The 42,434-nt window shown below is 45.5% G+C and carries 37 protein-coding genes (1 of these 37 only partly in view); 13 read left to right on the top strand and 24 right to left on the bottom strand.

The window, feature by feature from the left end; all coding sequences use genetic code 11:
• Window positions 1-114 precede the first annotated feature (114 nt).
• The 7 genes from QUB35_RS11405 to QUB35_RS11375 form a co-directional block, all read right to left on the bottom strand.
• Window positions 115-888, bottom strand: coding sequence for a class II aldolase/adducin family protein (locus QUB35_RS11405; protein WP_333142029.1), 774 nt, complete (start codon window positions 886-888; stop codon window positions 115-117).
• A gap of 118 nt (window positions 889-1,006) precedes the next feature.
• Window positions 1,007-1,684, bottom strand: coding sequence for a hypothetical protein (locus QUB35_RS11400; protein ID WP_333142028.1), 678 nt, complete (start codon window positions 1,682-1,684; stop codon window positions 1,007-1,009).
• A gap of 180 nt (window positions 1,685-1,864) precedes the next feature.
• The gene (locus QUB35_RS11395; protein ID WP_333142027.1) at window positions 1,865-3,121 is read right to left on the bottom strand and encodes an NAD(P)/FAD-dependent oxidoreductase; all 1,257 of its coding nucleotides are present in this window, start codon (window positions 3,119-3,121) and stop codon (window positions 1,865-1,867) included.
• A 24-nt stretch (window positions 3,122-3,145) separates the two neighbouring features.
• Window positions 3,146-3,304, bottom strand: a complete 159-nt coding sequence (gene rd, locus QUB35_RS11390; RefSeq protein WP_333142026.1) for a rubredoxin — start codon at window positions 3,302-3,304, stop codon at window positions 3,146-3,148.
• A 273-nt stretch (window positions 3,305-3,577) separates the two neighbouring features.
• Window positions 3,578-4,345: a ChaB family protein gene (locus tag QUB35_RS11385; RefSeq protein WP_333142025.1), complete on the bottom strand. Its 768-nt coding sequence runs from the start codon at window positions 4,343-4,345 to the stop codon at window positions 3,578-3,580.
• Between the two features lie 175 nt (window positions 4,346-4,520).
• Window positions 4,521-4,892, bottom strand: a complete 372-nt coding sequence (locus tag QUB35_RS11380; protein WP_333142024.1) for a DUF5615 family PIN-like protein — start codon at window positions 4,890-4,892, stop codon at window positions 4,521-4,523.
• Window positions 4,889-5,182 (bottom strand): DUF433 domain-containing protein, encoded by a 294-nt coding sequence (locus tag QUB35_RS11375; RefSeq protein WP_333106892.1) that lies wholly within the window; start codon window positions 5,180-5,182, stop codon window positions 4,889-4,891. Before QUB35_RS11375 ends, QUB35_RS11380 begins: the two co-directional genes overlap by 4 nt.
• 79 nt (window positions 5,183-5,261) lie before the next feature.
• Between QUB35_RS11375 and QUB35_RS11370 the strand changes: the two genes are divergently transcribed.
• The 3 genes from QUB35_RS11370 to QUB35_RS11360 all read left to right on the top strand — a co-directional run bounded on the left by QUB35_RS11370 (window position 5,262) and on the right by QUB35_RS11360 (window position 8,589).
• The gene (locus tag QUB35_RS11370; RefSeq protein WP_333142023.1) at window positions 5,262-5,951 is read left to right on the top strand and encodes a polysaccharide deacetylase family protein; all 690 of its coding nucleotides are present in this window, start codon (window positions 5,262-5,264) and stop codon (window positions 5,949-5,951) included.
• A gap of 4 nt (window positions 5,952-5,955) precedes the next feature.
• Complete coding sequence (locus tag QUB35_RS11365; RefSeq protein WP_333142022.1) at window positions 5,956-6,942, top strand: DUF6263 family protein; 987 nt, start codon at window positions 5,956-5,958, stop codon at window positions 6,940-6,942.
• Between the two features lie 162 nt (window positions 6,943-7,104).
• A complete protein-coding gene (locus tag QUB35_RS11360) occupies window positions 7,105-8,589 on the top strand; it encodes an S-layer homology domain-containing protein (protein ID WP_333142020.1) in 1,485 nt (494 codons plus the stop codon).
• Window positions 8,590-8,721: 132 nt separating this feature from the next.
• Here the strand turns inward: QUB35_RS11360 and QUB35_RS11355 are convergent, their stop codons facing one another.
• The 3 genes from QUB35_RS11355 to QUB35_RS11345 form a co-directional block, all read right to left on the bottom strand.
• Complete coding sequence (locus QUB35_RS11355) at window positions 8,722-9,951, bottom strand: tetratricopeptide repeat protein (protein ID WP_333142019.1); 1,230 nt, start codon at window positions 9,949-9,951, stop codon at window positions 8,722-8,724.
• A complete protein-coding gene (locus tag QUB35_RS11350; RefSeq protein WP_333142018.1) occupies window positions 9,948-10,802 on the bottom strand; it encodes a hypothetical protein in 855 nt (284 codons plus the stop codon). The genes QUB35_RS11355 and QUB35_RS11350 overlap by 4 nt, the downstream gene beginning before the upstream one ends.
• 377 nt (window positions 10,803-11,179) lie before the next feature.
• Window positions 11,180-11,884, bottom strand: coding sequence for a glycerol-3-phosphate ABC transporter substrate-binding protein (locus QUB35_RS11345; protein WP_333142017.1), 705 nt, complete (start codon window positions 11,882-11,884; stop codon window positions 11,180-11,182).
• A 205-nt stretch (window positions 11,885-12,089) separates the two neighbouring features.
• On the opposite strand from QUB35_RS11345, the gene QUB35_RS11340 reads away from it, so the two are divergent.
• Window positions 12,090-12,764, top strand: a complete 675-nt coding sequence (locus tag QUB35_RS11340; RefSeq protein ID WP_333142016.1) for an acetoacetate decarboxylase family protein — start codon at window positions 12,090-12,092, stop codon at window positions 12,762-12,764.
• Window positions 12,765-12,991: 227 nt separating this feature from the next.
• Here the strand turns inward: QUB35_RS11340 and QUB35_RS11335 are convergent, their stop codons facing one another.
• Window positions 12,992-13,471: an orange carotenoid protein N-terminal domain-containing protein gene (locus tag QUB35_RS11335; protein ID WP_333142015.1), complete on the bottom strand. Its 480-nt coding sequence runs from the start codon at window positions 13,469-13,471 to the stop codon at window positions 12,992-12,994.
• A 288-nt stretch (window positions 13,472-13,759) separates the two neighbouring features.
• Here QUB35_RS11335 and QUB35_RS11330 point away from each other — a divergent pair, with 288 nt between their 5' ends.
• Window positions 13,760-14,347, top strand: a complete 588-nt coding sequence (locus tag QUB35_RS11330; protein WP_333142014.1) for a Uma2 family endonuclease — start codon at window positions 13,760-13,762, stop codon at window positions 14,345-14,347.
• Between the two features lie 86 nt (window positions 14,348-14,433).
• Here the strand turns inward: QUB35_RS11330 and QUB35_RS11325 are convergent, their stop codons facing one another.
• The 4 genes from QUB35_RS11325 to QUB35_RS11310 form a co-directional block, all read right to left on the bottom strand.
• Complete coding sequence (locus QUB35_RS11325) at window positions 14,434-17,616, bottom strand: MFS transporter (RefSeq protein WP_333142013.1); 3,183 nt, start codon at window positions 17,614-17,616, stop codon at window positions 14,434-14,436.
• Window positions 17,617-18,122: 506 nt separating this feature from the next.
• Window positions 18,123-18,428: a hypothetical protein gene (locus QUB35_RS11320; RefSeq protein WP_333142012.1), complete on the bottom strand. Its 306-nt coding sequence runs from the start codon at window positions 18,426-18,428 to the stop codon at window positions 18,123-18,125.
• Window positions 18,429-18,508: 80 nt separating this feature from the next.
• Entirely contained in the window at window positions 18,509-19,522 is a 1,014-nt protein-coding gene (locus QUB35_RS11315) for a hypothetical protein (protein WP_333142011.1), read from the bottom strand.
• A gap of 288 nt (window positions 19,523-19,810) precedes the next feature.
• A complete protein-coding gene (locus QUB35_RS11310; RefSeq protein WP_333142010.1) occupies window positions 19,811-20,116 on the bottom strand; it encodes a hypothetical protein in 306 nt (101 codons plus the stop codon).
• 85 nt (window positions 20,117-20,201) lie between these two features.
• Between QUB35_RS11310 and proS the strand changes: the two genes are divergently transcribed.
• The 3 genes from proS (at window position 20,202) to QUB35_RS11295 (ending at window position 27,751) form a co-directional block, all read left to right on the top strand.
• Window positions 20,202-22,040, top strand: coding sequence for a proline--tRNA ligase (gene proS, locus QUB35_RS11305; RefSeq protein ID WP_333142009.1), 1,839 nt, complete (start codon window positions 20,202-20,204; stop codon window positions 22,038-22,040).
• Window positions 22,041-22,575: 535 nt separating this feature from the next.
• The gene (locus tag QUB35_RS11300) at window positions 22,576-25,548 is read left to right on the top strand and encodes an adenylate/guanylate cyclase domain-containing protein (protein ID WP_333142008.1); all 2,973 of its coding nucleotides are present in this window, start codon (window positions 22,576-22,578) and stop codon (window positions 25,546-25,548) included.
• A gap of 139 nt (window positions 25,549-25,687) precedes the next feature.
• Complete coding sequence (locus QUB35_RS11295) at window positions 25,688-27,751, top strand: adenylate/guanylate cyclase domain-containing protein (protein WP_333142007.1); 2,064 nt, start codon at window positions 25,688-25,690, stop codon at window positions 27,749-27,751.
• Between the two features lie 79 nt (window positions 27,752-27,830).
• On the opposite strand, the gene rpmB is transcribed toward QUB35_RS11295, so the two are convergent.
• Window positions 27,831-28,067, bottom strand: a complete 237-nt coding sequence (gene rpmB / locus QUB35_RS11290) for a 50S ribosomal protein L28 (protein WP_006634309.1) — start codon at window positions 28,065-28,067, stop codon at window positions 27,831-27,833.
• On the opposite strand from rpmB, the gene QUB35_RS11285 reads away from it, so the two are divergent.
• Window positions 28,061-28,363: a hypothetical protein gene (locus QUB35_RS11285; protein ID WP_333142006.1), complete on the top strand. Its 303-nt coding sequence runs from the start codon at window positions 28,061-28,063 to the stop codon at window positions 28,361-28,363. The two genes, rpmB and QUB35_RS11285, sit on opposite strands and share 7 nt — an antisense overlap.
• A gap of 23 nt (window positions 28,364-28,386) precedes the next feature.
• Here QUB35_RS11285 and htpG read toward each other — a convergent pair whose 3' ends face one another.
• From htpG to rppA, 5 genes are all read right to left on the bottom strand, one after another.
• Window positions 28,387-30,375 (bottom strand): molecular chaperone HtpG, encoded by a 1,989-nt coding sequence (htpG, locus tag QUB35_RS11280; protein WP_333142005.1) that lies wholly within the window; start codon window positions 30,373-30,375, stop codon window positions 28,387-28,389.
• A gap of 277 nt (window positions 30,376-30,652) precedes the next feature.
• Window positions 30,653-31,984, bottom strand: a complete 1,332-nt coding sequence (gene rppB, locus QUB35_RS11275; protein WP_333142004.1) for a two-component system sensor histidine kinase RppB — start codon at window positions 31,982-31,984, stop codon at window positions 30,653-30,655.
• A 20-nt stretch (window positions 31,985-32,004) separates the two neighbouring features.
• The gene (locus tag QUB35_RS11270; protein ID WP_333142003.1) at window positions 32,005-32,352 is read right to left on the bottom strand and encodes a type II toxin-antitoxin system PemK/MazF family toxin; all 348 of its coding nucleotides are present in this window, start codon (window positions 32,350-32,352) and stop codon (window positions 32,005-32,007) included.
• Window positions 32,349-32,579 (bottom strand): hypothetical protein, encoded by a 231-nt coding sequence (locus QUB35_RS11265; RefSeq protein ID WP_333103822.1) that lies wholly within the window; start codon window positions 32,577-32,579, stop codon window positions 32,349-32,351. The genes QUB35_RS11270 and QUB35_RS11265 overlap by 4 nt, the downstream gene beginning before the upstream one ends.
• An 86-nt stretch (window positions 32,580-32,665) precedes the next feature.
• Window positions 32,666-33,355 carry a two-component system response regulator RppA gene (gene rppA / locus QUB35_RS11260; protein ID WP_333142002.1) on the bottom strand — a complete coding sequence of 230 codons (690 nt, stop codon included), beginning with the start codon at window positions 33,353-33,355 and terminating at the stop codon, window positions 32,666-32,668.
• A gap of 206 nt (window positions 33,356-33,561) precedes the next feature.
• Between rppA and QUB35_RS11255 the strand changes: the two genes are divergently transcribed.
• From QUB35_RS11255 to QUB35_RS11245, 3 genes are all read left to right on the top strand, one after another.
• On the top strand, window positions 33,562-34,566 hold the full coding sequence (locus tag QUB35_RS11255) for a multicopper oxidase domain-containing protein (protein WP_333142001.1): 1,005 nt from the start codon (window positions 33,562-33,564) through the stop codon (window positions 34,564-34,566).
• Between the two features lie 160 nt (window positions 34,567-34,726).
• Entirely contained in the window at window positions 34,727-36,004 is a 1,278-nt protein-coding gene (locus tag QUB35_RS11250) for a helix-hairpin-helix domain-containing protein (RefSeq protein ID WP_333142000.1), read from the top strand.
• Window positions 36,005-36,091: 87 nt separating this feature from the next.
• Window positions 36,092-37,045: an FTR1 family protein gene (locus QUB35_RS11245; protein ID WP_333141999.1), complete on the top strand. Its 954-nt coding sequence runs from the start codon at window positions 36,092-36,094 to the stop codon at window positions 37,043-37,045.
• Between the two features lie 106 nt (window positions 37,046-37,151).
• Here the strand turns inward: QUB35_RS11245 and QUB35_RS11240 are convergent, their stop codons facing one another.
• Complete coding sequence (locus QUB35_RS11240; protein WP_333141998.1) at window positions 37,152-37,655, bottom strand: hypothetical protein; 504 nt, start codon at window positions 37,653-37,655, stop codon at window positions 37,152-37,154.
• A gap of 39 nt (window positions 37,656-37,694) precedes the next feature.
• Complete coding sequence (locus QUB35_RS11235) at window positions 37,695-40,808, bottom strand: efflux RND transporter permease subunit (protein ID WP_333141997.1); 3,114 nt, start codon at window positions 40,806-40,808, stop codon at window positions 37,695-37,697.
• Window positions 40,809-41,236: 428 nt separating this feature from the next.
• Here QUB35_RS11235 and QUB35_RS11230 point away from each other — a divergent pair, with 428 nt between their 5' ends.
• Window positions 41,237-41,395: a hypothetical protein gene (locus QUB35_RS11230; RefSeq protein WP_333141996.1), complete on the top strand. Its 159-nt coding sequence runs from the start codon at window positions 41,237-41,239 to the stop codon at window positions 41,393-41,395.
• Window positions 41,396-41,458: 63 nt separating this feature from the next.
• On the opposite strand, the gene QUB35_RS11225 is transcribed toward QUB35_RS11230, so the two are convergent.
• Window positions 41,459-42,434, bottom strand: the 3' portion of a protein-coding gene (locus QUB35_RS11225; protein ID WP_333141995.1) for an ABC transporter substrate-binding protein. It continues 266 nt past the right edge of the window; only the last 976 of its 1,242 coding nucleotides appear in the window; its start codon lies off the right edge, out of view; the stop codon is at window positions 41,459-41,461.

The following is a 42,434-nucleotide window of genomic DNA, read 5'->3' as shown; positions in this document are numbered from 1 at the left end:
TACTTAAACGGCTTAATTGGTAATCAGGTAAAACCTCCATGAGTATAATTGCTCACTGCAAAAGTGACATGCTCCCACTGTGTTTGTGTAATAGCGGTTGAAACCGCCGAGTTTCTAATCTAATAAGTCGGGTTCCCGACGCACTATCATGTCATAAAGCGGTTGAAAGCTAAACCATCCCATACGGTGAGACCCTACTTGCTGCTGTGTTAAACGCGCACATTCTGGCTTGATGAGAATTGGTTTTCCCGCTGCTTCGGCCATTAACTGCGCTTGACAAGAACGTTCCATTGCAATAAACCACCAAGCGGCTTCATCTACTGTTTGACCTACTGTTAACAGTCCGTGATTTTGTAAGATAATAGCTTTTTTCTCACCTAAAGTTTTGGCTATGCGTTTAGCTTCTTCGATTTCCAAAACAACTCCGGTGTAATCGTCAAATAAAGCTTGGTCTTCATAAAAAGAACAAGCATCTTGCGTCAGCGGGTCAAGCAGGCGGCCCAAACTCGACCAACTTTTGCCGTAGGGAGAATGAGCGTGGGCTGCTGCGATTACGTCGGGGCGGGCGCTGTGTACTTGGGAATGAATGGCAAATGCTGCTTCGTTTACGGGTTTATTTCCTTCAACAACTTCGCCTTTGTGGTTGACTAAAATTAGGTCGCTGACTCGAATTAAACCAAAGTGCATTCCAAAAGAATTGACCCAGAAATGGTCGAGGTGTTCGGGGTCGCGGACGGTGATATGTCCGGCAATTCCTTCGCTGAATCCGAAGCGGGCAAATAATCGAAATGCGGCGGCTAAACGCTGTTTGCGGTGGCGGCGTTCTTCTTCAATTGAGTTGAATGTTGGGGGTTGAAAAGTGACTTTGGGGATTTTTATTGCAACCATAGATTTGGGAATTGGGCATTGGCCAAACAGGGCATGGGGCATTGTTGACTGTTAACCGTTGACTGTTGACTGTTGACTGTTAACTGTTAACTAATGACTACTGACTAATGACTACTGACTACTGACTACTGACTTTATCTTCGCTGAGACGCAAGCCTGCGATGTTTTTGCAGTCAAAGGTGGCGTTGTTGCCGGGGCGACGTTCTATTAATTCGATGATTTGTCCGGCGGGGTTTTGCAGAAACCACTGGGTTAATGAGCCGTAGTCTAGAGGGCGCTCTGATAGCGGTTTAAAGTTTTTATTTTGCCATATTTTAGCAGCATTCTGCACGTTTTCGACTCGAAGCGCGACGTGGTGAACTGCTTCTAATCCTCTTTCTTGCTGAAAGCGGTTTTTTTGGTCGCCGGCTGCGTGGGGCGCATCTAATACTACTAAGCCGCCGGCTGGCATCAATAAGGTCATTAAATGCAGCCACAAATCGGAGGGAACATTAATGTTTTCCGCACAAAAGTTAATCGGGAACAAGTCTGGGCCTTCGACAATTTTGGCACCGAAGGGGTAAAAAGATTCGGCATATTTTTCGAGTTCGGTTCGGCTGGGAAATGTGATGACAAAGTGGTCGATCGCAACTTGTTCGTCGTACAGGTGTGTTTCAAACGTCCAGGCTGTTAAAAATTCGGGAGTGATAAATTTGGGGTTGAATTCCAGCAAGCCATTTTTTTCGATGAAAGGTGAGTCAAAATGGCCCTCAAGGTTGCGATCGAACTTTAGGGTTTTTAGATTCAAGTTTTTCATGTATCTCACCCGATGTTGAAGGACGCAAAACTGCGAATTTTGTCTACAAGCTGAATTTGACACACATTTGGTGCGCCTTCAGTCAAAAATAACACAAAATTTAATACAGGCAAGCCGATCGCCCGATCGCAACTCCCAAACCTTTACAAAGCAAGTATTCCCCAATCTAAAATCTACAATCTACAATCTACAATCGGATGGTTTGCCGATCGCGTTCCCGGCCAACCACGCCGTAGTCCAGGCACTTTGGAAGTTGAAACCGCCCGTCACGCCGTCGATATCCAAGATTTCCCCAGCAAAGAAAAGTCCGGGACAGCGGCGGCTTTCCATTGTCTTAAAATCGACTTCTTTGAGGTTGACACCGCCGCAGGTGACGAATTCTTCTTTAAATGCGCCTTTTCCGGCAATCTGATATTCGCCTTGAACGAGTTCTAGCAGGAGGCGATCGAGGATTTTATTCGATAAGTCGGCCCAGCGTTTTTGCTCATCAATGCCGATCGAACTTGTCAAACGTTCCCAGAGGCGGCGCGGCACCGGAAAGGGACAGCTAGAGACAATCAATCGGTGCGACAACTGCGACTTAACCGCTAGCAGTTGCTGCCGCAAAACTTCCGCATTGTACTGGGGAAGCCAATTAATCAGGACAGAGGTTTTATAATGGCGATCGTGCAAAAATCTCGCACCCCAAGCCGAAAGTTTGAGGACAGCAGGCCCGCTTAAACCCCAGTGAGTAATTAGCAAAGGCCCGCTTTGTTCTAATTTAGCTCCCGGCAATTTCACCTTAGCATTAGGAACCGAAATTCCGGCTAAATCTTTGATTCTACTGTCGGAAATATTAAAAGTAAATAGAGAAGGAACGGGCAGTTCTACAGTATTACCTAACTCTTTTGCCCACTTATAACCCGACGGATTGCTGCCTGTAGCGAGAAGAATGCGATCGCACTTAAAACTCTCCCCCGACTTCAACTCAATTTCAAATGTAGGGGCGGTGCCCCCGTGCCCGCCCTCCAATGTTAACTTCTTTACTGAAACTACTGCATCGCCGGTGCGAATTTTTACGCCTGCATCCTCAGCAGCCCGGATCAAACAGTTAACAATTGTCGCCGAATCGTCTGTAATCGGAAACATTCGCCCGTCTTCTTCTGTTTTCAACTTCACACCGTGACCGGCAAACCATTCTACAGTATCGCGGGGTTGAAATCGAGTAAAAGCACCGCGCAGAGCTTTCCCTCCTCTGGGGTAATTCTGCACTAAAACACCGGGGTCAAAACAAGCGTGAGTCACATTGCAGCGCCCGCCGCCAGAGATGCGAACTTTTGCCAGGAGTTGCCGGCCAGCTTCTAGTAAAGTGACGCGGGCCTGCGGATAGGTTTTGGCACAGGTAATTGCACTAAAAAAACCAGCAGCACCGCCGCCGATAACTGTAATTTTGAGCATTCGATCGGACAAATTTTTTCTCGCTTATTCTGGTTCAAAATCGGATTTTTTCGCCCCGCAAGTCGGACAAACCCAATCGTCGGGGATATCTTCAAAGGCAGTACCGGGATCTATGCCTCCGTCGGGGTCGCCTACTTCTGGATCGTAGACGTAATTGCAAACTGTACAAACGTATTTTTGCATTTGCTTAACTCAATTTTATATTGTAAGCTTATAGATTGTACTTGACAACGCAACCTAGTGCAATACCAATTTCCCAACGTAATGCGACTTTCGGCGATTCCCAAATTATTAAAAATTAAATTTTGCACAATCATAAAATCTAAAATCTAATTAAGTCTTGCACACTTATAAAATCTAAAATCTAAAATCTAAAATCTAAAATCGTCAAAGCCTCCAAAACCGCAGTTCTAGAGGCTTGATTGTATTTTTTATTAGTTTACTGTGATGGGAAGACTAGACTTTTGCTAAAGGCTTAGTCCAAACGCCGTTTTCATCTTCTTCGTATTGCTGGTGAATGGCGTCCCAAGCAGTGTGTTCCGCTTGTATCGAGTCGTTGCTTTCGTCAAATGCGGCGTTGTAGGATTCCATAAAGGTTTTTTGAGCTGCTTCCGACAGGTGCGATCGCACTTCTGGAGATAAGTCTGCCGGACTATTGCAGCGACCTTTAACGGCGCGCGGCAGCGTCATTTCGCTAACTGAAACTTCTTCGCCACCTGCACTTTCTAGCAAGAGTTGAAATTCGCCCGATTTATCTGCGGGAACTTCGGCCATCACTAGAAATTCGCCTGCTTCAACGCGCGTTTGATAGATAGTTGCTTTGTCTTCGGGCATTCCCACAGCGACTAAAGCGGAAACTAGACCCGCACCGGCCGAACCTGCGATCGCGCCGCTAGCAGCACCCAACAGTACAGCACCCAGCGGGCCCGCCGAGACTACTGCACCGACAAAGGGAATAAACAGCACGCCGACGCCTGTTAGCAAACCCAAAAAAGAACCGAATAAGGAACCAAAAATTGCCCCGCTTCGCAGACCGCCTAAAATTACATCTTTTTTAGTAATAAAGCCGGCAATTTTAGTTTTAGATTGAAAGTTTTTTCCCATTACTGAGATGTGGTCGCGGGAAACTCCGCGATCGAGCAACCGCCGAATTACGCCGTCTAATTGTTCTTCTTCCTTAAATACGGCTGAAACTGTTCGTTCGGCTAAATATTCCTCGGTCATTGTTCCTCCTTGATCGTTTCTCGATTAGTTATGCTGGTTTTCAGTATAGGAGGACGCTGTAGGGCGATCGCATCGACCGCGAGATAGAGGTCGATGCGACTGTGGCTAGATTGAGTCTATATCAAAGGAGTTAAAGAGGCTGGTAGTTTCCGGTGCAATCGGTTATTTCAAGCTTTTATTCATATCTAATGTACTCAGCTAAAAACACCAATTGATTTATCATTTCTTCGGCTGACTTAGCAGCAATCAAGTTAAAAAACCCCCGCAACTGATCGCCAATCGAGTACCGCTGTTGCACTCCCATAATAATTCCAGCATGACCGATATTTTGGGCAATAAAGGTACTGTGCAAACGACAAAAATCTTTAGTGTTGAAACTGTATATGGCACGCCCTTGCTCCGCTGCCCAGATCAGTTGTTCCTCATCTGAACAGCTAAGCTTGTTAGCGTCCGAGGTAGTTATTACGTCTACACCAGAGGTTCGCAGAGCGAGTATCAGCGAGCGTTGGAGAATATCCTCATCCATGTATAAACAAATTCGGCTCACGATAGCTTACCTGCCATATATTCTGCTTCCAAACGGTCATACTCTTCGTAGTAAGCTGCTATTTCGGCGTCCGTTGCTTCCTTGTTCGCGTAATAGTAAGTGAGTGCTGCATAAATTTGTGCTAAAGTCAAATGCGGTATTTCATCAATGATTTGCTGTGGAGTCATCCCGGCATTAAAATCAATAGCAATATTCTGTACCGTAATTCTAGTTCCTGCAATTCGCGGGCGGCCGCCGCAAGTTCCGGGCGTGCGGACAATTAGCGTTCCTATATCAACGGCAGTTGTCATATTTACCTAGATTGAGTTAACTTTATTCTATTGTAACGCAGCTTCATTTCTACCCGATCGCACTAAACAACATTAATCAATGCCATTAGCACCCCTGTTTCCTGTCGTTCATCCCATTCTCAAATCGGCTTTTCCCAGATGTCTGTGGACGGGAGATATCAACAGCCGAGAAATTGCCCTCACATTTGACGACGGGCCGCACCGTCAGCACACACCTCAATTGTTAAAAATTTTAGATAAATACGACATCAAAGCTAGTTTTTTCTGGCTGGGATTTTGCGTGGACAGGCATCCAGAAACGGCTAAAGAAGTGTACGATCGCGGACACTGGATCGGCCTCCACGGCTATCAGCATATATCGTTTCCCAAACTCAAAACCCACGAACTCAAACAAAGTTTAGAAGACACGCAAAAAGCAATTGCCAAAGCTTGCGATTTAGACCCACAATTAATCCTGGACGTGCGGCCACCCAACGGCATTTTTACGCCGCGAACATTAGAGTTATTGCAACAGTGGGAATATCGCCCTGTAATGTGGAGTGTTGTCCCGGAAGATTGGGTGCGACCGGGGGTGAGGAAAGTTATTAGTCGCATCGTGCAGCAAACAGAAAACGGCTCAATTATTGTACTGCACGACGGCTATTGCGGCGGTGAAGATGTTGCAGCTTCTGCTGATAAAATAATTCCCTTGCTTTTGTACAAAGGTTACAAATTCGTGACAGTCGATCGACTGTGGGAACAGGCTAACATTCAAATACCAGGAAATTAAGTTAATGAAAAAAAGACAGTTTATTGCATCTCTTTGTTTGGTAAGTGCCGGATGGGCGATCGAGCTTTCTCCTGCTTCCCTGAGTGCGGAAACTCCACTTGTAGTGCAGCAGCCAGCCCCTGGCGTATCCGCGCCTGCCCCCAACTCGAAAACCCCGCAAGTGGAACTGCTAAATCCGGGAGTGGAACCACGACAGGAACTGCGTTTAAAACCAGCTATCGATGTCAAACAAACAACTGTTATGACCGTAAAAATGGATATGGAAATATCCGCATCCGGTCGGTCTTCGCCTGGGGCTAAAATTCCAGTATCGGTGATGACTTTCGAGACAAAAGTCACTAAGATTGATCCCAACGGCGATATTCACTACGAGTTTGCTTATACTAACTCAGATATCGTCGGCGATACTGGAAATATGCCGCCAGCAGTCCGAGATGCCATGCGTTCCGCACTCAAAAGCATGGTGGGAGTGAAAGGCTCTTTCATCATGGACAATCGCGGTTTTCATAAAGGAGGTGACATTATTTTGCCCGAAAAAGCTGACAACAACCTCAAACAAATGGTTCGACAAATGTCTAAATCTCTAGAGCAACTTGCCTCGCCGCTGCCCGCAGAAGCAGTCGGAAAAGGAGCCAAATGGCGCGTTTCTTCTTCTTCTGATTTGAGTGGCATGAATTTGAATAACATTTATACCTATGAATTGGCGAGCTGGCAAGATGGAGTTGCCTCTCTGAATGTAAGTATAGAGCAGCAAGCAAACCCTCAAAATATTACCTCTCCCCAATTGCCTGCTGGAACTACCTTAACCCTAAAATCTTTTAGTTCTCAGGGTGGGGGATCAACCACAATGCGCTTGGATAGATTAATGCCGTTTCGGTCTACTGTGTCTGTTAGTTCAAATAGCGAAATGAGTGGTAAAAATGCGGGCAGTTCTCAAGAATTAACACTCACAACAAAAATGGTGATGGAGATGACTTTAGAGTCGAAGTAACCTTTATTATACCAACTGGAAAAAGTAGGGACACGGCAATTCCGTGTCCCTGGTCGCAGCTAAATTTTTAATAAATGGTATTAAATCGGGCTAATATACTTGATATTATGTAAATTTTCCGAAACTTTCGATCGCCAATTTGCAAGTAGAGGAGTCTGTTCTATGGTTCGATCGCACAAAAGTCAAGCTGTAATTGCTTTCGTCGTAGCTTTAGGGATAATCATCGGGAATTTAGTGTTTCCGGGCATGAATGTACCGCCGGCATTTGCTCAAGCTAAATTTCAGGATGTTAAAGACCATTGGGCGCAAGGTTGCATTGAGGAGTTAGCACAGAAAAAAATTATCAGCGGCTACTACGAAGACGGCACTTTTCGCCCGAATCGCCCAGTCAGCCGCGCTGAGTTTGCGGCGATGGTTCGCATGGCTTTTCCCGATGCCAAAACCGTCCGCGCTCCGATCGACTTTGCAGATATTCCTACAAATTACTGGGGTTTTAAAGCAATTCGAGAAGCTTATCAGACGGGTTTTATGTCTGGATACAGTGGCAGTATTTTTAACCCCACTTTGAATATTACCCGCTGGCAGGCTTTGGTAGCTTTAAGCAGCGGCTTGAAATATACACCTACGACGGGGCCGGCGGCTGAGATTTTGGATGCGACTTTTGAGGATGCGCCGCAAATTCCCGAACTGGCCAGAAGTGCGATCGCCGCCGCCACAGAAAAACAACTTGTGGTCAATTATCCGGCTGTAAAACAGCTAGAACCTACTCGGAATGCTACTCGCGCCGAAGTCGCCACTTTTTTCTGTCAGGCGATCGCCAAACCCGGTCAAACGGCCTTAGTTCCTGCGGAATATATCGCCCAAGTTCCGGCGAATATCGGCCCGCCGAGAACAACAGAAACCTCGGAATCGGGGAAACTTCGCGCAGAAGTTTCTTTCGTAAAAGAAGCAGAAAATGCTAAAAATCTCCGCATCAAAATCATCCGCGACGGTAAAAAATTATTAGAAGAACCAGTGCTGATTCCGACTCGTTCTCTAGTAGATAACCCCGACCAAAGAGCCAGCGAAGAAATATCAGAAGGACGTTTTTTATCGCTGCGAATCCGTGATTTGGACGGCGACAAGGAACCGGAAGTCCTGGCAGATTTAGTGTCAACCAAAAGCGGCGTCCGCTGCTGCAATTATTCGTTTATTTACCGCTACGACTCGGCAGCTAACAAATACACTCATATCAAGCATTTCTGGGGCAATGTGAGTTACGAAATTGTCGATTTTGGCAAAAATGATATCCCAGAGTTTAAGAGTCAGGACGGCAGATTTTCCGAGGCTTTTACCAATTATGCTGATTCTCGCTTCCCGCTGCAAGTTTGGCAGTACCGCCAAGGTAAAATGCAAGATGTTAGCAAACAGTATCCGGTGGAAGTATACACGAATTCTGCTGAGCTTTGGCTGGAATCTAACAAGCGTCTGAGTGAAGATGGGGAGGTGAAGGGGGTGTTGGCGGCTTTCATGGCGAACAAGTATGTCATGGGCCAGGAGGCGGAAGGTTGGCAGTTGTTGGAGAAAGTTTATCAAGGACGCGATCGCACTCAATACTTTGGGAAGTTGCGGGAGTTTTTGGTAAGTACGGGTTATGCGAGTAAGTAGATTTGCAGGTCTTTAAGCGCAGAGGAACGCGGATTAACGCGGATAGTGTCTGTAGGGGCGGATTTGGTATTTAGATTAGCTGTTCAGTATTTGGTATTTCGTGCTAAACCCGCCCCTATAAGTTTTTTGTAATTACCATGCAAATTCTCTCTTCAGATTTTCCGCTAATTTCATATTGTGCGGCTGAAAATACTCGCGCAATCGCTGGCTGACAACATCATCCGCAGGCTGATAATCACCACCGTTGTACTTTTGATAATTCCCGAGTGGAAAATCTGGCAAATCTAAAAACTCAAAAACTTGTTTGAGTGTCGCAGCCGGATTGGCATAAAATTCTTCACTCTGCAAAATCAAAAACTGTTCCCGATGAAAAAGTTTCATCCACTGTTTGAGACTGCAAGCATAAAGACTCTTATAAATATAATGACAATCTTTCCACTGAGCCCTATCTTCTAAACTGGTTTCGGTTGCACCAGCAAGCAATTGCAACTCGGAATCGATCGCCTTTTCAAAACTCCTGCGTTCAGTACCGCGCCTCACCAGCATTTGATAGTGCGAAAAAGCCCGATCAACTGGATTTCTCAAAATCACAATCAGCTTAACTTTTGGTAAACAACCGTGCAATCTTTCTGCAGCCAGCGGGTGAGTCAGATAAGTCGGAGTTGCTTCTCCTACTAAAAAATGATGCGAATCTATTGGCGGCGGAAAATGCGCCTGGTACCAAGCTAATCCCTTGTTAAAATGTTCTGAAAAAAAACAGATTTCTTTATTGGCTGCCGGTAAAATCTGAGGGTGGGAAGTGATATATTTGTAGAGAGAAGTTGTGCCGCAACGGGGAGAACCGATGATAATGAAATCGGCCGATCGCAATTTTTCATAATTCCATTCTACTTGTGCCAATTCCGGGCGAGATGCGACTGTTTGCAAGCGGACTGCGGTTTGAAAAAGCGCGATCGACTCTTGAATTTTTCCCTGCTTGCTCAGCGCTACAGCCAAGTTAATGTAGGCTAATGGAAAATTTGGCAAAATCTCGATAACTTCGCGGTAAAGAGCAACCAGGCTGTCAATCAGAGGAGAATATTGAGGCAGCGGCGCGTACAGCAAGGGGAAGTAAGCAGCAGTAAAGTTTGGTTGTAGGAGAATGGCTTTTTGGTGACAGGCGACAGCTTCTGCAATTTGTCCGTTTTGTTGCAGCGCTTTGCCTAAATTGTGGTAAGCGGAGGGCGAATTGGGATTTTGGGTGATCGACTGTTCGTAAAGGGCGATCGACTCTTGCAATTTTCCCTCATCCTTCAAACTATCTCTAAAAGTATCTGTAAAAGTGCGATCCTCTCCGAAGGCTTCGCTAAGGGCAAAACTCATGCTGGAATCCTGTAATAACCGCGCATCATCACCTTAACATCCAAGTGCTTCATTTCGGCAGTAGAAGCATCGTGAATCATATTTTCTGTCGGTGCAATATAAGCCTCACCCGGTGCAATTCTTAGCTTCACCACCGGATAATTAGGATAGCGTCTCATAAACTCATGAGTTAACTGCCTCCTCCAAGGTTTGCTAACATCTGACTCGCGACAGCCCAACATCTCAAAAATGTCCATCTCAGTCAAATTCACAAACAAAAAATAACGGCTGTCCCGCCCTAAATTCAAGCAAATCCGATTAGTAGCGTCCTGCTTTTTCGCCAGCGGCAACCAGTCCCAATTATCAGTATGCAAACCGTTGCGGCAACCCCGTTTATTATCAATTGTTGCCGTACTCAATCCCGGCTGCCTGCCTCCCATACCGTTAATAATTGGCGACGCGTCCGACATACAAAAAGGCTTAAAATATTCAATTAATTTATCGAGTGCTTGCTGGCATTTTTCCTGCGATTTAAACTCAGCGACCTGTAGCCGAGTTGTTAGCGAAGCTATACCGGCAGCAGCAAACAAGGTTAAAACATCCGGCGGTAAACGCACAATTCCTATACCCGAATATGGCGGCGGCGGTTCATGAACCCAAAGCAGTGCAGACTCTGCTGGTGTTGGTTCCCTCCAAGGTTCTTGTGGCATAAAAGCCCCTTCGCAATACGGAATGCGATCGGGTACGCTGTCAACAGCTAGCTGAGTCCCCGAACTCAGCCACACTCGGGGAATTTGCCACTCTGATTCTGGAGTTTCTAACTCCAAATTTTGACATCGATAAATTACGATACTCCGGCGCAGATAAGACATTTTTTACTATATTTGAAAAACAGGTTTGTAGTAAGGACTAAAGTCCTTAATTTGGTCAAAATTAAGGACTTTAGTCCTTACTACGAACTGGGAACAATTCAAGTTTTTACTACAAAATTATTGCTCTTTTGTAGTCTTATTTAATGACCGCAGTGCATTGGTAACAAGTTAAGACTTAATTGCATTTGTCAATCAGTAATATTACTCAAAAAAAACTGCTTTTTTAGGAGTGGAAAATTTACGATTTGAGAGGGAGTAGGTATAAATATCATGGGAGGCATGATTCCTCGATCGCCCAAATCTCAGTTTTATGCCCAAAATCCGAGTAAATGTTGAGCATAATTGCTGATTGACAAATGCTTTCTTAGCTTAACTTGTTAGCAATGACCGCAATGACCGCAGTGAGAACAGTGAGAACAGTGAGAGCAGTGATTAGTGCAGTGAGTACAGTGACGGCACAAAGCCCCTACTTCACACCCTTCAGCATGAGGAAATTGCCAGAGGGTTTGCGTTAAAGTTGTCGGGTCAACATCCTGCCTGGGAACTGAAGAAAAAGTCAAAACGCGGGCTTCGTCGTCTGTGCTTTCTACCAAAATTTCACCCTCAGCAACTTGAATTGCATCTCGGTGCAAAATGCTGATGCCGAACATATTGGTCATGCCCAATTCTGACAACTTAGAGGCAATTTCATTGAGAAATTCCGAGTTGTTGACAACTGCTTCCGATCGTTCGATTGCTGCGGAGACAGCCTCTGTAACGCGGACAAATTCTAAGGGAAACCAAACCGATTCGCCCGATGTTTGATTGTGTTCAACCTTCCACATATAGGGAATCGCATCGGTATATTCTGTGGTGGGTTTGATATAAGCATTGTTGCCTTCAAATTCTTCGACCAATCTTTCGTTATCGGAAAGGTCGAAGTGTTTGTGCAGCAAACAGATACCAACCTGCTTTTGTAAACCGTGACGGCGGACGATCGCGCCCAGTTCTGTCATGTTGTCTTTGGCTTGCTCTAACAGGTCTTTCGCAGTGAAAAAATGATCTAAACAATCAAAAATATCTGGCTTGTAAGATGTCAGCATACAGGTTTAGGTTTCCTTTTAAGTATCCACCTTTAGAGCATAGGTAAATGCTGAGCCGATGTCAACTATTTGCCGAGCGTAAAACTATTATTGGTTTGAAAGTAAGTAAATTTACTAACAAGCTGCGAAGAAATGTAAAGCCTTGTTGCTTTTTGAAGCGCCAAGCTAAAATAAATATAAAATATCAGACATTAAATCACTTAAAATGGTATATCCACCTGCACCTTGGAGTCTGCAAGGTTATGCTGTTCAGACTTTACAATTGGTAGATGTGGCACGAGTGCGCCTCTTGGTTCCCTCTGAGTTAGAAATTGTCTCTGTATTGCCCGGAAAAACCCTAGGTGGCATTTATATATCCTCCTACGGGTTGGGTTCGGTTATGGAGTACAATGAGTTAATTGTAGTTAGCGCGATCGCCAATTATGCAGGAAAATGGGGCGCTTGGATTTCCCATATTTACGTAGACAACCCTAACTCGGTAGCCGGCGGGCGGGAAATTTGGGGACTTCCTAAAGAATTAGCTACATTTAGTTGGGAAGGCAGCGATTCGGTAAAAGCAGCACCCCTAGGCTACCGCGTCACAGTTAGCCAAGGAAACCGTCAACTGTGCAGCCTCAATTACAGCCAGCAAAGCTTAGCCTTACCGCTGCCTTTTAGCGGAAATGTTTTCAGCGCTGACCGCAGCAATTTGCTGTTGTTTAAAGGAGGATTACAGTCTCGCATCGGTTTGATTAAAGGCGAATTAGAAGTGGCAGAAGAAAGTCCTTTTGGCAGTTTAAACTTAGGTCAGCCCTTGCTAACAGTTGCCTGCGAAGATATGCGTTTAACAGTCAGTGCGCCGGAAGTTGTGGGAAACAGAGCCGTTGAATTCAGTTATTAGCTGTAAAGTGCGGATATTCGCCGTAAACCTAAAAAAACACAACAACCAGAAACCCGGTTTCTTGAAGAAGCCGGGTTTCTGGCGCGGCGTATTAGTTTGAGCTACTTACTAATCTTTTTGAGGACTTACGCATCAAACGGTGCTAAAAACCCGGTTTCTTCTTAGATGCGTCGTTGCAGCCCCCAATATTCTCCGAGAAACCGGGTTGTTTTTCGTAAGTCCTATTTTTAAATGCCAGCCCCCGGAGCGGCTTCAGCACCCATTTCTAAAATTGTACCGCGAAGGAAATCAATTTGCTGCTGGAAGTCCATGCCCTCAATCTTTCCTAATAAAGATTTTCCTGCGTCGGGAAGTTGATAGTCTGGAGGGACAGGAATAATAGTTCCTTCGTCCATTCCTACTGCTAGAAAATACCAAAAAGCCAGTTTCGTTTCAGGGCTCATCGAGCCGTACATCCGGCTGATTTCGGTATTGGCTTTTGAGGCAATGTCGCGCATTACTTGTAGTTGTTCTTCGTGGGGCAGCGGCTTGACTTGCTCGAACAAACCCTGAGCGATTTCGGAACCGGAAGCACCGGGAGCCGCTGGTGTTATTGACTTGCCCATTTGGGTGTAAACAAACCACAGCAAACCTAATTGGTCGTCTACACTCAACTTCTTAATATCTGCTTTTCCTTGGTCGTAAGCACTGGTAGTAGTAAAGGTCATTCAAGCCTCCAAAATAATATGTATTGCTCAGTTTTCTTATTTGTGAGAAAACTTTTGTTTGCTACTTAAGTTAAAGTACCTAATAAAGAGTGAGGCTAGAATCTTGCTTAAGACAGAGATGAGCCAGGACCTAAGTTCGGCGAGTAAATTAACCAAAATAGGGAATATTTGCAACCAAAGGATGAGGCAAATTTGACAAAATTGTTGTTAGCGGATCTCAGGATTAGCATTGTTTAGCCGATCGACGATCGCCTATAATCGCAACAGACCTGTATTGAGGTGGCTGTTATGTCGATCGCAACTGCAAAACGCTTCACCCTAGCGGAATATCACCGCCTGACAGAACTGGGGTTCTTTAGTGAGGACGATCGAGTTGAGTTAATTAATGGAGAACTTGTGAAAATGGCAGCTAAAGGTACCGCTCACGAAACCTGTCTGAGAAGATTATTGCGGGAATTAAGCGCCATAGTAGCAGAGCGGGCAACTTTACAGTGTCAATCTCCCATCGTTTTACCGACAAACAGCGAACCTGAACCTGATTTTTCGCTCGTACAAAATCGCCCTGACGACTATCTATCCTCTCACCCCTGTCCAGGGGATATACTGTTGCTGATTGAGATTGCAGATTCTTCTTTGAGTTACGACAAACAGGTTAAGCTCCCCCTTTATGCTGAAGCCGGAATCTCGAACTATTGGATATTTAATTTATTACAAACTTGCTTGGAATGTTACAGCGATCCGTATCAGAATGCCCATGGCCAATTTGGTTATCGCAGGACGCTGATTTTTCTGCCCAACGAGTCTGTTAATCTGCCTTATTTTCACGACTTGGCGCTCGATTTATCGAGAGTATTTCCGCCAACTATAGAATCCTGAAGGACTCTGATATTATTCCAAAGAAAATAGGCTGGCAAACAGCCAGCCTAGAATCAGGAGAACTTTATTTCAAACTCGTTGAAAATCTAGCTAAACAAACCCGAAATCCCGTTGACTGCTATTGCTCCAGCCAAAGCGGAAACAACCACAGAAGTCAGAGCCGTACCGAACAGCCACCAAGCTGCGGCTGCTGCCGCTTCGCGTGCATCTTCTGCTTGCTGCTTGGTCTTTTTCTTGAGCTGTTTGATGCGTTTTTTGGCTTCATGTTGCAGGCGTTCCGATCGCAATAAAACGCTGTCCCTGGCTCCTTCCATTTGGTCAACAATTCGGTGAGCGTCAGTCTCGGAAATATCGGAACGAGAACTCAGCAGGGCAACTAAAGTACCGCGATCGAACTCACCTAAACGCTCTTTAATCGCGTCAAATCCTGCCTGCGGGTCATCAAACACTTTGCGTAAGTCCCGCTTGATGCCTTCGTAGTTGAGTTCTGGTCGATCAAGCGAATTGAGGTAATCCCGGATTTTCCCGAAAATACCATCCATTGCTGACTGAAACTTGTCCTGAACCATTTGAACTTGTTCGACAATTTGGTTGCGGACAGATTCAATTTGGTCGGCAATTTTGTTGGCTTCCTCTTCCGAGATATCTTCCCGCTGCGACAGCAATGCTACCAGAGTCGATCGATCGAAGTGCTTCACGCGATCGCCCAAACTTTGCATCCCCATTCCCGGCTCGCTAAACAGCAACTGCAAATCGCGTTTGATGCTTTCAGGATTGAGTTCTTCCTTGTCCGTATTCCGCAAGTAATTTTCCAAACTTCCTTGGAAATCCCGGACTGTTTTTTGAGCGCGAGATGCCAAGCGGCGAGGAGATTTCACGATGCTGCGAATCGAATCTTGCACGCGATCGATCGTCCGATTGATCTGTTCTTCGCTCAAATCTTCCCGCTGCGACAGCAGCTTGACTAAAGTTTCGCGATCGACCTGAGAAAGTCTGTCCCGAAGTGCCAAAGCACCCTCTTTCGGATTTTCAAACAATTTAGTCAAATCCCGATTGATGGCTTCTGGATCGAGTTCTTCCAGGTTTGTATTCCGCAGGTAATCGCCAATTTTTGCAGTAACTTCCTCGTACTGTTGCTTAGCTCTATCTGCAACTATTTGCGGCGCGTGGATAATGTTGTCGCGCACAGATTCGATCCGGTCGATCGTCTGATTGATCTGTTCTTCGCTGAGGTCTTGGCGCTGTGACAGCAACTGCACCAGCGTATCGCGGTCGAATTGAGATAAGCGTTCTCTCAGCGCTTTAAATCCGGCTTCCGGGTCGTTTAACAGCGTTTGAAACTCGCGCTCGATCGCTTCAGGATTGAGTTCTTCCTTATTAGTATTGCGGAGATAGTCTTCTACCTTTTGCCGCAATTCTTGGGCTTTCGATTGCGCTTGCTCTTGCAATTCTTGAGCTTTAGAAATCACGCGATCGCGCGAACTTTCGAGCCGCCCGATTAACTGATCGGCTTCCTCTGGACTGAAATCTTCGCGCTGACCCAGCAACTGCACCAAAGTATCGCGGTTAAACTGCGAAAGGCGATCGCGCAAAGCCTCAAAACCAGCATCTCGATCTTCCAAAAGCGCTTGGAAATCCCGCTCGATACCTTCAGGATTCAATTCTTCCTTGCCGGTCGATCGCAAATAATTCTCAATCCGACTCCGCAAATCTTGAGACTGTTCTTCACCAGCAGCAGCTTGCACAATTTCCAACACTTCTTGTCGGACACCTTCAAGCTGTTCGGCAATTTCCGTCACCTGTTCAGGAGCAAACCCCTCACGGCGACCCAGAATACCTACAAAATAATCTGGATTAAACAGCTCTAACTGGCGCAAAACTGCCCCCGGAGAAGCTTCCGGGTCGTAAATCACATCCCTAAATTCCTGCTTGATTGTCTCCCGGTTGAGATGCCAAGGTTGGGCATTCATCAAGTAGTTTTCCACATCAGCCTTAGCTGTATTGAAAGGCAGCGCAGGCACTTTGTCGCCCACCTTAGAAGCCAAAGATTTAGCTTGTTCCGTCCCTTTGGCTGTCAGTTGCTGCAACTGACCAGTGATTTTTTCAACATCCAAATCCGACAAATCCGTCCGCGACAAAACAGTGTTCACAAGAGAGCCCACTCCCAACTGCATCGCTCGCTTCATGGGGCTGCTGGATTCCGATTTGTTTTCCCTACTTTCCAGAATTTGAGACAGCTTGGCATTTAGTTCGTCAGACTTCAGCAAATCGGGAGCCGCAAACTTGAGAAAATCAACCAACTCTAAATTCGGGTCTTTCTGCTCTTGCTGCTTACCGAAAGTTTGCTTCCAAACGCCTTCGAGTTGGTCAGCAACTTGAGTTATTTCCTCTTGAGAAAAGTCTGTGCGACTCTTAACTAAATCCACAAAAGTCTGGCGGTTAACATTCTTCAGAACGTCGCTTCCCGCAAGAGATTTGATATCTGCATCGCCCAGCAACTTTTCAAATTGACCGCGAATTTCCTTAACATCTAATTTCGGTAACTGCAAAGAACCCACATAATCTTGCAGTGTTTCGCGAATGCTATCGGGGTCTACCGCCGAACTCAACTCGCGGCGGACAGCGGCAACAGATGCCTCTACAGTATTGACCATTTGGTCGCTGGCCATCTTGCCGCCGATCGCAGCACCAGCAGTACCCATGACGCCTTGAATGCCAGAAAAAGCAGTTTTTATCAAGGAACCGATCATAGAACCGACGGCGCTAGAACCCAGCCACACCAGCGTTAAAAAGTACGCAGCCCAGATGACCACACCAATAATTGCCGCTCCGTCTACGCTGGCAATTGAAGTTAGTTTGACTGCCAAAAAACAAGCCAAAAATAAAGCCAGGTTAACGGTGACTAAAATCCAACCCCCGACTAAACCTTCGATTTTCCGAACTTTCTTGCCTAAACTTTCGGACTCATCATCATCATCGTCATCGTCGGGTAAAGCCTCGTCCCAATTTGATATCTTGGCGGCGATCGAGAAATTTGTTAACAGGAATTGGAAGCCGAAAGCCATAATGACTCCGGCGATTAAGGCTACGAAAAACTGAGGGCTTAAAAACATCAGCCCTCCGATATCGGGGTGGTCAAATGGCACATCTATTTCTACTGGCATTTGTACTGGCATTTGTACTGGCATTTGTACTGGCATTTGTACTGGCATTTGGCCCCTATCGAGTTTTGGAGTGTACAGCGACATTAATAACTCGCTTTGAAACATAATTTACCTCCTGAATTTTTATGCCTAACTCGGCATAGCGAAAATTGCCCCCTACTTTTTTATCGGGGTGTTTGTAATCTTTAGATGAGGTTTTGTTTGGGTTCGGCTTTATCTTACGGAAGCCCTTATTAGTGACATTGGGATGAGTGGTAACTCAGTTCTATAGTAATCTCATCCTTACTGCTTATTATGGCTCTGGAAGCTAAAAAATAAATCCGTCTAAAGTCAGAAATTACTTTTTAAGGGATTGGTAGCAGCAGAGTTCGCATAAAACTGGCAAGTTTGAGGCGGGGGCAATCTCCACCAATTATCAATAGTAGTAAAGTGCGATGTGATGCACTCTACATATCGTATATAGCAATCCTAAATCAGTTGTAAAAATATGTAGGGGTAGTGCTACCCCTACTCCCCGTGCCTAGCCCAGCCAAGGCGGGGCAACCGGGCGTGGGTTTTGCCCCTACAAGAATTACACAAATCATTTAGGATTGCTATAGTGCGCTACCGAGTTAGGATTCCGTTGGATTTTTAGGCTCAAAACGAGCGAGTAATTGCGGGCGATCGAGATCCATACTCAGTCGCGTGATTTCCAGAGGTTCTAGTTGAATCAAAGGCTCGATTATTTGGGCTAATTCTTCATCAATTTCGCCAAATCTTACTTGTAATATACTCTCAAGAAAATGGCGTTTACTTTGCTGAATACCTTGCTCGATACCTTGCTGAATACTTGGCTCGATACCTCGCTGAATACCTTGCTCGATACCTAGCTGACTTGCTTCTTCAAGCCGTTGTAAATAGAGGGGTGATAGTTCCATAATTAACTCCAGATTTTATCGATAATAAATAGTAAAGTGATATTGAGCGCACCCTACCGATTGTAGAGTGCGCTGCTGACTCAGGATTCCGGTTGATTTTTTTGTTCAAAATGAGCTAGCAATTCAGAGCGATCGAGCTGCCTAATTAGTCGCGTGCGATCGAGGGGTTCTAGCTGAATCAAAGGCTCGATTATTTGGACTAATTCTTCATCAATCTCGCCAAATTTTAGTTGTAGGAGACTCTCAACCATCAGGCGTTGAGCGCGCTGCATAGCTTGCTGCATACCTTGCTGAATACCTTGCTGAATACCTTGCTGCATACCTTGCTGCATACCTTGCTGCATACCTTGCTGCATACCTTGCTGAATACCTTGCTGGATACCGCGCTGAGTTGCATCTTCCAACCGTTGCAAGTAGAGGGGTGACAGTTCCATAATTAACTCCCGATCTTCTCGATCTATGTCTTGACGTACTTCTAATATCGTTCGCAAGTTGTACAACAATTCTAACGCATTCAACCGAAAGACATTATCTGAGGGTAACTCTCTCAATTCGGCAATAGCTTGCTTCTGCACGTTTCCCTTCCCTAAAACTCTCAGCCACAGGGTTTCTGGAGTCCGGGGGAGTTGGTGAATGGCAATAATCGCTGCTTTCAGAGACGCACCCATAAAATAAACTCCACTTACCCAATTTTCCGGTTCGGGAATCGCTCGAAATCCAGCTAATATCGTGTCGGAAACAGTCGGCGACAGTATCCAAAGTTGGGGCAAGTCTGCCTCTGCAATCCGGGTATTTTCTCTAACTGCCGCGCGTTCAAATTCGCCGTGGATATCGAAGAGTTTGCCCAGACAACTGCGAATTTCTCCGATTTGGACGGGGCTGCGGAAGGGTTCAAATACAGCGGGTTTTGCTGCAATTTGACCCAAAATGCCGAGGGCTGTTGCTTCGACTTCCGGTTCTGCTTTCGGGGAAAATAAAACGTCAACCTGCCTTACTTCTCCAGCGACATCCCGGCTGGTTTCTACATTACCGAGAGGGGTTAATAGTTCTTTCAGATACTGTTTGGCAAATTGGTCGTGAATAAATCTGGTCATGCGATTTTAGATTTTAGAGGGGGAATTAGTTACTGGATATGGGTTTGGCGCTTGCCTCAAGTTGCATGGTTTTTTGAATCCGGTCAATCCATTTTAGATTTTAGATTTTAGATTAAAGAATTGAAGCATTGATCCCACGGATAAATACGTTCGGCAAGTTTCATCGGATACAGGTTTTTTATTTCTGGACGGATGAATCACGTGGCGGGTATCCTGGATGCTGTCGGTCATTAGAATGTAATTGCGCGTCATTCAACAAACATGATATCAGGTGCGCCGCAGCGTACCCTACGAATTTTTGCCGCAGCATTTACCCTCACAGTTGCGAATGCTGCGAATACAGCCGTACTCCTCGAAACGTTGACTGTGTTTGCGAACAGTAGGATAGGCCAGTAAATATAATGGAATTCCGATTAGTTTGTAAAGCAATCGACCAGCAGCATGAACAATATCCCAAATTTCGCTTAAATTAGGTTCTTGAACAAATTCTCCTATTTCATCTTTTAAGGCAAGCCACTGAGATTGCACAGTAGGAGAGTGACAATTATCAAAGACTGCCATACCTTTTTCGTAGTTTTGCCAAATTTTATTCATATATTTAATCAAATCGGGCTTAGTTCTGATAATATCAGAAGTTGATCTAAAATTACACTCATCCGGTATTTTAAGGAAATCAGCCATGCGACTATCTCAAATGCTTTTTGTTACCCTGCGCGAAGACCCGGCAGAAGCAGAAATTCCTAGCCACAAACTATTACTCCGTGCCGGATACATCCGGCGCATCGGTAGCGGAATTTACGCTTATCTACCTTTAATGTGGCGAGTTCTCAAAAAAGTATCTCAAATTGTGCGCGAAGAAATGGACGCTACCGGCGCTCAAGAATGTCTCCTCCCGCAATTGCAACCGGCTGATTTGTGGCGGGAATCCGGCCGCTGGGACACCTACACTCAAGCTGAAGGTATTATGTTTGCCATGACAGATAGGCAGCAGCGAGAATTGGGACTGGGCCCAACTCACGAAGAAGTAATTACTACAATTGCTAAAGATATGATTCGTTCCTATCGGCAATTGCCTTTACATCTTTATCAAATCCAAACTAAGTTTCGCGATGAAATTCGCCCGCGTTTTGGGTTGATGCGCGGTCGCGAATTCATTATGAAAGATGGCTATTCTTTCCATACAAACGAAGAAAGTTTGAAAAAAACTTATCAGGATATGGCTCAAGCTTATAGCAATATGCTGCGCCGATCGGGCTTGCAATTCCGAGCAGTAGATGCTGATTCTGGAGCAATTGGCGGCTCTGGTTCTCAAGAGTTTATGGTGTTGGCTGAAGCGGGAGAAGATGAAGTTCTTTATACTGAAGATGGTCAGTATGCAGCTAATGTGGAAAAGGCTGTATCGATGCCTGCTGATGCCGAACCGTCGCCCTTTGCAACGTTTGAAAAGCGGGAAACGCCGGGAACTGAAACAATTGATAAACTTTGCAAATTTTTGAAATGTTCTCCGACGCAAGTTGTCAAAAATGTGCTTTATCAAGCTGTTTACGAGAATGGGATCACAGTCTTGGTCTTGGTAAGCATTCGCGGCGACCAAGATGTGAATCAGGTAAAGTTGCTGAATGAGTTGACGAAGTTAGCGGGCAATTATCAAGCTAAAACTGTTTTATTTTTGACTGTTCCCGATGCGGAAGCTCAGCGGAAATGGGCGGCTAAATCTTTACCTCTCGGTTATATGGCTCCGGATCTTGCTGATGATTATATCGCCTCCAACCCCCCCCAACCCCCCCTTACCAAGGGGGGGCAAGGGGGGGTATCTCCCAAGTTTTTGCGTTTGGTCGATCGCACCGCAGTTGACCTGACAAACTTTGTCACTGGTTCAAACGAATCAGGATACCACGTTGTCGGGGCTAATTGGGATAAAGAATTTCCGCTACCAGCAACGGTTGTAGGCGTCAGAACAGCCAAAAAGGGCGATCGGGCAGTGCACAACCCCGAACAAACCTTGCAAAGCGCCAGAGGCATCGAAGTCGGCCACATCTTCCAATTAGGAACCAAATACTCTCAAGCAATGGGTGCCACCTACACCAGCGAACAAGGCGAAGAAATGCCCTTTGTGATGGGCTGCTACGGCGTCGGCGTGTCGCGGCTAGCTCAATCGGCCGTAGAACAATCCTACGACAAAGACGGGATAATTTGGCCAGTGGCGATCGCCCCGTATCACGCCATCATTAGCATCCCCAATATTTCCGACGCCCAACAAGTAGAAGTCGCCGAAAAACTCTATGCAGAACTCAACCAATCTGGCATTGAAACCCTACTAGATGACCGCGACGAACGAGCCGGAGTTAAATTCAAAGATGCTGATTTAATCGGCATTCCCTATCGCATTGTTCCGGGTCGTTCGCTCAAAGCAGGCAAAGTTGAAGTCGTGGAAAGAGCAACTCACAAATCACATGAAATTCTCATTGATGAAGTAAATTCTACTTTAAAACAGTGGATTGAAGCCGCCATCAACTAAGCCTTTATAATTGGTAAGGTGCGCGCACCGTGCACCTACATTTAGGCTCGCAATGTTCCCGGTGTACACCCTACATTGCGAGCCTCTTGGGAGCATCACACTTTTTCAGCCCAGCTAGAAATTGGAGTTGGGAGGCAGGAGACAGGAGGCAGGATGCAAAATGCAGGAGGAAAGAGGAAAAAAGAAGGAGCCACAAGAAGTGTTTTGGGAGCATCTCAATGAAAGCAGCAAAGCTCGAAATTGGAATTAGGAGTCAGGAGTCAGGAGCCAGGAGAAAAGAGTCAGAAGGAAGAAGAAAGAAGTGTTTTTGCAAATATGAGATGCTCCCAGTGTTTTTACAAATATGAGATGCTCTTCCCTCTTCCTTCTTCTCTCTTCCTTCTTCCTTCTTCTCTCTTCCTTCTTCTCTCTTCCTTCTTCCCTCTTCCCTCTTCCCTCTTCCTTCTTCCTGACATCCGTTACATCCGTTACAGAATCCGTTGCCGAACTTCCCTCTTCTTTGAGATGTGAAATTCCCTAAAACTTAAAACTCGGTATGAATCTGAACCTAAATCAGTTTCTGCGATTCCCTCAATCCCGAATTGGGCGGTACTTAGCTCAAGTAACTGTCGTTGCTGTCGCTTACGCCGTGGGAGCGAGGCTAGCAATTTCAATTCAAGGTGTTAGTCCCTTTGCGGCCTCGGTGTGGCCACCCGCAGGAATTGCACAAGCTGGACTTTTATTGTTTGGGAGAAAAGTCTGGCCGGCCATAGTTTTGGGTACATTTCTGCTAAATTTGGTTAACCCAAATGAACAGATATTCGCGGTTTGGCTGGGAGGAAACGCCGGGGCAATTCTGCAAGCTGTTTTTGCAGTAACTGCCCTGCGCTGGATGGGGTTTCGTCCATCTCTCGCTCGCTTGAAAGATGTAGTTAATTTAATCTTGTTTGGCGGTCTAATTTCTACTCAAATCAGTTGCACGATTGGCGCGTTTTCCCTATATTTTGCGGGCAAAGTAGATTGGACAGAATATTTGTCGGTTCGATGGAATTGGTGGTTGGGAGACACAATGGGAGTTTTAATTTTAACTCCCTTAATCCTAATATTTTTTCGCCCTAAAGTAACCGCCGATCGTTTAAAAAGACAAACAGGCCACCAGCAAAGATATTTAATTTGGCGGGCAGTATGGTTATTATTATTAATTGGGGTGAGCTGGATTGTCTTTGTGTCGAAAAATGAAGCTTCTATTTCTAGTTATCCCCTGGAATATTTGCCGTTTCCTTTCATAATTTGGTCGGCGCTCCAATTCGGTCAACGAGCCGCTGTCCTAGCCTCGTTCATTGTCTCAAGCATCGCAATTATGGGCAGTTCTCAGGGAGGGGGGCCGTTCATAGCCAAAGCCGAAAATATCACTCAGGCTATCTTATTTTTGCAAGCTTTTATGGCTGTAGTTACAATTACCTCGCTGTTATTGGCAGCGACGGTAGCTGAACGCGCCGAGGCAGAAAATTCCCTGCGAGAAAGCGAAATAAAATATCGAGAATTGGTGGAAAATGCTAGCAGCATTATTATGAAATTGGATGCTGACGGCTATATTACTTTTTTTAACGAATTTGCCGAAATATTCTTTGGCTACACTCAGGAAGAAATCCTGGGTAAAAATGCAATGGGAACAATTCTTCCGCAGACAGACATCGAAGGGAATAACTTACAGTTGGTTTATCATGAAATTTTACAAAATCCCGATCGCTTTACCAGCTATGAAAATGAAAATATCCGGCGCAGTGGCGATCGCGTTTGGGTATCTTGGGCAAATAAACCGCTGGTTGGTTCAGCGGGAGAAATCCTGGGAATCCTCTGCATCGGCACAGATATCACCGCTCGCCGAAAAGCTGAAATAGCGCTGCAAAAGCTGAATGAAAAGCTGGAAATCCGAGTTGAAGAGCGGACAAATGCCCTGAAACACAGCGAACTTCAGCTACAGAAACAGAAATCGGCATTAATTGATTTAGCCAAAAATAAAGCGCTGAATCAAGGCGACTTAACAAAGGCGCTTCAAGAAATAACTGAAACTGCTAGCCGTACTCTGGAAGTTGCCCGATCGAGCGTCTGGCTGTACGATCGCACTAAATCCAAGATCGAGTGCCTGGATTTGTTCGATCGCGCTGTCAACCAGCACTCAGACGGTTTGGAATTAGCAGAAGCAGACTATCCTGTCTATTTCCAAGCACTGCGAGAAGAACGCGCAATTGCTGCCTTTGACGCGCAAAACGATTTTAGAACGAGAGAATTTGCGGAATCTTACCTAATTCCGTTCGGCATCACTTCCATGCTAGATACGCCGATTCAAATAGGCGGAGAAACAGCAGGAGTCCTCTGTTTAGAACACGTAGGAATGCCCCGCTATTGGACGATTGAAGAACAAAGTTTCGCTGTTTCTCTAGCAGACTCTGTAACTTTCGCAGTGGAAGCGCGAGAACGCCAGCGCGCTGAAGAAGCGCTGCGGCAAGCTGAGGCAAAATACCGCAGCATTTTTGAAAATGCGATCGTCGGCATCTTTCAAACTACTCCCGATGGGGAATATCTCAGCGTCAACCCTGCTTTAATTCGTATTTACGGTTATAGTTCCTTTGAAGAGTTGAAGGCAAATTTAACTAATATTAACCGCCAGCTATATGTATGCCCCCAACGCCGCGCCGAAGTCATTAAATTAATGCGAAAAAACGGCACAGTATCAGATTTTGAATCTCAAGTTTACCGCCAAGATGGCAGTATAATTTGGATTGCGGAGAATGCTTATACTGTCTGCGACGGACATGGAAATTTGCTTTATTACGAAGGTACTGTTCAAGATATCACAACTCGCAAACAAGCTGAGGCAGCTTTGCGCTTAGAACAAGAAAAATCTGACCGTCTCCTGCTCAACGTTTTACCGCAAGCGATCGCCGACAGATTAAAACAAGACCAAAGCATCATCGCCGATACTTTTTCCGAAGTAACAGTATTGTTTGCAGATATAGTCGGTTTTACCCAAATTAGTTCCCAAATTTCTCCACCGGAATTAGTTTCCTTGCTAAACGACATTTTTTCCACCTTCGATCGCCTAGCAGAAAAGCACGGATTGGAGAAAATTAAGACTATTGGCGACGCTTACATGGTAGTAGGAGGGCTGCCCATGCCCCGCAGCGATCATGCAGAGGCGATCGCACAAATGGCCCTTGATATGCAGCAGGCAATTATTGACTTCAGCAATACCCACAATCAAGATTTCAGCATCAGAATCGGCATCAACAGCGGCCCAGTTGTCGCGGGAGTAATCGGTATTAAAAAATTTATTTACGATTTATGGGGAGACACCGTTAACACCGCTTCCCGCATGGAATCCCACGGCTTGCCGGGGTGCATTCAAGTCACGTCGGCAATTTATGATATATTGCAGGACAAGTATGTATTTGAAAGTCGCGGCGCGATCGAAGTTAAAGGCAAAGGCGAGATGAACACTTATTTTCTTACAGGCATCAAGTTATAGCTGTAAGGAAAAAGGCTTTTCGGCTTCGCTCAGCATAAAAAGAAGGAAGAAGCAATATAATAACTCATGTTTCAGCAATTAAGAACATCCTAATATTCGCTGGCGGTTGCTATAGTTAGTTAAAAATATAACACTCAGTATGATTCCAAAAAAAAATCAGTTTCTGCGATTTACTCAATCTAGAAATTCGCAATACTTAGCAAAAGTAGCTGCCATTGCTTTTGCTTACGCTTTGGGAGGAAAAATAGCAATTTCAATCCCAGGCGTCAATACATTAGCTAGCTGCGTCTGGCCGCCGGCAGGAATTGCACAAGCTGCACTTTTATTATTGGGTCGGCGAGTTTGGCCGGGAATAGCTTTAGGCGTATTTTTGTTCGAGACTATCAACAAAATGTCATTTTTTAGTGCATTGTTAGCTGCGTTAAGTGCTTGCTTGCAAGCTTTTTTTGCATTTGCTTTGTTGCGAAGACTCAACTTTCGCTCATCACTATCTCGGCTCATAGATGTAGTCAATTTAGTCTTGGGCGGCGCTATAGTTGCCACTCAAATCAACTGCACTCTCGGCACGCTGCGCCTCTGTGTAACTGGTTTAGTTGACTGGAGCGAATATTGGAACATTCGATGGAATTGGTATCTCGGAGATACATTAGGAGTGTTAATCTTTACTCCCCTGCTGTTGATTATATACAACCACAAACCAGCGCCCCGCCCTTCACCAAATACAGCTTCTCAAACGATTCTCAATCGCATCGGTGCCGGAATATGCCTGCTGTTATTAGTAACAGTCAGTTGGCTAATCTACAACTCAAAAAGTGAAAGTAATCTCTCCGGTTATCCCCTCGAATACTTGCCATTTCCCTTAGTAATTTGGGCAACCATTCAATTCGGTCAGGTAGGGGCGGTTTTAGCATCTTTCATTGTATCCAGTATCGCCATTTGGGGCGGTTCTCAGGGAGGCGGGCCTTTTATTGCCAAAGCGGAAAATATCAATCAGGCAATCTTATTTTTGCAGGCTTTTATGAGCGTAATTGTAGTTACATCGCTGCTGTTGGCCGCCACTGTAGCCGAACGCGCATCAGCAGAGGATTCGCTGCGCCAAAGCGAAATTAAGTATCGGGAATTAGTGGAAAATGCTAACAGCATTATTTTAAAAATAGATAGGGCAGGAAATATTACTTTTTTTAACGAATTTGCACAGAAGTTTTTTGGTTACGATGAAAAAGAGATAATTGGCAAAAACGCCGTGGGAACAATTATTCCCCAGACAGATACAACAGGAAATGACTTGGCAGCAAAGTTGAGAGATATTTTGCAAAACCCAGAACAATACACGCGAAATGAAAATGAAAGCATCCGGCGCAGCGGCGATCGGGTTTGGGTATCCTGGGCAAATAAACCGCTGTTTGACGCGGCAGGAAAGTTCGCGGGAATGCTGGCAATCGGTACGGATATCACAGACCGCAGGCGGGCTGAAATGGCACTTTACAAGCTGAATGAAGAGTTAGAATTTCGAGTGAAAGAACGAACTAATGCTCTGAATGATACTTTAAGTGCACTGCGAGTGCAACAGGAACAATCAGAACGCTTGTTGTTGAATATTTTGCCTGAAGAAATAGCAAATCGGTTGAAGCGAGGAGACAGTACGATCGCAGACACCTTTGCTGACGTTACTGTCTTGTTTGCGGACATAGTAGGCTTTACTCAATTGAGCTCGCGAGTTTCTCCAACACAATTAGTAGCCTTGCTGAATGACATCTTTTCGACCTTCGACAACCTAGCAGAAAGGCACGGTTTGGAAAAAATTAAGACGATTGGCGACGCTTACATGGTAGTAGGAGGGCTGCCAATTCCTCGCCCGGATCACGCAGAAGCGATCGCAGAAATGGCGATCGATATGCTGCAGGCAATTACTGACTTCAGCAATATCCACAATCAAGATTTCAGCATCAGAATCGGCATCAACACTGGCCCGGTTGTCGCCGGAGTCATCGGAATTAAAAAATTTATTTACGATTTGTGGGGAGACACCGTTAACACCGCTTCCCGCATGGAATCTCACGGCTTGCCGGGGTGTATTCAGGTAACAGAGACAACTTATCAGCAGTTGCGAGAAAAGTATTCATTTGAAAACCGCGGCGCGATCGAAGTTAAAGGCAAAGGCGAGATGACTACTTATTTACTGAAATGCCGAAAATTGGTTTAGTAAAGGTTTTTCTCTAAAAGTAAGGGCGATCGCACGCTTGAGAGTGCGATCGCCCTTACTTTTACGCTAGCCAAGTTTTTTAAAGCTTGTACAGGTTAATTCCAGCTTCCTTCGCCATGATTTCCAAACCCTTGTGTTGCAAGGTTTTAATCGCCTTTGTAGAAAGGTGCAATCTTACCCAGCGCTTCTCCTGCGGCCACCAAACCCGCTTCCACTGCAAATTGGCGTCTTGCAATTTGTGAGTGCGGTGGTGCGAGTGAGAAACTGCAAAACCGTTATTCGCCTTCTTCCCCGTTAGCTGACATTTCCGTGACATACTTCCCTCCAGATTACCGTTTTTTGCGTGCAGCATTTCATTATACCCGAAGGAAGAAGGAAGAAGGAAGAAGGAAGAAGGAAGAAGGCTTGACTTATCCCTTTACCAATAGAAATAAACTCTTGCTCCCCCCCTTAGCAAGGGCAGGGCGGTTTCATTCTCACCAAAATCAGGCTTTTGTAGGGGCGGTGCCCCCGTGCCCGCCCCCACCCACAGACGATTTCACAGGCGTTTGGGACATGGGGGCAACCACGGGGGGATTGCCCCTACAAGAGAATGAAACAGCCCCCCCTTAGCAAGGGGGGGTTGGGGGGGGTAATTACATTGCACGTTCAGTCAATTTTGTCAACACTTGATTCGATCGCTCGACAAAATCCTTCATCCCTTCAGCATCGAAACCCTTCTGGGCCATCAAAGCCAAGTCGTAAACGTGGTGACAAATCATACTCGCCAACTCAGCCGACGGAGACTCCCCGCCGCCTTGAATAATCGCACCCTGACTCAAACTCGCCAGATTTTGAATCAGCGGGTGAGACGTATTCACCAGCAAAACGTGTTCTTCGGGGAATTCGGCCGCTTGCTGCTGCAAAAGCGCCGTCATATCCCGCATCCGGCGCAAAGCTTCCGGCAAAAGTACGATCGCAGGTGGCGTCGCCTCCGCAGAGTCAGACTTCAAAGCTTCTGTGCGAATGTTCACTTTCGGCTTGTTGAGAGCTTTTTGGAACATTTCTTGAACTTGTTCGCTGCGAGTTTTATTCGTCGCCGGATCGACAATTTCCGCTTCTTTCTCTTTGTCAATTAGCGTTTCGTCGATGTCGGAATCAACCCGCGAGAATTTGACATCTAAGTGTTCTCGTTCCAAGAAACTAATGAAGTGCGTGTCGATGAAAGAATCCATAAACAGCACTTCTAAACCTTGGCTTTTGTGCATTGCCACATAAGTTGCTTGAGACGCCGGATCTGTACAATAAAACACCCGATTTTCGTGGCGTTTTTGATTGCGTTCCAAATACTCTTTCAGAGTCGTGTAAGGCTGCGTCGAAGTAGAAGTTTCCGACTTCGGAGTTACATCTTGCCACAAATCTCCTTCCTCAGTTTGCACCTGAACTTCGGGCGTTACAGTTTCTGGCTTCTCGGCTGTTGGTTCGTAGGTGCTGCGGTAGATTAAGATATCTTCGACTTGCTTTTTGAACTTGTCATCGTTGAGAGTTCCAAACTTGACAAAAGTGCCGATATCTTGCCAGCAACGGATGTATTCGTCACGGTCGTCGCGGTAGAGTTCTTTCAGGCGATCGCCCACTTTTTTCGCAATATAATCAGCAATTCTCCGCACAGTGCGATTGCTTTGCAAAGAACTGCGAGAAACGTTCAGCGGAATATCGGTACTGTCAATAACTCCCCGCAGCGGCATCAAGAATTTCGGGATAATTTCTTCGCAGTGGTCGCTGACAAAAACCTGGTTGCAGAATAGCTTGATATTGCCTTGGGTAACATCGACATCCGGGCGCAGTTTTGGAAAGTAAAGAATGCCGTTGACAATAAAAGGATAATCTGTATTCAGGTGTACCCACAGCAGTGGCTCGTCTTGGAAGGGGTAAAGGTAGCGGTATAGTTCTAAGTAATCTTCTTTTTGCAAATTGCTGGCTGATTCCCGCCAAATTGCTTTGTGCTTGTTGAGTTCCTCACCCTCAAATTTGATGGGAACGGGCATGAAATCGCAGTAAGTTTTGATTAACTGCTTAATGCGAGTGGGTTCTACATATTCTTGTTCTTCATCTTGGAGGGTAAGAGTAATAGTAGTGCCGCGTTCCGTGCGGGAGGATTCTGATAGCTCAAAAGCGGGAGAACCGTCGCAAGACCAGTGTACTGCTTGGGAGCCTTCTTGGTAAGAAAGAGTATCAATGTCTACTTTCTTCGCCACCATGAAAGAAGAGTAGAAACCTAGGCCGAAGTGACCGATAATTGCGTCCTCGCCGCTGCCTTGGTATTTTTCAATAAATTCTTCTGCGCTGGAGAAAGCGACTTGGTTGATGTATTTTTTTACCTCATCGGCGGTCATGCCGATGCCGTTATCGGAAATTGAGAGGGTTTGGTTTTCTTTGTCGATCGCTATGTTGATTTGCGGTTCGCCCACCTCGCCGCTGTATTCGCCGGAACGAGAAACCATTTTGAGTTTGGCAATGGCATCGACGGCGTTAGAAATTAGTTCCCGCAAGAAGACTTCGTGGTCAGTGTATAGCGACTTCTTGATAATCGGGAAAATATTTTCGGTATGGATTGAAATTGTTCCCTGTTCTAAAACTGTCATAATTTTTCGCTAGGTATTTGTCGGTAATGAACCGTGATTAGTCATTGGTCATTGGTCATTGGTCATTAGTTATTAATTGTTAGTCGAGCTGAATTTTCCTGTTATACGTTGTTAGCTACTAACTACTAACTACTAACTACTAACTACTAACTACTAACTACTAACTACTGACTACTGACTGAGGACTAATGACTATTTAATGATTTTCGGCGATCGTGCTACCTTTTGCCAAAGGGATTACCCGAAATAACTGATTCGGTTTCCCTCACATGGTAACTCACAAAGGCAATCGCAGGAAAAAGGTGCTGCCACAGCCCAATTCGCTGCGGGCGCTGAGGCTGCCGCGGTGCGCGCGGGCTATGGTTTGGGCGATCGCCAATCCCAGTCCCGAACCGCCTGTATGGCGCGATCGATCGCTGTTGACTCGGTAGAATCGATCGAATATTCGCTCTAAATCTGCAGCCGCGATCCCCATACCGGTATCTTGCACCTGAACGATCGCCTCCTGGTGGCTGCAATCTAAAATAACTGTTACTTTCCCGCCCGCCGGAGTGTATTGAATGGCATTAACAATTAAATTAGCAACTAAGCGATAAAGTTGGTCGGAATTGCCGACAACATTTAATTGCTGCGGCACTCGCACTTCGGATGTTAACGCTACCTTAGAAGCGATCGCCAAAGCTGCCAATTCCTCTACTAAATCGCTAACAAGGTCATTCAAACAACACAATTGAGGGCGATCGCGTATCACTTGATTATCCATGCGAGCCAGTAGCAGCAAATCAGCCACTAACTGAGTTAATCGTCGGTTTTGGCGCTCTACAGTTCGCAAAATTTCCCGCGCCTCTTTTTCATCCAATTGAGGCGTCAACAGCGCTGATTCTACTGTCGCCTGCGAAGCCGCTAAAGGCGTCCGCAATTCGTGAGCAGCATCCGCTGTAAACTGTTGAATTTGTCGGTAGGAAGAATAAATCGGTTTCATTGCCAATCCTGCCAATAACCAACTAGCAAAGCCTATCAAAATCAATGCTGTAGGTAATCCTAATTTTAAAACCCATTTCACTGTACTGAGATAATCATTAAAGTCTTGTAGGCTCCGGCCAACTTGAAAATATCCCCAATCTTGCTGTGTTTGGGTGTGGAGCGCTACAGAAATTTGGTGAAAAACATTACCTTTAGTATCAGTTATCGTTTGCCAGTATTGGGAGTTGAATTCGGCTGGTAATTCTTCTGGATAAGCGCCGGCGGTAGCAATTAATTTCCCCGACTCATCAAATAAACGAATATAGTAATAGCCTTGGTTGATAGCGCTTAAAATATGGCGGCTTGGCAACTGTTCTTTAATGCCTTTAACTCCCATTAGGCGGAGGTTGGGCAACAGCTCATTGACTATTGGTTCTAGGCGTCCGGGCTGCTGCAATTTTGTTTCTAGGCTGTCGTGTAGCGTCCCCGCTACCGATTCTAATTCGCGGTCTATGGCTACCCAGTGAGCGTGGGCGATCGCCTTATATACGCCCAATCCCAGCAAGCTTAAAATCAAACCCATTACTGCTGCATAGGAAAGAGCTAATTGCCAGCGAGTTCGGTTAAAGAGTTTATTTTGATTCACATTGATTCGAGCGCTCTTTTTTAAGGTAAATATCCCAAGGTAAATAATACATTATTTTCTAATTGTACCAAGATTTCTGGATTAACTTCACCAATTTTATTTCGCAATCGTGTTTTATCCAAAACTCGCATTTGATGGCACAAGGCAACGGAATCTTGAGTCAATCCTCCCTCACCGCTGGGAATGAAAACAGATGAAGGGAGAGAGGCACGGCGCAGATTAGTTGTTAGAGGAATACTGATAACAGTAGTCGTGTATCTCGCAATAGTATCGTTCTGGAAAATAATTATGGGACGTACACCTGCCTGTTCGGAACCTTGCGTAGGATCGAGGGCTGCAATCCAGATTTCACCCCGTCTGACTGTCATGCCAAATCCTCATGTTTTAGGAGTTCTGCATATTCGCTCATTCCGAGTTCCGCAAGTTGTCGGTCTTCTTCGGCAAATTCGCTGTAGAGTGCAGCTAAGTTAGTTTCATCGATTGCTGGAATAGTAACTAATTTGGCACGAAATTTCAGGAAAGCAATAAATTCAAATACTTGTTTTAGTTGTTCTATATCGAGCTTTTCTAACTCTTGTTGGATTAAATCTTTCATGGCAGTCATTTTTCCGATCGAGTTTTCTATATTATAGCTAGATACTGGAAACGAGGTATATTCCCCCCGCCGTTGCCCCTACAGCTTTAATTTCTCATGCGGTATCCGACGCCGTGTACAGTTTCAATTAAATTCGCGCAGCCAACCGACTCAAGTTTGCGTCGCAGCAAACGCACTTGAGCTGCTACCACATTGCTAAAGCTATCTGCACTCGCCTCCCATAGCTGATTCCGAATTTGGTCAGTGGTGACAATTTGGTTCGGATGTTTCATAAAGTATTCTAGCAGTTGAAATTCTTTGTTTGTCAGCGAAATTATCTGGTTTTTGCCGTGGGTATCGACATGACAAGCAGTGCGATTTCCGCAGTCGAGAACGAGATTCCCTACTTGTAGCTGTTGTGGTTGAATTTGGGGCGATCGCCTTTGCAAAGCCCGCAACCTTGCTAACAGTTCCGCCATCCCGAACGGCTTGACTAAATAATCGTCAGCCCCGGCATCTAGTCCCGCAACTTTATCTTCCATTCGGTCTTTTGCTGTCAGCATCAAAACGGGCAGTGCGCTATGTTTAGCACGCAATCTCCGCAGCAGTTCCAATCCTGACAATCCTGGTAGCAACCAGTCAAAAATAGCGAGGGTGTATTGCGTCCACTGGCTGTCTAAATATTCCCAAGCTTCATTGCCATCTAGGGCCCAATCAACTATATATTTTTCCTGCTTTAGGGTTCGCTCGATCGCTTTCCCTAAATCGGGCTCATCTTCAACTAGCAAAACTCTCATAACTCTAATTTATAGCGGTAAATCCTTATACATTGTTACCGATCGGCAGCATCTACCCCAACATCTAACCTCACATACTGAGATGAAATCAGCATGAAATTTTCTAATTTCGCAGAAAAAGATGATAGTTGACAATTATTGACAACAAGCTGGAAATGTCTTATACTCAAACGCAATCAAATTTTTGATAATTTTTTTCAATAAGTATGACAGATTTATCCGATCATCCCGCCATTAGAAAGGCTGGGCGCTGGAGTCGCCGCCAACTGCTACAGCTAGGAATAGCTGGTGCTGGGGTAGCGGGCGGCGCGATCGCACTTCAAAACTTGACTCGCAAACCGACATCAGTTGCGAGAATACCGCCCATGCCCGCAGATGCACTCACCGTCAGCAATATCAACCCGATGCAAATTGCACGGGATTTTGATTACGGCACGGTGACGCGCGAAAACGGGCGCACGGTACGCGAATTTCGCCTGGAAGCTAATACTTCGATCGTCCAACTTAACAGCGCCGTCACCTTCAACACCTGGAACGTGAACAATCGCGTGCCGGGGCCGACATTGAGGGCAACTGAGGGCGATCGTATCCGCGTCATCTTTTATAACAAAGCCGGACATTCTCATTCGCTGCACTTTCACGGCGTTCATACCAGCGAAATGGATGGCGTTAAACCTGTGAAAAACGGTTCGGTATTTATTTATGAATTCGATGCCCAGCCTTACGGAGTGCATCTATATCACTGCCACATTGCTCCTGTAACTCGCCATATCGGTAAAGGACTTTATGGAATGTTCATCATCGATCCGCCCAAACCCCGTCCTCCCGCCGATGAAATCATGTTAATCATGGGAGGATATGACGTAAACGAGGACGAAAAGAATGAACTTTACGCTTTTAACGGCTTGCCAAATTATTACATGAAGCACCCTATTTCAATCTATAAAAATCAGCTAGTTCGGCTTTACGTTCTCAACCTGATTGAGTACGAAGCAGCAGTAACGTTCCACTTGCACGGTAATTTTTTTGACGTATATCGCACGGGAATGACTTTAACTCCCAGTGAAAGAACTGATGTGATCACAATGGGAGTAGCTGAAAGACATATTTTAGAATTTACCTACGGCTACGCCGGAAAATATATGTTTCATCCCCATCAAGATGCGATCGCCGAAGCTGGCTGCATGGGTGTATTTGAAGTCATCACTTAAACCAAATCCTGCTACCAGGGTGCGCCGATTCAAATAAAGTATGAAATTATTTGACAAGCTCGATCGCAAATAGGTAGAATAAATAACTCGCAAATAATTGAGAATCTTTCTTAATAACTTGTGAATCAAAATGCACATAACGTAAAAATTAGCAACAGCCATGTTATCAACATTTCGTTTATTACTCACATCTTGCACCCTTCTTAAGAACAGGCAAGATGCCTGTTCCACAAACAATGACTTTTCTTGTGGGGTGGGCGTCCCCAAGAACAGGCAAGATGCCTGTTCCACAAACAATGACTTTTCTTGTGGGGTGGGCGTCCCCAAGAACAGGCAAGATGCCTGTTCCACAAACAATGACTTTTCTTGTGGGGTGGGCGTCTCGCCCGCCCGTAGCAGGGTTGTTGCAAATGTTGCAAGATATCGTTTATTATCTACCGCCGCTGCTACAGCCATCCTCGTTGCTCTGGCCGGTTGCGTTTCCCCCACAGCCAGCAACACCGACAGCACACCCTCACCCGCTGCTACAGCCAGTCCCGCAGCCACAAGCGGTCACAGCGGGAATCACGGCGGCAAAGGCGGCATCAACATCAATACTGCCATTCTTTCAGAGTTAGATAAACTCGAAGCCAAGTTAGGAATACCGGCACTTTCTAACAAAATTCAAGCCAGCCGTCCTTACGGGAAAGTCGAAGAATTGGTATCAAAAAATGTCATTACTCAACCCCAATTCGACGAAATTAAAGACATGGTGACTATTGAAGATGTCGTCCTCACAGGTGAAGCCAAAGATGTAGACTTCATGACTAAAATGGGATTGATGAAAGGGCATCTTATCGTAGCAAAAGAACTCTTGGATCAAGGCAAACCAGACCAGGCAGAACCTCACATCGGGCATCCAGTCGAAGAAATTTATGCCGATGTGGAAGATCAGCTAAACGAGCGTAAAATTCCCGAATTTAAGACTACTTTAATTAAATTGCAGGATTTAGTTAAAGCGGGTGCAAAAGACCCGGCTCAAGTGACTGCGGAATTTGACACATCGATGCAAGCTGTAGATGGAGCAATTGCCGCTCTTCCCGAAGCGCAGCGAAAAGATCCGAAATTCGTGCTGCAAGTGATTAACGGCTTGCTGGATACAGCTAATTCCGAATACGGAGCGGCAGTTGCTAACGGCAAAATTTCCGCAATTATTGAATATCAAGATTCGCGGGGTTTTGTCATGTACGCGGAAAACCTGTACCAAGATATCGCCGAGCAAGTGGCTAAAACTAGCCCGGAAATTGACAAAGCAATTGTTGCCAACATGACTGAACTGAAGACAAATTGGCCAACGGCGATCGCACCCCCCGCGCCCGTAAAAACAACCGAAGAAGTCACCAAGCTAGTTAAAACTATCGAAAGCGACAGCCAAAAAGTTCTCAAACCAGCCTCCTAAAAAATCACTTCTCATCAAGAGCGGTAATTGGTAAATAATCTGCCAATTACCTCGCTCCTTAACCACTCCCATTCCTACCATAAAAAAATGAATTTTGGCGAAGCATTGCCCACCTTTGTAATTACTCTCCGCGAAGGAGTCGAAGCCGCCTTAGTTGTCGGCATCGTTCTAGCTTGCCTCAAAAAATCAGGACAAAGTTATTTAAGTCCTTGGGTTTTCGGCGGTGTTGGGGTTGGACTTATTGCCAGCGCTTTGATAGGTGTACTTTTCGGCTGGACTATGCAAATTTTGTCCGCATCCAATCAGCCTTTTGCACCGATTATGGAATCGCTGCTAGAGGCCACCTTTGGGGTTATAGCAATAGCAATGCTGAGCTGGATGCTGATTTGGATGACTAAGCAAGCGCGATTTATGAAAGCCGAAGTCGAAGGCGCTGTGAGTGCCGCCTTAACGCAAAACTCTCATGCCGGTTGGGGCGTATTTAGTTTAGTTTTTATTGCCGTTTTGCGCGAAGGGTTTGAAACTGTTTTGTTTGTCGTCGCCAAGTTTCAACAAGGCATTATTCCAGCCATCGGCGCTTTGGGAGGAATACTTTCAGCCACCGGACTTGGTGTCCTGCTGTTTAAATGGGGAGTCAAAATTAATATCCGCCTGTTTTTTAAATATATGGGCATTTTATTGCTCTTCATTGTAGCGGGTTTAGTGGTATCTACTTTGGGATTATTTGACAGCGCGGTGAATATTTTATCGCAAGCAAATCGCGAGTCAGCAGCGCTGTGTTTCTATTACGAAAGATTTACTAAAATCCACTCTTGTATTCTCGGCCCAATGGTCTGGAATACCTCGAAACTGGTTCCAGAAGACAAGTTTCCCGGTTTGCTGTTGAGTGCGTTGTTTGGCTACACGGATAAGCTCTATGTCGTGCAGGCGATCGCTTATTTCGTCTTTTTAATTACCGTGGGCGGGATTTATTTTCAAAGTTTGGCGGGTCGAGTGTTTTTCCCGTTCAAAAAAAACTCAGGTAACGAAATAAGAAATTAAGTGCGATCGAAACGCGATCGGCTTTGTAGTCGAAATGCAGGAGGCAGTTGTTTGTGGCTAATAACTAATGCGCTCCTAAGTTAGAGCGCATTAGGAAATCAGCCATCTATTGATTGAAGGTAAAACGACCGTCAACTTTTTCTCCCTTAATATCCGCTATCACTTTCACTGGATATTGTCCGGCTTCTGTACCTGGAAAAATCCCGTAGTAATGTTTGCCCTCAGCGTCGTATTTGAGTTCCATAGTTTGTAGTTTTCCATTCGCTAACTGCACTTGAGCGATGACTTTGGCGTCGGTAACGGGTTCGCGTTTGTCCCCTTTTTTCAAATAAAGATCTAAGTGAGTTCCGGTTGCTTGTTTCTGAGTTATAAACTCTAAGTAATAAGCTCCAGACTCGACAACTTGACCTCCTTGAGATGTTTTCGTATGCTCTGTTTTAGCTGTTGCTGCCGGGGAAGCATTTGGAGGTGAAGGCTCAGTTTGAGAGGCTGCTGGATTGGATGTCGGGCTGTTATTTGGATCGCTGGCTTTCTCGCCTTGACTGCAAGCTCCCAAAAACAGCAATCCAACACTACCTAGAACAATTAAATTTGACTTAAGCGATTTCATTTGTTTGACTCCTTGCTGACTGACAATAATTGGAAAATATCACACATTAACTACCTTGCCGTCTTCAATAACTGGCTGAGGTTGTTGAGGTCGTAAAAAATGCCAAAATTGAGCATACAAAGCTGGCAAAACTAACAGAGTTAAGGCTGTAGAAGTAAATAACCCTCCTAAAACTACGACTGACAGCGGTTGCAAAATTTCCTTTCCCGGGCCGCCTTCTAAGACTAAAGGTGCTAAACCCAAAGCTGATGTTAAAGCGGTCATCAGGATAGCGTTTAGCCGTTCCATCGAGCCTTTAATAATTGCTTCCTTAAAAGCCATTCCCTCGGCAAATTTAGTGTTGTAGTTGTCTACTAATAACAAGCCGTTGCGGGTGGCAACGCCAAATAAAGTGACAAAGCCAACCAGGGAAGCTACAGAGATGATGCCGCCAGTCAAAGCTACCGCAATTACTCCTCCTACTAATCCGATCGGCAAATTAATCATAATCATAGCAGTTGAAGGAATTGACTTGACGGACAAGTACATCAATACTGTAATTACCAAAAAGGCGATCGCACTAAATATCATAATATTTTGCGAAGCTCTTTGTTCTGCTTCAAATTGACCGCCGTACTGGATAAAATAGCCAAAAGGCAACTGCACCTCTCGTTTGACTTTAGCTTGAATTTCATTCACAACCGATCGCAAATCCCTACCTTTAGCATTCGCCGCCGCCACAATCAACCGGGAAACATTCTCGCGGTTAATCGTATTTGGCCCCGTACCGTATTTAACAGTCGCAACTTGGGCGAGGGGAATCTTGTTGCCGCTTGGAGTATCAACCAACAAATTCTGAATAGTTTCTAGGTTGTTTCTGGCTTCAGCCTGCAACCAAACAACTAAGTCAAAAGTTTGCTGAACCTCCAAAACTTGAGAAACAACTTTGCCGTTTAAAGCGGTCTCAATTATTTCAGAAAGCTCTCCGATTTTCAAACCGTATCTACCCGCAGCTTGGCGGTTAAACTTAATTTGAATTTGTGGCACTGGCACCTGCGGTTCGAGTTGCAAATCCACAATGCCTTCCACTGTTTTCATTTGCTCTTCAACTTTGGCACCGATGCTGCGAAGTTGATCCAAATCCGGGCCAAAGATTTTGACAGCAATCTGACTTCTGACACCAGATAAAACCTCATCCATCCGGTGAGAAATAAAACCGCCGATATTTGGTGCAACTCCCGGCAATTTACCAAACTCCTGCCGCAGCGCTTCCAAAGTTTTTGGCCTGTTTTTCATGCCCTCCTCGCTTAAACCAATATCAATGTGAGCCAAATTAACTCCCGCAGCATCAGCATCACCCGGAGCTCTGCCCGATCGCACTTGCACGTATTCAAACCTGGTATCATCCTTAAGTGCATCTTCAATAGCAAAAGCAGCGCTATCTGTTGTCTCCAAAGACACCCCCGGATAAAGCATAATAGTATTCACCAAAGTTTGCTCCTGAAACTCTGGCAAAAACACCCGTCCAAAGGAAGGCAAAATAATTAATGCAGCCACCATGCTAGCAGCCGCTAAAGCTAAAATAATCCCCGAATAGCGCATTGACAAATTTATCGAAAAATGATATATACGCTTGCAAAATCTCGGCAGCCAAGGTTCCGCAGCACTCATGCGTTTGGTAGGCAACAAGATAGCACAAAGGGCCGGAGATATTAACAGCGATTCCAGACTAGAAATCACAACAACTACCAAATAAGTAATCCCCATCGGCGTAAAAATTCGACCTTCTACACCGGGCAAAGTAAAAATTGGAGAAAAAACAACAATCCCAATAACAGTCGCTCCAATTAACGAATCGCGCACCTCTTGACTGCCATCAAAAATCACATCCATCACCGGGCGAGGATGAAGAGAAGCCTTATTTTCTCTCAAATTGCGGTAGGTATTTTCGGCATAGACGATCGCATCGTCGATCGCAGTGCCGATCGCCACCGACAAACCCCCCAAAGTCATCGTATTTAATCCCAGCCCCAGCCAATTCATCGCCAGCAGCGCCAACAGCCAAGTCAGAAAGAAATCCAGCAAAACAACCGCGAGAGTGCGCCAATTCATCAAAAACGGGATGAGAATAAGGGTGACAATGATACTGCCTTCAATTAAAGCCGATCGCACATTCTCCACCGAGGAATTGATATACTCTTCCTGGCGGAAAGTCACAGTAACTTTAATATCTTTGGGCAGAGCTTGCTGCACCTCAGCCATTGCTGCCTCAACTGCTTTCGTTACCGTCGGAGTATCAGCAACTGGCTGTCTGTTTACCATCACAATCACAGCTTTTTTGCCGTTAAAACTGCCATCGCCCCGCTTGATTGCAGCACCAATCTTGACCTCAGCCACATCACTAATTCTGACGGGTGTTCCGTGGCGAGAGTCGATCGCCGATTGCTGCAAATCTTCCACAGACTCAATCCGCCCCACCCCCCGGATTAAAGTTTCTCGATCCGGCGTAATTAAATACCCCCCCGGCGCGTTAACATTCGCAGCCGCCGCCGCTTCAGCTACTTGCTGCAACGACACATTAAAAGCTTTTAACTTGGCAGGTTCTACTAATACTTGATACTGCCTTTCTTCGCCGCCGTATGCCACCACTTGAGCAACGCCTGTCACTGCCAAAAGCCGATTTGTGACTTGCCAATCAACCAGACGGCGCACTTCCATCAAAGGAGTAGTTTCCGAGGTAAAAGCATAGGTAATAACAGTGCCGACAGGAGAAGTTGTGGGAGAAATTTGCGGTGTTTCTACCCCAGCCGGGAGTTTGCTTTGAGCTTGCTGCAACCGTTCTGTTATCAACTGGCGCGCTTGATAAATTTCAGTTCCCCAATCAAAGATTACCTTAACCGAAGAAAGGCCCACAGCGGAAGACGATCGCACTGCTGTTACCCCAGGAGTTCCGTTAATCGCACTTTCGATCGGTAGTGTTACCAAAGACTCGATTTCTTCCGGCGCGAGCCCCGGTGCTTCCGTCTGAATTTCCACCTGCGGGGGTGCAAAAGGAGGGAAGACATCAAGGGACATTTGGGGGATGATATACAATGTCCAAAGACTAACAATAATGGTGGCGACAACGACTAGCCAGCGGCGGTTAATTACCCATCTAAGAATAGTGCTGAACATTTTATGATTTTATAGAGGTGATGACTACCAGCCACCGTTGGGCGATCGACCATTTAACAATAAAATTTAGCCAATATTAAATGCTCCGGCTGCCGTAGCTTTTCCCGCGATTCCTTGGCTGAACAGTGTTAAATAGCCATTCTATTTAGCTTGACACCCAAAAATGAAATTAGGATGAAATATTTTAACTTTCAACCCGAATTCATAAGTCATGTAAAATCTATAATCTAAAATCTAAAATCTAAAATGATATAACCTGCGTTGCTATTTTTGACAATGCAGCTTACAACAATACTCACATCTTGCACCATTCTCAATTACTTGTTTAGGAACAGGCTTTTCGGCCTGTTCCACAAGAAAACTCATTCTTTGTGGAACGGGCATCTTGCCCGTTCTTGACAATAGTGCAAGATATCAGAATAGTTATTATGCAAGCACCAAAACACTCCTCACAAACTCTAGAAAGCATTGGCGAAATAGACTACAATCCAGTACCGCCAAAGCGCTCGGAACGGGTAATCATGCGCGCTCAGTTCAAAGGGCGTAAAAAACCTCTGCCGTATATTTTCGATGAAGAACGATCGTAGAGCCTTTCTGGGTGCAGGTAAATTAATCAACTATTTTGCAAAATAGGGATGTACCCTTTTGACTTACTTCAAAAAGATGAACTTGCCATTATTTCCATCTACATCCATCTTGATTTGAGCAATGTAAAACTGGCTCTGTACAACTTCACCTTCAGGGGTAAAGGAAATTTCACCGAGAGGGGTATTGTACTTTCCAGCTAGGATTTGCTGATTCAGCTTTGTGCGTAACTCTGCCAATGACAACACGCTGAGTTTGGTTTTACTATCCAAAGCTTTCAAGGCTTCCACGAATACTTGTACGGCAGTGAAGGCTTGAGCACTAAACTGCGGTGGTTCCTTCTTGTTTTGCTTTACATAAGCATCGCGGAAGGCAGCATTGATTTCGCCGGGGGCTTCGGGACTATAGGCTTGAGCAATGATAATACCATCGCAGAGTGCTTGACACACCGAGAAGATATTAGACGTGTTCAAACCATTGCCGCCAACGATGGTACCTTGATAACCCAGTTCCCGCAGTTGCCGGATCGAGTTACCCCCATCGGCTGCCAATCCTGAAATAACAACTAAGTCGGGTTGGAGAGCGAGTGCATTACCAATTTGAGCTTGGAAGTCCGTGTCAGTAGTTTGGAACTTTTGGACGGTGACGATATCAAGCCCTTGGTTTTTAATCGCTTGCTGGAAAATTTCTGTCTCCGATGTGGTGAAAGCGTCATTTTGAGCATAAAAGACAGCGACTTTTTTAATCTTAGGATTAAGCTTAAGCGCTGCCTTTACTGCATTGGGAGCTACAAGCGAAATAGGTGCAGAGACACGCGCAATATACTCACCAATCTCAGGAATCCCTTTGGCAGTATTCGATGCGCCAATGACTGGCAATTTTGCTCGTTCTGCGATTGGATTGGCACTAAATGCCTGCTGAGAAGACGATGGCCCAACAATGCCAACCACTCGATCTTGATTAATTAGAGTTTGGAAGGCGTTGATGGCTCCTGCTTCATCTCCTCCAGTGTCTTGAAACACCATTTTAATAGGAGTACCA

Origin of the sequence: Microcoleus sp. B13-B6, from assembly GCF_036705405.1 — a bacterium.
Taxonomy (GTDB): domain Bacteria; phylum Cyanobacteriota; class Cyanobacteriia; order Cyanobacteriales; family Microcoleaceae; genus Microcoleus.
The sequence above is the reverse complement of the archived record's forward strand: the minus strand, read 5'-3'. Positions and strand labels throughout refer to the sequence as shown.

Coding starts and splice junctions, on each gene's coding strand:
- QUB35_RS11330 (WP_333142014.1), top strand. CDS start 13,760: ATGTCGATCGCAACTGCAAAACGCTTCACCCTAGCGGAATATCACCGC.
- rppA (WP_333142002.1), bottom strand. CDS start 33,355: ATGAGAGTTTTGCTAGTTGAAGATGAGCCCGATTTAGGGAAAGCGATC.
- QUB35_RS11335 (WP_333142015.1), bottom strand. CDS start 13,471: ATGACCTTTACTACTACCAGTGCTTACGACCAAGGAAAAGCAGATATT.
- proS (WP_333142009.1), top strand. CDS start 20,202: ATGCGACTATCTCAAATGCTTTTTGTTACCCTGCGCGAAGACCCGGCA.
- QUB35_RS11250 (WP_333142000.1), top strand. CDS start 34,727: ATGTTATCAACATTTCGTTTATTACTCACATCTTGCACCCTTCTTAAG.
- QUB35_RS11320 (WP_333142012.1), bottom strand. CDS start 18,428: ATGGAACTATCACCCCTCTATTTACAACGGCTTGAAGAAGCAAGTCAG.
- QUB35_RS11245 (WP_333141999.1), top strand. CDS start 36,092: ATGAATTTTGGCGAAGCATTGCCCACCTTTGTAATTACTCTCCGCGAA.
- QUB35_RS11375 (WP_333106892.1), bottom strand. CDS start 5,182: ATGACAACTGCCGTTGATATAGGAACGCTAATTGTCCGCACGCCCGGA.
- QUB35_RS11400 (WP_333142028.1), bottom strand. CDS start 1,684: ATGAAAAACTTGAATCTAAAAACCCTAAAGTTCGATCGCAACCTTGAG.
- QUB35_RS11345 (WP_333142017.1), bottom strand. CDS start 11,884: ATGCTGACATCTTACAAGCCAGATATTTTTGATTGTTTAGATCATTTT.
- QUB35_RS11325 (WP_333142013.1), bottom strand. CDS start 17,616: ATGTTTCAAAGCGAGTTATTAATGTCGCTGTACACTCCAAAACTCGAT.
- QUB35_RS11385 (WP_333142025.1), bottom strand. CDS start 4,345: ATGACCGAGGAATATTTAGCCGAACGAACAGTTTCAGCCGTATTTAAG.
- QUB35_RS11255 (WP_333142001.1), top strand. CDS start 33,562: ATGACAGATTTATCCGATCATCCCGCCATTAGAAAGGCTGGGCGCTGG.
- QUB35_RS11235 (WP_333141997.1), bottom strand. CDS start 40,808: ATGTTCAGCACTATTCTTAGATGGGTAATTAACCGCCGCTGGCTAGTC.
- QUB35_RS11395 (WP_333142027.1), bottom strand. CDS start 3,121: ATGCTCAAAATTACAGTTATCGGCGGCGGTGCTGCTGGTTTTTTTAGT.
- QUB35_RS11355 (WP_333142019.1), bottom strand. CDS start 9,951: ATGAGTTTTGCCCTTAGCGAAGCCTTCGGAGAGGATCGCACTTTTACA.
- QUB35_RS11265 (WP_333103822.1), bottom strand. CDS start 32,579: ATGAAAGATTTAATCCAACAAGAGTTAGAAAAGCTCGATATAGAACAA.
- QUB35_RS11310 (WP_333142010.1), bottom strand. CDS start 20,116: ATGAATAAAATTTGGCAAAACTACGAAAAAGGTATGGCAGTCTTTGAT.
- QUB35_RS11370 (WP_333142023.1), top strand. CDS start 5,262: ATGCCATTAGCACCCCTGTTTCCTGTCGTTCATCCCATTCTCAAATCG.
- QUB35_RS11405 (WP_333142029.1), bottom strand. CDS start 888: ATGGTTGCAATAAAAATCCCCAAAGTCACTTTTCAACCCCCAACATTC.
- htpG (WP_333142005.1), bottom strand. CDS start 30,375: ATGACAGTTTTAGAACAGGGAACAATTTCAATCCATACCGAAAATATT.
- QUB35_RS11295 (WP_333142007.1), top strand. CDS start 25,688: ATGATTCCAAAAAAAAATCAGTTTCTGCGATTTACTCAATCTAGAAAT.
- QUB35_RS11300 (WP_333142008.1), top strand. CDS start 22,576: ATGAATCTGAACCTAAATCAGTTTCTGCGATTCCCTCAATCCCGAATT.
- QUB35_RS11240 (WP_333141998.1), bottom strand. CDS start 37,655: ATGAAATCGCTTAAGTCAAATTTAATTGTTCTAGGTAGTGTTGGATTG.
- QUB35_RS11270 (WP_333142003.1), bottom strand. CDS start 32,352: ATGACAGTCAGACGGGGTGAAATCTGGATTGCAGCCCTCGATCCTACG.
- QUB35_RS11230 (WP_333141996.1), top strand. CDS start 41,237: ATGCAAGCACCAAAACACTCCTCACAAACTCTAGAAAGCATTGGCGAA.
- QUB35_RS11360 (WP_333142020.1), top strand. CDS start 7,105: ATGGTTCGATCGCACAAAAGTCAAGCTGTAATTGCTTTCGTCGTAGCT.
- QUB35_RS11365 (WP_333142022.1), top strand. CDS start 5,956: ATGAAAAAAAGACAGTTTATTGCATCTCTTTGTTTGGTAAGTGCCGGA.
- QUB35_RS11350 (WP_333142018.1), bottom strand. CDS start 10,802: ATGTCTTATCTGCGCCGGAGTATCGTAATTTATCGATGTCAAAATTTG.
- QUB35_RS11315 (WP_333142011.1), bottom strand. CDS start 19,522: ATGACCAGATTTATTCACGACCAATTTGCCAAACAGTATCTGAAAGAA.
- QUB35_RS11340 (WP_333142016.1), top strand. CDS start 12,090: ATGGTATATCCACCTGCACCTTGGAGTCTGCAAGGTTATGCTGTTCAG.
- rpmB (WP_006634309.1), bottom strand. CDS start 28,067: ATGTCACGGAAATGTCAGCTAACGGGGAAGAAGGCGAATAACGGTTTT.
- rd (WP_333142026.1), bottom strand. CDS start 3,304: ATGCAAAAATACGTTTGTACAGTTTGCAATTACGTCTACGATCCAGAA.